The 57,671-nt window shown below is 51.3% G+C and carries 52 protein-coding genes (1 of these 52 running past the window's edge); 27 read left to right on the plus strand and 25 right to left on the minus strand.

Going from position 1 to position 57,671, the window contains the following annotated elements:
- The 10 genes from FFS57_RS12405 to FFS57_RS12450 all read left to right on the plus strand — a co-directional run.
- Nucleotides 1-627, plus strand: a 627-nt coding sequence (locus FFS57_RS12405; protein ID WP_249383985.1) for a methyl-accepting chemotaxis protein, incomplete at its 5' end; no start/stop codon positions are given.
- 29 nt (nt 628-656) lie between these two features.
- On the plus strand, nt 657-1,511 hold the full coding sequence (locus tag FFS57_RS12410) for a CheR family methyltransferase (protein ID WP_137938117.1): 855 nt from the start codon (nt 657-659) through the stop codon (nt 1,509-1,511).
- Nucleotides 1,508-2,128 carry a chemoreceptor glutamine deamidase CheD gene (gene cheD / locus FFS57_RS12415; RefSeq protein WP_137938118.1) on the plus strand — a complete coding sequence of 207 codons (621 nt, stop codon included), beginning with the start codon at nt 1,508-1,510 and terminating at the stop codon, nt 2,126-2,128. The genes FFS57_RS12410 and cheD overlap by 4 nt, the downstream gene beginning before the upstream one ends.
- A 9-nt stretch (nt 2,129-2,137) precedes the next feature.
- The gene (locus FFS57_RS12420) at nt 2,138-3,208 is read left to right on the plus strand and encodes a protein-glutamate methylesterase/protein-glutamine glutaminase (protein WP_137938119.1); all 1,071 of its coding nucleotides are present in this window, start codon (nt 2,138-2,140) and stop codon (nt 3,206-3,208) included.
- Between the two features lie 33 nt (nt 3,209-3,241).
- A complete protein-coding gene (locus tag FFS57_RS12425) occupies nt 3,242-3,640 on the plus strand; it encodes a YidB family protein (protein WP_249383986.1) in 399 nt (132 codons plus the stop codon).
- Between the two features lie 592 nt (nt 3,641-4,232).
- On the plus strand, nt 4,233-6,545 hold the full coding sequence (locus FFS57_RS12430) for a PAS domain-containing sensor histidine kinase (RefSeq protein WP_171013894.1): 2,313 nt from the start codon (nt 4,233-4,235) through the stop codon (nt 6,543-6,545).
- Nucleotides 6,535-7,143 carry a response regulator transcription factor gene (locus FFS57_RS12435; protein WP_137938121.1) on the plus strand — a complete coding sequence of 203 codons (609 nt, stop codon included), beginning with the start codon at nt 6,535-6,537 and terminating at the stop codon, nt 7,141-7,143. The genes FFS57_RS12430 and FFS57_RS12435 overlap by 11 nt, the downstream gene beginning before the upstream one ends.
- A 35-nt stretch (nt 7,144-7,178) precedes the next feature.
- Complete coding sequence (locus FFS57_RS12440) at nt 7,179-8,378, plus strand: CaiB/BaiF CoA transferase family protein (protein WP_137938122.1); 1,200 nt, start codon at nt 7,179-7,181, stop codon at nt 8,376-8,378.
- A 159-nt stretch (nt 8,379-8,537) separates the two neighbouring features.
- Nucleotides 8,538-9,884, plus strand: a complete 1,347-nt coding sequence (locus tag FFS57_RS12445; protein WP_137938123.1) for a Fic family protein — start codon at nt 8,538-8,540, stop codon at nt 9,882-9,884.
- Between the two features lie 151 nt (nt 9,885-10,035).
- A complete protein-coding gene (locus tag FFS57_RS12450) occupies nt 10,036-11,490 on the plus strand; it encodes a DEAD/DEAH box helicase (RefSeq protein WP_502705915.1) in 1,455 nt (484 codons plus the stop codon).
- Nucleotides 11,491-11,840: 350 nt separating this feature from the next.
- Here the strand turns inward: FFS57_RS12450 and FFS57_RS12455 are convergent, their stop codons facing one another.
- The 3 genes from FFS57_RS12455 to FFS57_RS12465 form a co-directional block, all read right to left on the minus strand.
- Nucleotides 11,841-12,719 carry a LysR family transcriptional regulator gene (locus FFS57_RS12455; protein WP_137938124.1) on the minus strand — a complete coding sequence of 293 codons (879 nt, stop codon included), beginning with the start codon at nt 12,717-12,719 and terminating at the stop codon, nt 11,841-11,843.
- Nucleotides 12,720-12,786: 67 nt separating this feature from the next.
- Nucleotides 12,787-13,764 (minus strand): NAD(P)/FAD-dependent oxidoreductase, encoded by a 978-nt coding sequence (locus FFS57_RS12460; RefSeq protein ID WP_137938125.1) that lies wholly within the window; start codon nt 13,762-13,764, stop codon nt 12,787-12,789.
- A gap of 1 nt (nt 13,765) precedes the next feature.
- Nucleotides 13,766-14,308: a glutathione peroxidase gene (locus FFS57_RS12465; RefSeq protein WP_171013896.1), complete on the minus strand. Its 543-nt coding sequence runs from the start codon at nt 14,306-14,308 to the stop codon at nt 13,766-13,768.
- A gap of 394 nt (nt 14,309-14,702) precedes the next feature.
- Here FFS57_RS12465 and FFS57_RS12470 point away from each other — a divergent pair, with 394 nt between their 5' ends.
- The 5 genes from FFS57_RS12470 to FFS57_RS12490 all read left to right on the plus strand — a co-directional run bounded on the left by FFS57_RS12470 (nt 14,703) and on the right by FFS57_RS12490 (nt 18,697).
- The gene (locus FFS57_RS12470) at nt 14,703-15,839 is read left to right on the plus strand and encodes a Card1-like endonuclease domain-containing protein (protein ID WP_137938126.1); all 1,137 of its coding nucleotides are present in this window, start codon (nt 14,703-14,705) and stop codon (nt 15,837-15,839) included.
- Nucleotides 15,840-15,936: 97 nt separating this feature from the next.
- On the plus strand, nt 15,937-16,602 hold the full coding sequence (locus tag FFS57_RS12475; protein ID WP_137938127.1) for an O-methyltransferase: 666 nt from the start codon (nt 15,937-15,939) through the stop codon (nt 16,600-16,602).
- 85 nt (nt 16,603-16,687) lie between these two features.
- Nucleotides 16,688-17,263: a DUF4136 domain-containing protein gene (locus FFS57_RS12480; protein WP_137938128.1), complete on the plus strand. Its 576-nt coding sequence runs from the start codon at nt 16,688-16,690 to the stop codon at nt 17,261-17,263.
- 169 nt (nt 17,264-17,432) lie between these two features.
- A complete protein-coding gene (locus tag FFS57_RS12485; protein ID WP_137938129.1) occupies nt 17,433-17,747 on the plus strand; it encodes a hypothetical protein in 315 nt (104 codons plus the stop codon).
- A gap of 266 nt (nt 17,748-18,013) precedes the next feature.
- A complete protein-coding gene (locus FFS57_RS12490) occupies nt 18,014-18,697 on the plus strand; it encodes a substrate-binding periplasmic protein (RefSeq protein ID WP_171013898.1) in 684 nt (227 codons plus the stop codon).
- Between the two features lie 111 nt (nt 18,698-18,808).
- On the opposite strand, the gene FFS57_RS12495 is transcribed toward FFS57_RS12490, so the two are convergent.
- The 5 genes from FFS57_RS12495 to FFS57_RS12515 all read right to left on the minus strand — a co-directional run bounded on the left by FFS57_RS12495 (nt 18,809) and on the right by FFS57_RS12515 (nt 22,525).
- A complete protein-coding gene (locus FFS57_RS12495) occupies nt 18,809-19,069 on the minus strand; it encodes an acyl-CoA-binding protein (protein ID WP_137938200.1) in 261 nt (86 codons plus the stop codon).
- A gap of 155 nt (nt 19,070-19,224) precedes the next feature.
- A complete protein-coding gene (locus tag FFS57_RS12500) occupies nt 19,225-20,502 on the minus strand; it encodes a dihydroorotase (RefSeq protein ID WP_137938131.1) in 1,278 nt (425 codons plus the stop codon).
- Between the two features lie 11 nt (nt 20,503-20,513).
- Nucleotides 20,514-21,470, minus strand: a complete 957-nt coding sequence (locus FFS57_RS12505; protein ID WP_137938132.1) for an aspartate carbamoyltransferase catalytic subunit — start codon at nt 21,468-21,470, stop codon at nt 20,514-20,516.
- Nucleotides 21,471-21,473: 3 nt separating this feature from the next.
- Nucleotides 21,474-21,965: a Holliday junction resolvase RuvX gene (ruvX, locus tag FFS57_RS12510; protein WP_137938133.1), complete on the minus strand. Its 492-nt coding sequence runs from the start codon at nt 21,963-21,965 to the stop codon at nt 21,474-21,476.
- Nucleotides 21,965-22,525, minus strand: a complete 561-nt coding sequence (locus FFS57_RS12515; RefSeq protein ID WP_137938134.1) for a YqgE/AlgH family protein — start codon at nt 22,523-22,525, stop codon at nt 21,965-21,967. The genes ruvX and FFS57_RS12515 overlap by 1 nt, the downstream gene beginning before the upstream one ends.
- A gap of 52 nt (nt 22,526-22,577) precedes the next feature.
- Between FFS57_RS12515 and FFS57_RS12520 the strand changes: the two genes are divergently transcribed.
- Together FFS57_RS12520 and FFS57_RS12525 are read left to right on the plus strand one after the other, a co-directional pair.
- Nucleotides 22,578-24,008 (plus strand): cryptochrome/photolyase family protein, encoded by a 1,431-nt coding sequence (locus FFS57_RS12520; protein ID WP_137938135.1) that lies wholly within the window; start codon nt 22,578-22,580, stop codon nt 24,006-24,008.
- A gap of 164 nt (nt 24,009-24,172) precedes the next feature.
- On the plus strand, nt 24,173-24,895 hold the full coding sequence (locus tag FFS57_RS12525) for a substrate-binding periplasmic protein (RefSeq protein WP_171013900.1): 723 nt from the start codon (nt 24,173-24,175) through the stop codon (nt 24,893-24,895).
- Nucleotides 24,896-24,966: 71 nt separating this feature from the next.
- Here the strand turns inward: FFS57_RS12525 and FFS57_RS12530 are convergent, their stop codons facing one another.
- The 3 genes from FFS57_RS12530 to FFS57_RS12540 all read right to left on the minus strand — a co-directional run bounded on the left by FFS57_RS12530 (nt 24,967) and on the right by FFS57_RS12540 (nt 29,147).
- Complete coding sequence (locus FFS57_RS12530) at nt 24,967-25,857, minus strand: energy transducer TonB (RefSeq protein ID WP_249383987.1); 891 nt, start codon at nt 25,855-25,857, stop codon at nt 24,967-24,969.
- Nucleotides 25,858-25,917: 60 nt separating this feature from the next.
- Nucleotides 25,918-27,903: a ribonuclease catalytic domain-containing protein gene (locus FFS57_RS12535; protein WP_137938137.1), complete on the minus strand. Its 1,986-nt coding sequence runs from the start codon at nt 27,901-27,903 to the stop codon at nt 25,918-25,920.
- Between the two features lie 86 nt (nt 27,904-27,989).
- A complete protein-coding gene (locus FFS57_RS12540; protein ID WP_137938138.1) occupies nt 27,990-29,147 on the minus strand; it encodes a PA0049 C-terminal domain-containing protein in 1,158 nt (385 codons plus the stop codon).
- A 77-nt stretch (nt 29,148-29,224) separates the two neighbouring features.
- Here FFS57_RS12540 and tcdA point away from each other — a divergent pair, with 77 nt between their 5' ends.
- Nucleotides 29,225-29,995 carry a tRNA cyclic N6-threonylcarbamoyladenosine(37) synthase TcdA gene (tcdA, locus tag FFS57_RS12545; RefSeq protein WP_349306737.1) on the plus strand — a complete coding sequence of 257 codons (771 nt, stop codon included), beginning with the start codon at nt 29,225-29,227 and terminating at the stop codon, nt 29,993-29,995.
- A gap of 3 nt (nt 29,996-29,998) precedes the next feature.
- Here the strand turns inward: tcdA and FFS57_RS12550 are convergent, their stop codons facing one another.
- Nucleotides 29,999-30,514, minus strand: a complete 516-nt coding sequence (locus tag FFS57_RS12550; RefSeq protein ID WP_171013902.1) for a GNAT family N-acetyltransferase — start codon at nt 30,512-30,514, stop codon at nt 29,999-30,001.
- Between the two features lie 291 nt (nt 30,515-30,805).
- Here FFS57_RS12550 and plsB point away from each other — a divergent pair, with 291 nt between their 5' ends.
- Nucleotides 30,806-33,328, plus strand: coding sequence for a glycerol-3-phosphate 1-O-acyltransferase PlsB (plsB, locus tag FFS57_RS12555; RefSeq protein WP_137938141.1), 2,523 nt, complete (start codon nt 30,806-30,808; stop codon nt 33,326-33,328).
- Nucleotides 33,329-34,074: 746 nt separating this feature from the next.
- Complete coding sequence (locus FFS57_RS12565; RefSeq protein WP_137938143.1) at nt 34,075-34,653, plus strand: HD domain-containing protein; 579 nt, start codon at nt 34,075-34,077, stop codon at nt 34,651-34,653.
- Nucleotides 34,654-34,675: 22 nt separating this feature from the next.
- On the opposite strand, the gene FFS57_RS12570 is transcribed toward FFS57_RS12565, so the two are convergent.
- The 3 genes from FFS57_RS12570 to FFS57_RS12585 form a co-directional block, all read right to left on the minus strand.
- Nucleotides 34,676-36,349: a flagellinolysin gene (locus FFS57_RS12570; RefSeq protein WP_137938144.1), complete on the minus strand. Its 1,674-nt coding sequence runs from the start codon at nt 36,347-36,349 to the stop codon at nt 34,676-34,678.
- 481 nt (nt 36,350-36,830) lie between these two features.
- On the minus strand, nt 36,831-37,865 hold the full coding sequence (locus FFS57_RS12575; RefSeq protein WP_137938145.1) for a hypothetical protein: 1,035 nt from the start codon (nt 37,863-37,865) through the stop codon (nt 36,831-36,833).
- A 982-nt stretch (nt 37,866-38,847) separates the two neighbouring features.
- Complete coding sequence (locus FFS57_RS12585; RefSeq protein WP_137938147.1) at nt 38,848-39,336, minus strand: hypothetical protein; 489 nt, start codon at nt 39,334-39,336, stop codon at nt 38,848-38,850.
- A 498-nt stretch (nt 39,337-39,834) separates the two neighbouring features.
- Here FFS57_RS12585 and FFS57_RS12590 point away from each other — a divergent pair, with 498 nt between their 5' ends.
- The 3 genes from FFS57_RS12590 to FFS57_RS12600 all read left to right on the plus strand — a co-directional run bounded on the left by FFS57_RS12590 (nt 39,835) and on the right by FFS57_RS12600 (nt 41,942).
- Nucleotides 39,835-40,590: a helix-turn-helix transcriptional regulator gene (locus tag FFS57_RS12590; RefSeq protein ID WP_249383988.1), complete on the plus strand. Its 756-nt coding sequence runs from the start codon at nt 39,835-39,837 to the stop codon at nt 40,588-40,590.
- Between the two features lie 159 nt (nt 40,591-40,749).
- Nucleotides 40,750-41,364: a DUF4231 domain-containing protein gene (locus FFS57_RS12595; protein WP_137938148.1), complete on the plus strand. Its 615-nt coding sequence runs from the start codon at nt 40,750-40,752 to the stop codon at nt 41,362-41,364.
- Nucleotides 41,365-41,405: 41 nt separating this feature from the next.
- Nucleotides 41,406-41,942, plus strand: a complete 537-nt coding sequence (locus FFS57_RS12600) for a GNAT family N-acetyltransferase (protein WP_137938149.1) — start codon at nt 41,406-41,408, stop codon at nt 41,940-41,942.
- A gap of 30 nt (nt 41,943-41,972) precedes the next feature.
- On the opposite strand, the gene FFS57_RS12605 is transcribed toward FFS57_RS12600, so the two are convergent.
- The 9 genes from FFS57_RS12605 to FFS57_RS12645 all read right to left on the minus strand — a co-directional run bounded on the left by FFS57_RS12605 (nt 41,973) and on the right by FFS57_RS12645 (nt 52,668).
- Nucleotides 41,973-42,512, minus strand: coding sequence for a GNAT family N-acetyltransferase (locus FFS57_RS12605; RefSeq protein ID WP_171013904.1), 540 nt, complete (start codon nt 42,510-42,512; stop codon nt 41,973-41,975).
- Nucleotides 42,513-42,963: 451 nt separating this feature from the next.
- The gene (locus tag FFS57_RS12610; protein ID WP_137938151.1) at nt 42,964-43,800 is read right to left on the minus strand and encodes a hypothetical protein; all 837 of its coding nucleotides are present in this window, start codon (nt 43,798-43,800) and stop codon (nt 42,964-42,966) included.
- Nucleotides 43,801-43,803: 3 nt separating this feature from the next.
- On the minus strand, nt 43,804-44,463 hold the full coding sequence (locus FFS57_RS12615) for a hypothetical protein (RefSeq protein WP_137938152.1): 660 nt from the start codon (nt 44,461-44,463) through the stop codon (nt 43,804-43,806).
- Nucleotides 44,464-44,477: 14 nt separating this feature from the next.
- Nucleotides 44,478-45,257 (minus strand): hypothetical protein, encoded by a 780-nt coding sequence (locus FFS57_RS12620; protein WP_137938153.1) that lies wholly within the window; start codon nt 45,255-45,257, stop codon nt 44,478-44,480.
- A gap of 85 nt (nt 45,258-45,342) precedes the next feature.
- Nucleotides 45,343-45,720, minus strand: coding sequence for a hypothetical protein (locus FFS57_RS12625; RefSeq protein WP_137938154.1), 378 nt, complete (start codon nt 45,718-45,720; stop codon nt 45,343-45,345).
- Between the two features lie 623 nt (nt 45,721-46,343).
- The gene (locus tag FFS57_RS12630) at nt 46,344-47,081 is read right to left on the minus strand and encodes a VanW family protein (RefSeq protein ID WP_137938155.1); all 738 of its coding nucleotides are present in this window, start codon (nt 47,079-47,081) and stop codon (nt 46,344-46,346) included.
- Nucleotides 47,081-47,752, minus strand: coding sequence for a class I SAM-dependent DNA methyltransferase (locus tag FFS57_RS12635; protein WP_137938156.1), 672 nt, complete (start codon nt 47,750-47,752; stop codon nt 47,081-47,083). The genes FFS57_RS12630 and FFS57_RS12635 overlap by 1 nt, the downstream gene beginning before the upstream one ends.
- A 141-nt stretch (nt 47,753-47,893) precedes the next feature.
- A complete protein-coding gene (locus tag FFS57_RS12640) occupies nt 47,894-50,974 on the minus strand; it encodes an efflux RND transporter permease subunit (RefSeq protein WP_137938157.1) in 3,081 nt (1,026 codons plus the stop codon).
- Between the two features lie 266 nt (nt 50,975-51,240).
- A complete protein-coding gene (locus FFS57_RS12645; protein ID WP_137938158.1) occupies nt 51,241-52,668 on the minus strand; it encodes an aminotransferase-like domain-containing protein in 1,428 nt (475 codons plus the stop codon).
- Between the two features lie 222 nt (nt 52,669-52,890).
- Here FFS57_RS12645 and prmC point away from each other — a divergent pair, with 222 nt between their 5' ends.
- From prmC to FFS57_RS12665, 4 genes are all read left to right on the plus strand, one after another.
- The gene (gene prmC / locus FFS57_RS12650) at nt 52,891-53,739 is read left to right on the plus strand and encodes a peptide chain release factor N(5)-glutamine methyltransferase (protein ID WP_137938159.1); all 849 of its coding nucleotides are present in this window, start codon (nt 52,891-52,893) and stop codon (nt 53,737-53,739) included.
- 29 nt (nt 53,740-53,768) lie between these two features.
- Entirely contained in the window at nt 53,769-54,080 is a 312-nt protein-coding gene (gene grxD / locus FFS57_RS12655) for a Grx4 family monothiol glutaredoxin (RefSeq protein WP_137938160.1), read from the plus strand.
- Between the two features lie 1,003 nt (nt 54,081-55,083).
- Complete coding sequence (locus FFS57_RS12660; protein ID WP_137938161.1) at nt 55,084-55,878, plus strand: substrate-binding periplasmic protein; 795 nt, start codon at nt 55,084-55,086, stop codon at nt 55,876-55,878.
- Between the two features lie 118 nt (nt 55,879-55,996).
- A complete protein-coding gene (locus FFS57_RS12665) occupies nt 55,997-56,539 on the plus strand; it encodes a M48 family metallopeptidase (protein ID WP_137938162.1) in 543 nt (180 codons plus the stop codon).
- A 39-nt stretch (nt 56,540-56,578) separates the two neighbouring features.
- Here FFS57_RS12665 and FFS57_RS12670 read toward each other — a convergent pair whose 3' ends face one another.
- A protein-coding gene (locus tag FFS57_RS12670; RefSeq protein ID WP_137938163.1) for an amino acid aminotransferase crosses the window boundary here: on the minus strand, nt 56,579-57,671 show its 3' portion. It continues 83 nt past the right edge of the window; 1,093 of the gene's 1,176 nt are visible here — the last part of the coding sequence; its start codon lies off the right edge, out of view; it ends in the stop codon at nt 56,579-56,581.

The following is a 57,671-nucleotide window of genomic DNA, read 5'->3' on the forward strand; positions in this document are numbered from 1 at the left end:
GACATCATCAGTGTCATCGACGGCATCGCGTTCCAGACCAACATATTGGCCCTGAACGCTGCAGTGGAAGCAGCCCGAGCTGGCGAGCAAGGGCGAGGCTTTGCCGTCGTGGCAGGGGAAGTACGTAATCTGGCGCAACGTAGTGCGGCGGCGGCCAAAGAGATCAAAGATCTGATTCAGGACTCTGTCAGCCGGGTCAACGATGGCACCAAACTGGTGGAAGACGCTGGCAAGACCATGAACGAAATCGTCAGTTCGGTGCAGCGAGTCAACGACATCATCAGTGAAATCTCGGCGGCCAGCCATGAACAGAGTGACGGCATCGAGCAGGTGAACAAAGCCGTGACACAAATGGACGAAGGTACACAGCAAAATGCAGCCCTGGTCGAACAGGCGGCAGCGAATGCTGAAAGTCTGGAAGAGCAGGCCCAGCAACTGGTGGGTGCCGTGATGATGTTCAAAGTGGACGGATCTGCCAGTGCGCCATCCCGCTCAACAGCCTTGGTCGCAACGCGTAATGTGATCCGAACCGTATCCCGACCTGCTCCGGTCGCCAAGGCGAAATCCAAAGCAAAACCTTTACCTGTTTCATCAGATAGTGAAGACGGGAACTGGGAAGAGTTTTGAACAGCCAGTAGCGACTGGATCCCGCAGATATGACTGACGAACGTGAGTTTATCTATACCCAACAGGATTTTGAGCGTGCCCGGGCCATGATATATGCCCGGGCAGGCATCAAGCTGGCGGCGTCCAAATTCAATATGGTGTACAGCCGTTTATCCCGGCGCTTGCGGGCACTGCAACTGAGTCATTTCAAGGCTTATCTGGATTATTTGGATGGGCGGGAAAACGAAGAGTGGCAGTCTTTTATCAATGCATTGACGACCAATCTCACCTCCTTCTTCCGGGAGGCTCATCACTTCACCATGTTGGACGCATATTTCGAGGCATGGCAGGTCCGGCAAAGTAAGTACCGAATCTGGAGTGCAGCGTGTTCAACGGGTGAGGAACCCTATTCGATAGCCATGTGTGCCGTCGAGTACTTCGGTTCGTGGTCTCCGCCGGTGGAAATTGTGGCCAGCGATCTGGATACACACTGTCTGGATACGGCGCGGCACGGGATCTATCCGATACAGCGTGTGGAAAAGCTGTCGAACACGCGACTGAAGCACTTTTTCATGAAGGGTAGAAACGAAAATGAGGGACAGGTGCGAGTCAGGCAGGACCTGCGTCGGTTGATCGAGTTTCGTCAGCTCAATCTGTTGGATGACGTTTACACCGTTGAAGGACAGTTTGATGTGATCTTTTGTCGCAATGTCATGATCTATTTCGACAAACCAACACAACGGGAGATTATCGGCAAACTCGTGGCCAGATTGAAGCCCGAGGGCATCTATTTCGCCGGACATTCGGAAAGCCTGCACCATGTTGCTGATCAACTGCAACTGATCGGCAATACTGCTTATATGCATGCTGGGGCGCCGGTAATCCTGAAACGAGGTCACAAATGACGCGACAACGTGGGTATGAAGAAGCCCTGGCCCCAACCCTGTATTTCGATAAGAGTTTTGATTGCGAAGCGGCCAAGATCATGCCGGGTGAGTACTATGTCACGGGGCGTGACATGGTGTTGGTGACGGTGTTGGGTTCGTGTGTCTCTGCCTGTATTAGGGACAGACAAAGTGGAATTGGCGGTATGAATCACTTTATGTTGCCGGAAGGGGGAGCTGGTGACATGGGTAATCCGCTGGCTGCGTCAGCCCGCTATGGTAGCTATGCCATGGAAGTGTTGATCAACCAACTGTTAAAGCTGGGTGCCAAGCGCAACGCGATGGAAGCCAAGGTATTTGGCGGGGGTAACGTACTGCGTGGTTTTACTGTGGCCAACGTGGGTGAGCGCAATGCCCGTTTTGTACAAAATTACCTTGGATTTGAAAACATTCCGATCTTGGCGAAGGATCTGTTGGATATCTATCCCCGCAAGATCTATTTCTTTCCCGCTTCTGGCAAGGTGCTGGTCAAGAAGTTGAAAAGCGTTCACAACGACACGATTGTTGCTCGTGAACGCGAATATGGTCAGCGGCTTCAATATTCCTCGGTGGAAGGTGATGTGGAATTATTCGGATAAGGGGGGCATGTGTCGAAACCAATCAGAGCGGTGGTAGTCGATGATTCGGCACTGATGCGGGTTGTATTGCGTGAGATATTGAACAGCGCTCCGGATATCGAAGTGGCCGGGGTTGCCAGCGATCCGTTCAATGCACGTCAGATCATTCGCGAATTGAGTCCGGATGTGATTACGTTGGATGTGGAGATGCCGCGCATGAATGGCCTGGATTTTCTTGAAAAATTGATGCGACTGAAGCCTACACCGGTAGTCATGATTTCCAGTCTGACTGAGGTGGGTTCCGATATTACGTTGCGTGCACTGGAATTGGGTGCTGTTGATTTTGTCACCAAACCAAAAGCCGATCTGCAGCGTAGCATGCTGGATTATGCAGAAACCCTGATTGAAAAAATCCGTGCAGCCTCTAGAGCGCGAGTCAGGCGGTTGGAAAGCCCTCCTGATGTCCAGACGGGTCGAATCGCTGTAAAAACCCCACCCCAATTTTTTTCCACGGAGAAGCTGATTGCGATCGGGGCTTCAACCGGTGGAACAGAAGCTATTCGTGAAGTACTTCGATCATTACCGGCGGATACACCGGGTATTTTGATTGCCCAGCACATGCCGGAGCAGTTTACGGCTGGTTTTGCGCGGCGTTTGAATGAGCAGTGCCGTATGGTGGTTAAAGAGGCCGAGCATGGTGAACGGGTATTACCTGGTTATGCCTATATTGCACCTGGACATTCGCACTTGAAACTGAAGCGTAGTGGCGCGAATTACTTATGTGAACTGGACTGCGGCGAAAAGGTCAATCACCATCGACCATCTGTGGATGTACTGTTCAATTCGGTAGCCCGGACAGCAGGGCCGAATGCGGTTGCCGCACTGTTGACTGGCATGGGTAAGGACGGTGCACTGGGTATGTTGAACTTGCGCCAGTCTGGTGCCCATACTATTGGGCAAGATGAAGCAACGTGTGTGGTTTATGGAATGCCACGTGAAGCAGCAATGCTAGGGGCGACAGAGTTGGTGCTGCCTTTGGAGCAAATCGCATCGCAGCTGATCACGTGGATTAACGTGGGACAACGTGCCGTGCGGATCTGAGTTCCGCGCCGGCAATATTTGATCGACGAGGTAATGATGAGTTTATTTGATGATATCGCAGGTAGCCTTTTGGGTGGGCAAGGTGCACCGGATGGCCTGCTTGGTGCAATTACCGGTTTGGTGAATCAAGTGGGCGGACTGGAAGGTTTGGTTTCGCTTTTCAATCAACATGGACTGGGGGAAATTATCAATTCCTGGATTGGAGCGGGTGAGAATCTGCCGATTTCTCCCGAGCAGTTGCAACAGGTGTTTGGAAATAATCAGCTGGGTCAATTGGCCTCCCAGTTGGGATTGTCGCCGGACCAAGTAGGAAATGTGTTTTCCGCCATGCTGCCACAAGTGATCAGTAATCTTGCTCCTAACGGTCAGATCGAAGCCGGTGGTTTGATGGAAACTGGGCTGGATTTATTGAAGTCGCGTTTGCTGGGTTGATAGCCAACCACAATGTTTCACGTGAAACGGCGCTACGCAACCGTGATCAAAGTACAACTCCCTCGCTTTGTGCGAGTGTTATATCGTTTATCAGTCGCTACACTGATAGTCGGTATCAGTAGTTTATTGCTGATTAATTTGATTGATAGTGCGGAACTGCACCTGCTGATATACCCATTGGTCTGGTGGTTGCTTGTTGCTCAGATCGGTTTTTTTTCTGCCATCATTCTGGCGCGGTTCGTCAGATGTCCTCGATGTGGTGAACAAGCGCTATTGGTACCAGATGCTGACCCGAAAGAGCTGGAGCGTACTCATGAACCAGCCAGGCGAACCTGTGGCCATTGTGGTGAACCAATCTAAGATGGCAGTCTGCTTAGATTGAAACCTGACAAGCGGGGCCAACGGTCCCGTTTGTTTTTGCCATTAACACGGTATATTAGGGAAATCCGCGCTGGTGCATACCCCTTATAAAGGATGCAATCGGACAATTCCTTTTTAAATTCAATTACGACTGCGCGTTGACTCGCAGGTGGGTAACAGCAAACATGTCAATCAGATCATGTTCTGCTTTTGCCCGATAGGTTCATCAAACATGAAATTGCGTCTGATCTCACTTCCTTCACAGGCACGATGGCTATGGGCCATGCCAAACCTGATGTTGCTGATGTTTGTATCAGCCTTGTTGTGCTTCTTGTGGATCTTGCATGCCAATGAACAACAAGAGCGGCAGGATTCGCTGATTGAAGATGTGTTGTGGTTAGAGCAGGCGATTCGCCTGCAATTGCAAACCAACCAGTACAACCTGGAAACCTTCGCTCGTCAGATTGCCGCCAACGAGATCGACGATGCCAAATTTCGCGCCAATGTGCGCTTTACCATGACTACCAATGCCGAGATTACCGGTGTGGCTCAGCTTGATGTACAGGGCCGTATCGAACGGCAATCTCCGTTGGAAAGCCTCGACCCGACTGTCTTGGGTAGTGAGGGTGTGATCGAAAAGCGCCAGCGTACATTGCGCTTGGCGTTACCAGATTTCAGTCAGGTGCAGATTCCCAATGCCTCCAGCCGCGAATCACCTTACCTGATCGCGTTCCTGCCAATCATGGAGTCGGGGCGGGTTGTGGGGCTGTTGGCTGTTCGGTATTCATTGAAGAACCTGTTGCAGAATCTGGTCCCATGGTGGATCGCCAAGCGTTATCAGATCAGTATTCATGAGCCGGGGGGGCGACTCTTGGCCACCAAGGTGGATCTGGGGTTGGATAAGACAACTTATACCCACAGTGTCATTTTTGATTCATTTGGCTACCCGCTGGAGCTGCGAGCAGAAAGCTACAAACGTGGTAGCGGTATTCTGACCGAGGGTTTGCCTGCTGCCTTGGTTGGCCTGTCGGTACTGATGGTGTGGTCGTTGTGGAGTTTGCGTCGGCATATGCGGGAACGGCTGGAGGCCGAAGTTCGGTTGAAACGTGAAATGGCTTGGCGCCGTTCCATGGAGGACTCCTTGCGTTCCGGCATGATTGCCATTGATCGGAGCGGCCGTATCACTTATGCCAACCGTGCGTTTTGTGAGCTGGTGGGGTACAGCGAGAATGAACTGCTTGGCACCAATGCCCAAGGCCATTATTGGCCCGATGAATCCGTAGATGACAATGAAGAAGCTTTTCGCCGCGTATTGGAAGGCGGTGCTTCCGGCAAGGGGTATTCAACCCGCCTACGCCATCGTGATGGACGTCGTTTTGATGTCCGCGTCTATGCGTCACCACTGATCGATACCGATGGCCGCCATGTGGGCTGGGTGGGCTCGCTGTATGACATTACGGAACTGAAGCGTGAACGCGAGGCATTGCAAGCTTCACAACAACGATTCGTGGCGGTACTGAATGGTCTGGATGCCGCCGTCTCGGTTACCCAGATCAGCAGTCGTCAATTGTTGATGTGCAATCATCATTTTCGTGCCATTTTCAACGTCAGCGAAGACGATGCGCCGCTATGTGCGGTGCCGATTACTCCATATGGCATTGGCGATACCACGGATGCCGAAGTGTTCGATCCGCGTAATCAACGCTGGTACCATGTCCACCGCCGACGTAGCGTGTGGGTGGATGGCAGTGAAGTATGGATGGACATTGCATCCGACATTACCGAGGCCCGCCAGGCTGCTGATTTGGAACGACAGCAGGCCGAGCGATTGCAGCAAACTGCCCGACTGATCAGCATGGGTGAAATTGCCTCCAGTCTGGCGCATGAATTGAACCAGCCATTGTCTGCCATTGCCAGTTACAGTACGGGTGGTTTGAACGTGCTGGAGCATGATCAACCTTCGCTGCCGATGCTGCGTCAGGCATTGACCAAAATCAGCGAGCAGGCACGTCGAGCTGGACAGATCATTCGCGGCATTCGTGAATTCGTACAGCGTCGTGAACCACACCGTGGCCGTTGTGATTTCAGGGAAATGCTGGAAACGGTGCTGAATCTGCTCTCTGCAGAATTGCGTAAAGCATCGGTCAGACTAACGGTGGATCAACCCAATGAAACCGTAACGGTGATGGCTGACCGAGTCATGGTAGAACAGGTGCTGTTCAATTTGGTCAAAAATGCCATTGAAGCCATGAGCGAGATACCGGCACGTGGCCGTCGTATTACCATCAATTGTGATTTGATTGAGGACAAGCTGACAGTTCGCATTCAAGATAGTGGCAGCGGTATTTCTGAAGCAGAGCTGGCACGCCTGTTCATGCCGTTCTATACAACTAAGGCTGAGGGCATGGGCATGGGGCTGAACATTTGCCGTTCCATCATTGAAAGCCATCGTGGTCATTTGTGGGCAGAGCCGAACCCAAACGGCGCCTGTTTTTGTTTTACTTTACCGGCCATCAGGGAAAAGGAGTTGACCCATGCCGAATAACCGTCCCATCTGTGTTGTCGACGACGACGAAGCCACCCGCGACGCGCTGGTGTGGTTGTTCTCCACCCGTGATCACGAAGCCGTAGCATTCGAATCTGGCGAAGCCTTTCTGGCGGATTACCACCCGGATAAATTTGGCTGCATCGTGCTGGATGTTCGCATGCCCGGTATCTCGGGCCTGGAGGTGTTCGAACAGCTGAAAACCCATTCCTATCAGCCACCCGTGATTTTTCTGACCGGCCATGGCGATGTACCCATGGCGGTAGGGGCATTGAAAGGTGGTGCGGCAGATTTCATTCAAAAACCGTTCAATGATAACCAGTTGGTTGATATGACTGAACGTTGCCTTGCCGAAGATGAACAGGCGAGAACTCGCTGGGCTGCCAAACAGAGTATCGAGACCCGGTTGGGGCATTTGACGCCTCGCGAGCGTGAAGTAATGAAGCTGATCATCGCCGGCAAGCTGAATAAAGTGATCGCAGATGAGTTGGATATCAGCATGAAGACCGTTGAAGTTCACCGTGCCCGTATTCTCGAAAAAATGGGTGTCAAGACAGCGGTGGAATTGGCGTCGTTGTTGGGTGGGACCGAAACCTGATCATTGTGCGCAATCAGTAACCGGATGAAGGTAATATGGCACCGCCCGATAAACCACTTGCTGGTGTAAAAGTACTGGAATTGGGTACCTTGATTGCAGGCCCGTTTGCGGCCCGAATCTGTGCGGAGTTTGGTGCCGAGGTCATCAAGATTGAGTCACCTGATGGCGGCGACCCCTTACGGAAATGGCGCAAGCTTTACGAAGGGACTTCGTTGTGGTGGTTTGTTCAGGCACGCAACAAGCAGTCACTGACCTTGAACCTGAAACGGCCAGAAGCGATCGAGATTGTCAAAAAGCTGGTGGCTGAAACGGATATCGTCATTGAGAATTTCCGTCCCGGTGTGATGGAAAAGCTTGGATTGGGTTGGGATGTGTTGTCTGCCATCAATCCCGGCTTGGTGATGGTTCGTTTGTCCGGTTTTGGTCAAACCGGCCCATACAAAGACCAACCTGGTTTTGGTGCTGTTGGTGAATCAATGGGTGGATTGCGTTATATCACAGGCTTTCCGGACCGCCCACCTGTTAGAACGGGCATTTCCATTGGTGATTCGATTGCAGCCTTGTGGGCGGTCATTGGCGCATTGATGGCGTTGCGTCATCGAGAAGTGAATGGTGGTAAAGGGCAGATAGTCGATGTGGCGTTGTATGAGGCCATATTCGCAATGATGGAAAGTCTGATTCCGGAATTCGATGTCATGGGTTTCGTCCGTGAGCGTACCGGAAACATCATGCCGGGTATCACCCCGTCGTCAATTCACACAACCCGCGATGGCAAGCATATCCAGATCGGCGCCAATGGCGATGCCATCTTCAAGCGCTTCATGCAGGCCATCGGCCGTCACGATCTGGCTGATGACCCAGATTTGGCCGACAACACCGGTCGCGATCAGCGACGAGATGAATTGTATCGACTGATTGACCATTGGGCCGCCAACCTGGATGAAGAACAAGTCCTGGCTGTGCTGAGCCAGGCAGAGGTGCCTGCCAGTCGGGTTTATTCGGTCGAAGACATATTTCAGGATCCGCAATATCTGGCGCGTGAGATGATTCAGCAAGCCAAGCTGCCAGATGGCAAGCCATTCCGTATCCCTGGTATTGTGCCCAAATTGTCCGATACACCAGGCAGCACCGAATGGTTGGGGCCAAAGTTGGGTGAGCATACCGAAAGTATTTTGATCAATCTCGGTATGGTGTCTGAGCAGATCAGAGTGTTAAGAACCTGCGGGGTTATTTAAGGAACATCTCAGTTTCTCAAAATTTGCGGGGTAGCTTACATATGATCACATGTGGTTCAATTGACTAATGACCATCAACATTTCTTAAGCTATTCTCAGTTGACGGGAAGCAGCAGCTCGGCCAATATCAACTCAAAATATTGAAAATTGAGTTGATCTATGTCACGAATACAAAAACCACCTACTTGGAAAGACCGAGCTACGCACGGTGGCGATCAATTTTTCGATACCTATGAGCAATTTGGTGCCGTAGACGAAAAAGGGCGTTATTTTCATTGGGATGATTTCCGTTATCGCGTTCCTAAAGGTGTAGCCCCTGAAGATGCATGGGCTGCAACCAAATTACATCGTATTGCCCAGCAGAAAAAGTTGCCGTTGGTTGCCGACAACCAGCAACCGTTTACATACCTGATCATTGATTCGATGCAGCCTATCCTTCACCTTCTGGATGGACTGCGGAATCCCATTTTGCAGAATGGGTTGGGCATAGGAGGTACGTCGACGCAAAACAACCAATTTCTGGTGCAATCCTTGGTAATGGAAGAGGCCATCGCTAGTGCGCAATTGGAGGGCGCGGCCACAACCCGGCAAATAGCCAAGGCCATGTTGGCAGAGGAACGCGCCCCTCGGGATGAAAGTGAGCGGATGATCGTGAATAACTTCCTGCTCATGAAATCCGCCAAAGCGCGTAAAGATGAACCGTTATCTATTGAGTTGATTCGGGAATTACACCGCGTCACGGTGCGGGAAACTGCCGATATTGACGTTGTACCGGGTGAAATCCGCCAAACAGATCATGTCTATGTGGGCGACGGGGCGGGCGGAGTTGCACATCAGCCCCCAACTGCCGCATCGTTGATTGAGCGGCTACAGAAGCTTTGCGATTTTGCCAATGATGATCATGATGGGAGTGAGGGACGGCCATTTATTCACCCCATCATCAAAGCTATCATCCTGCATTTCATGATGGGTTATGAGCATCCCTTTGTGGATGGCAATGGTCGAACGGCCCGCGCGTTGTTCTACTGGTATCTATTGAAAGTTGGTTACTGGCCGTTCGAATTCATTTCAATCAGTACATTGCTCAAAGAGGCACCGACCGCTTATGGCAAAGCCTATTTGTATTGCGAAACCGATGACTATGACCTGACCTATTTCATTGATTATCAACTCAGAATTACCCGTCGTGCGGTCGATGCTTTTCTGGCTTACCGCGACAGAAAAGAACGGGAATACTATGACACGATGGCATGGCTGAACCAGCGGGGTTTGATCAACACGTTAAATTTTCGCCAAGGCCAGTTGTTGAGCAAGGTATTACGACATCCAGGTCGGGTATTCCATACGAGGGAAGTCAAGAATGAATTTGGCATCTCGGAGAACACTGCCCGAGCAGATTTGGAAAAACTGGTTGAATTGAATGTGCTGGCGGCAAGCAAGCAAGGCAAAACCATCCGTTATGTTGCACTAGCCATGCCTTCTCCTCGAAAAACAAGCAAGCGTTGAGTACCCTGATGTAGATTACAAGTTATACTATGCTCCACCCGCATCGCACCAATCCTGTCGCGGGTGCTTTCAACTCAAATATCCCATTTTTGATTCGCCAGCCTGGATTGGAGTCGCATACCCTGCGATAGGCCGTCGCACGGAGTAATGCATGACTTCTGAACTGACCTTTGCCAGCCTTGGGCTGGCGGAACCCCTTTTGCGCGCAGTGGCTGAAACGGGCTATAGCACGCCCACACCAATTCAGGCCCAAGCCATTCCACTTGTGATGGCGGGTGGTGATTTGTTGGCTGCTGCGCAGACGGGTACTGGCAAAACGGCAGGTTTCACTTTACCGATGTTGCACCGGCTGAATGCAACGGGCCAGCCATCCCGAGCGGGCCATCCTCGTGCGTTGGTTCTGACCCCGACACGGGAGTTGGCCGCGCAGGTGGAAGAGTCGGTCCGGACCTACGGAAAATTCATCAAACTTAAATCCATGACGGTGTTTGGCGGTGTTGGCATCAATCCGCAGATCAAGGCATTGCGTGGTGTAGTGGATATCCTGGTGGCTACCCCTGGTCGTCTGTTGGATCTGATCAGTATCAATGCCGTCAAACTTGATCAGATTGACATCTTGGTGCTGGACGAAGCTGACCGTATGCTGGATATGGGTTTCATCCGTGATATCCGCAAAATTTTGGCGCTGTTGCCAGCGAAACGGCAGAACCTGCTGTTCTCTGCAACTTTCTCCGATGAGATCAAAGCACTGGCTGATGGGTTGTTGAATAGCCCAGGGCTCGTGGAAGTTGCACGTCGTAATACAGCCAATGAGCTGGTTTCGCAATCGGTTCATCTGGTGGATCGAGACAAGAAGCGTGAGCTGTTGACGCATTTGATTCGTGAAGGTCAGTGGCAACAAGTGCTGGTATTTACCCGTACCAAGCATGGTGCCAATCGGCTGGCGGAAAAATTGACGCAGGATGGTATTGAGGCCGCCGCAATCCACGGTAACAAGAGCCAGGGTGCGCGTACCAAAGCGCTGGCTGGATTCAAGGATGGCTCAGTTGCCGTATTGGTTGCGACGGATATTGCAGCGCGCGGGCTGGACATCGATCAACTACCTCATGTCGTCAATTTCGAGCTGCCTAACGTGCCGGAAGACTATGTGCACCGAATCGGGCGTACCGGTCGTGCTGGTTGTGAAGGCGAGGCGGTGTCACTGGTATGTGTCGATGAGTTCAAATTGCTCAAAGATATTGAGAAATTGATCAAACAGCCAATTCGTCAGTTTACAGTTCCCGGTTTTGAGGCGGATCTGACAGTTAAGCCAGAGCCTATCATCATGGGTCGTCAGCAGCAACCACGTCAGGGTGGGAATGGCCGTCAGGCGCAAAAGCCGTCACAGCAAGCCAAGCCTCATAGTCCTAAGTCAGGAGGGGGCCAAGGTAAGGCCAATCCAGACCAAGGTAGAGCCAAGCGGCCAGTTGCTAAGGTTGCCCCATCATCCACTGCGCAACGTGTGCCAGCCGATCGGTCACCAAAGCCTGTTGTATCCAAGCCGAGTACCGCCAAGTCTGGCCCGGTATCAAAGCCAGGTCGGCCAGTGGCTGCATTGCTGAAATAAACGCGCTGATTGCTTTCAAAGAGTCGCACCTGAGATGACTTTGTTGCATAAATCCACAACAGGGAGAGTTCCCCCTTTCCCCAATGGATTTATGCCACAGCCACCGTACCCGGACGGCACAGCATGTTGAAGCAATCCAAGATGGCGGCGTGCAGGTGAGTTACTACAGGGAACGGTGGAATTGAAGCTGATTTATGATCTGACAAAATCAGGGATATATCGTGTCAAATATACCGGCAGCTTGCTGGACGTCGTTGCAGACGAGGAGCAACTGCCCCGGGCCTTGAATCAGCACCAAGCTATCGTTTCACGTTGTCCTGTTGTGGTATTTCATGTGCATTAAGTTAGGCTCAGCTCTGTTGACATAATTCGAGAAAGCGTTTTACCCCATGCGTGAGATAGCGTTGTTTGTGTAGCACGAAATGGAAATGTCGGTTCAGGTCAAACCAAGGCGTGGGCAGTTCCACCAGATTGCCACGACGAAAGGCCTCTTGTAGTGCAAGGCGCGATACACAGCCGATGCCCAAATGGCTTTCCACCGCACGCTTGATAGCCTCGGTATGTTCCAGTTCCAGCAGAATATTGACCCGGCTTAGTTTACCGGCAACGGCCCGATCAAAGACCGCACGAGTGCCGGAACCTGGTTCTCGCAAGATCCAGTTTTCAGCGGCTAAGTCCTCTGGTGTGATGTCCGTTCGCTTGGCTAGTGGATGCTCGGGTGCACAAAAGATGACCAGTTCATCTTTCCGCCAAGGCAACACATCCAGATCCGGATCATAGCAATCTCCCTCAATCAGACCGATATCCAGATCAAACTGGCGCATCCCTTCGACAATTTGGGATGTATTGGCCACCTTCAATCCAACCCGTGTACCTGGGTGGGCTCGCATAAAATCGCTGATGATCAGGGTTGCCAGGTGGTTACCGATCGTAAGTGTGGCTCCGACCTTGAAATTGCCCAGTGCTTCACCACTACGTACCAATCGTTCTAGCTCGTCGGCACGGGCCAGTAGCTCCACTGCATGGGGCAAAATGCGATGACCGATTTCATTCAGCTGCAGTCGCTTGCCCATGCGATCAAACAGCGGGCTACCCAGCTGGTTTTCCAGTTCATTCAAGCTCGATGATACCGCTGATTGTGATAGGGATAGCGTTTCGGCCGCCCGTGATACATTGTTGTCACGGGCAATGGCGACAAAGGCCTGAAGTTGTTTGAGCGTGAAATGCATGAATCGGACTATGTTGAGGTGGGTTGAGACAGCGGCATGCAGCAGTCTATCCGGGATGGCGTAGTGATTACCGTTCCAGAATGGCGCGGGCCAAGGCGCGGCCGCTCAGAAATGCGTCTTCAACTCGCTTGCCCCGGCACCAGTCGCCGCAGATGCCGAGTTGCAGGGCCGGGTCGAAAAGAAAATCCTGACCTAATGGGGACAATGTTTGTGCATATCGCCAGTAATGTGCTTTGCCCGGCATATGGGGCAGGCTGTGCCCGATGGCTTCTTCAAATGCCACCACCATTTGATTGATGACATCTTCTTCATTGTCATGCACATGACGTTGCGACCAATCCTGGGTGGCGTGCAATGTCCAGGTTTCTGCGGGTAGCCGGCCCGGTTTACTGTTGTTGCGGCCAATCCAGCTTAGTGGCAGGTTATGCACATGCGCACCGTCAAATTCCAGCGATAGTGTTCGCGTGGGAGCCAACAAGACTGCCCAGCATGGCGCCATCCGGACCGATGAAATAGGCGCCGCAACGGATGGAAACTTAGCAACCAGCTTCAAGGCCTGAGGAGCTGGTAGTGCAAGAATCACCATATTGGCCATCAATTGTGTGTGATCTTCGAAAGTCAGCCACCAACGCTGATCAGCGCGTTCCAGGCTAAGTAGACGCGCCCGGAAATTGACAGACATACCTTCTGCCAATGAGCGGCACATTGCATTCATGCCAGGTTGGCCGACAAAGCGTAATTGCTTGCTGGCCAACTGACGACGGCCGTGATGTAAATCAACGACACTTCCTCCCCACGCTGCGCAGTGGCCACCGAGCTCCCACTGTGCAACCTGTTTGGCAAAGGTGGGGTGGCGCACGGTGAAATACTGAGCCCCATAGTCAAAACTGGCTTCTTCACTGCGTTTGGTCGCCATGCGACCGCCAGTACCCCGGCTTTTTTCGAATACTTCGACGTGAATTCCTGCCTGGGCAAGTTGTGATGCGCATGTCAGTCCCGCTATACCAGCGCCGATGATGGCTACGTCGCATTTGACTACCGTCATCTTAACTCCCTAGCATCGGTAACAGCTTTTCCATCACTTTCGGATCATCAGGCTTGGTGGTACTGCCAAAACTATGGACGGTCTTGCCATCCGGGGCGATCAGATACTTGTGAAAGTTCCAGCGTGGGCTACTGCCAGAGGCCGACTTCAACTGCTTATAGAAAGGATTGGCATCATCACCAGTCACTGCAGTTTTCTCCACCATCGGGAAATTGACGAAATACGTCAGTTTGCAAAAATCCGCAATTTCGTCATTATTTTTGGGTTCTTGCCAGAAATCATTTGAGGGAAACCCGACGATCAGTAAGCCTTTATCCCTATATTGCTTGTAAAGTGATTCCAGCTTCTCGAACTGCGGTGTAAAACCACACTTGCTTGCAGTATTGACCACCAGAATTGGCTTACCCTGCCATTGGCATAGATCAAGTGGCTTTTTTTGCAATGTGCGAAACTGGTGATTGAGCAATGGCGGGCAGTCTGCCAAGCTCAGTGCAGACCAGGTCAGCATGATGGTGGTGAACAGGGTGTGGGTTAGCGTGGTCATCTTCGGCGATCGTGGTTGTGCGTCGTTTGAAACAGGCAAAGAAATGGCTTTTACATGCCCTTTAGTTACATTTAAGCATGAGATTGCATGAATGGCAGAAATTCGTATGACATAGCCAAGCTCCGCTAGGATTGTTTCATGGGCTGTAGTGCTGCATGTATTGGGGAAAAACCGCTTCAGTCTCGGAAAACACCAAGTTTAAGCGATCTGGGAACATGACGATCACGTGATCGATATGTCGAGGTGATGTATTTTGAAAACAGGCCTATATTCGCGGCCAAACAAGATCTCAAGACTTGGCTGATTGCTAGCACCGGTTCAAGTCCATTTCAGTACGTCGATTATATCCGGACGGCGAGGCAGGGCTTGGGCATTCATTGGGAATCAATATTCAATGCATACCTTTCACCACATGATCAGCCTGGTGACGGACTCTGGAACACAGGCAATTACTCCAGCTTTTGACCAGCGATTTGGAATCCAACACATCACCTTGCTGAGCATGCCCAGTTTGATGGATCGTGCCCACCGTCTTGCAGAAACCTGTCGTCAGGTTGGTAAAGCGAGTGATGTTGAGCAGATGGTCACTCGATGGAAACCGCAAGCCTTGCGGGAGCAATTGCAACATATCTTATCAGGGTGCAATGTAGCCCATTTGATCATCAATCTTTCAGGTGCAACACCCGTTGAGGCGATTGAGTTGGCGCAGTTGGCCCGATCGATGACCATACCGGCTTTTGTGATTGAGCCGGAGGTTGATAAAGCAGTATGGATAGAGCGGCCTGCATCGTCATCGACCCGCATGCCGGAATTGGATGTAGCTGACACGCTGAGCTTGTCGCAATATTTCATCGTACATGGCTACCAGTTGAACCATGCTATGGCCACGTTGAAACAACGGAATTACCGCGCGGAACGTATCGCCAAATTCATGGCCGATCTGGCGGTACATAGTCCACGTACTCTGCTTAGGCTGAATCGGGCAGGGGCGGAGCTGGACGAAAATCTCCGATCATTCATTCATTTTGACGCATCGGATTGGCATGCGCTGGGTTTTCTCGCTGAAAGTGGTTATTTGCGATGGCATCATCAAGATCGCGTGCAATTCGCGAGTGGTGAAGCACGCAACTTTTTGTGTGGCGGTTGGTTGGAGACATTCGTATTTGCCACGGTGGCTGAGTTGGCACACAAGTTGCCAATTCAGGATGCGGCAACAGGTGTTATTGTCACAACCCAAGACCGAGTGTCCAATGAATTCGATGTGGCATTGATCGCCAACAATCAACTTTATCTGATTGAATGCAAGGCTCGTGGTCCACGTCGTGCATCAGGCGTGGGAATGGACACACTCTTCAAGTTGGATAGCTTGGCGGGTCAGATGGGATTGAATAGTCGTGCCATGCTGGTCTCGCTGGCAAAACCAACCCATGCCGAGCAGATGCGGGCAGAGGCACAAGGGATCGAGATTCTCGCTGGCGGTCGTTTACTACGATTATCAGAAGAGCTTCAGCAATGGTTGTCGAGAAATTGACCAATCATGATGGTTTCACGTGGAACGATGAAACATCGTCAACAGCGAGAGTGTTTTCGGTTAAAGTCGCGGGGTTGAAACAGGATGTAGAACTAGCATGAACCGTACTCTTGCAATGACCGATACCTTGTACGCTTACCTGCTTCAGGTAGGTACTCGTGAAAGTGATGTACTGCGACGCTTACGCGAGGAAACCGCGCAACACCGATTAGCTAAAATGCAGATTGCTCCAGAACAAGGGCAGATCATGTCACTGTTGGCCCGCTTGATTGGTGCTAAACGTACTATTGAAATTGGGGTATTTACAGGTTATAGCACATTGGTCACGGCGCAAGCCTTGCCTGCGGGGGGGGAGATCATTGCATGTGATGTCAGTGACACATTCACAGATATTGCAAAGCGTTATTGGGCAGAGGCCGGTGTCGCAGATCGTATTCACCTTCACCTTCAACCCGCACAAGTTACACTGGATGCGCTGTTGGCAAATGGGGAACTGGGTCAATTCGATATGGCATTCATTGACGCGGACAAGCCCGGTTATGCCCGGTACTACGAAAGTTGTTTGCAATTGGTTCGACCTGGGGGGGTGGTACTGCTGGACAACATGTTTCTGGGCGGTCGTGTTACCCAAGACCCAACTTTGGATGAAACACCAAGCATTGGCGAGATCCGGAAATTGAATGCCTTCCTACAGCGGGATGAACGGATCGATTACACCCTGTTACCGATAGGTGATGGTCTCACGATTTGCCACAAGCGTTAAACTGTGTTGCTTTCCCGCGCCGGTATGCAACCAAAGTGGCATGGGTAGCGTCCAATCTTTTATTCTGTGATGATGAGAGCAGATCATGAAACGAATGCTAGCCTTTGCTGGGTTGATGATTGCGATTACCGGGTGTGCCGGTACAGTTGACGTGGTGAAGGACAACGAACAAACGTTGGTGCCAGCGAGCCGCTATGCATGGGGGGCGTTGCCACCCCGGCCTACTGTCACGCCAGACAATGCTGACATTGATAATGAAATCATTCGTGATCGATTGCAACGTGCCATTGATATTGAACTGGAGCGCCAAGGCTTTCAGAAAGCGGATGACAAGGATGTACGTTATCTGGTGAGCTATCATATCGGGGTGGCGACCAAACAGCGCGTTGTCAGTGAGCCCCGGTTTGGTGGCATGATGGTACGGTGTGGTACGCGGCACTGCTGGAGTGTATTCGACTGGGGTATGTGGGGACCTCCTTATGAAACAACCCGCACCTATGATTATCGTGAAGGCAGCCTGATTATTGATTTTCGCCAACGTGGCGACGACAAGCTTGTATGGCGTGGTATTTACAAGAACACCATTTGGGATGGTGTAAAACTGGATGACAAGCGTGTGCAGGACATCGTATTTGATGTGTTAAAGCATCTGCCAAAGTAATTGTTCCCGACGATGTTGGAGAAACGGCCCGATCCAATTCAATAACGGATGCAGTGCCAGTGTTGACTCTGACGGCGCCAGCATATCGTATGAGCGATACCGCTGGCGGTATGTGGGTTCTTGATGTCGGTGCCCCCTTTCCATTTGTTGATACAATCAGACTGAATCCATGAAAAGACTTGCATTGTTAATTACCTTGCTGGCAGTACCCATGACGACGGTTATGGCCAATGATGGCCTGATGCGTAATCAGTTGGCACATGAGCAGGCTCGAACGGAATGGACGAACGCCAAACGCAAGCTGGATGAAGCCGTTAATGCGGAGAAACAGGCACAATTTCGTCTAGCCGAGTCTCAACGTCTGGTAGACGCAGCGATCCAGCAGGCGGAAGCTGCTCGACAGGCTTTGGCCACTGCTCAAGCGCGACTAGACGAGGCACAAAGTAAGGTCGATGCAGCGTGGCAGGCAGGTAACGGTCGCTGATACGGTATGACCGGGAACTTTGAACCAGATTTGCCATTGCTGGTACGGATGTTGTTACGCACCACCGGAAAGATCATGGGGCTAGATGTTTTGTACCCAGATTCATGCTCGTATTCTGCCCAACATGGGCTATGAAACTCCATAAACAGCACCTAAGCTGAGGGTACTATCCCTCAACGTTGGGTAAACCTGTGCGCATGTTTCTTGTCATCAGACTGTTGGCTTTATTTGCAATAGTGCAATCTTTGACCGTTCAAGCAGATACGTTGCGCGCCTGTTTTGAGCGATGGGAGCCGTATGGTGCTGTCCGCAGCGATGGTTCGGCGGTTGGCATCGGTGTTGATATCTACCGAAAAGCACTGAAACTGGCGGGTCATCAGGTGGTGTATACCGAAATGTCCTATAACCGTTGTGGCGAAGCAGTTAAACGAGGATCCATGGATTTGAAACTGTTTGTGATCCCGAACGAGATTCCCGGCCTTCCACATTTGACGGTCAATACTGATTATTGGATGGTCGCGGCTGTCGTGCATCAAACTTTGCCCGTTGATCACTATGAATCTCTCAGCCAGTTCGCCGGGATGCGCATTGGTATCGTGCGTGGATATGTTTACCCAGAGCCTATCCATTCTTATAACCGTTGGGATGTGGTCGATACTTCCAATCCGATTCAGACTTTGATGGCGATCCAAAATCAGCGGCTTGATCTGGCTTTGTTCGATTTGCTGTATGTCGATCGGGAAATCCGAGAGCGCAAGCTCAAGTTGAAAACGTTAAGACCAATCGTGGTGAAGGTGCCACAAGTGGCTGTAATGGCATTGCGACACCAAGCATTAGCAAAACAGCTGGATGTGATCTTGACCAAAATGCGGGATGACGGGATCTTTGATCAGATATACCGTACCCATACAGGCAAATCCCTGTCAGAGTGGTTGTCGTTGGCAGAATGAATGTCAGGTATTGCTGGCCTCGCAACTTCATGTTGGGCCAGATATTTCGTACGGGTGTGGACAAATGAAAATGGCGGCATATTTGCCGCCATTTTGTACTGACAACTAGGCTTATCGGCCGAGTTGTTTGTTGACCGTTGCAACATAGTCTTGCATGGCTTGCTCTTGGCTATGGCCTTTCTGCAGTGCCCATGCGTCGTATTTGGCCCGATTGATGAAATCCATCATGCCAGGACGCTCACCGGTCACATCACCACTGGTGGCTTGTTTGAACAAAGCATACAACTGCAACTTCACTTCGTTGCTCGGTGCTTCCGATAAAGTCAGGATGTCTTTCTGGGCTTGCTCGAATAGTGATTTCAGGTCGGACATGACGTTTCTCTCTGTGTTGGCCAACTTCGTATCCGTTGTAGCCATGGCCGCTTCATTTTGGAAGGATTTGAGCACCCACCACACAAACGATGTACGAGGGAGCACTCAATGAATGTCTTGAGCCAGGAACGGATCGCAATAATGAAATATTGTGGTTATTCGGCCTGGTAAACGATGTTGCCGTTGACCAAGGTGAAGCGCACTTTACCACGCATCAGCATCCCGGCAAACGGGGAATGCTTACCTTGGCTGACCAAGCTTTTGGCCTCTACCTTCCATTCAGCTTCTGGATCAAAGATGCAGATATCCGCCACTTTGCCAACGGAGAGTTCGCCGGCAGGTACACCCAAAATACGGGCCGCCTGTACACTGATTTTGGCCAAGGCCTGATCAATCGGTAACTGCTGTTGTTCTGCCCATCTCAGTGTCAGCGGTAGCAATACTTCCAGACCGGTCGCGCCGGGTTCACTCTCTGCAAATGGTAATAACTTCGCATCTTCATCGACTGGTGTGTGGTCTGAGCAGATGGCATCAATTGTGCCATCCATCAACCCTGCCCGGATGGCATCGCGGTCATAAGTAGAACGTAGCGGTGGCACCATATGATAGTGCGGATCGAAGTAACCGATATCGTTGTCGCTGAGGTGTACATGATGGACACCTACATCGCAGGTGATCGGCAGGCCTTGTTGCTTGGCATCACGAATCATTTGCAGGCCGCTGGCAGAAGAAACGCGGCAAAAATGCACACGTGCGCCAGTTTCTTTGACCAGTAACAGCACTGTGGAAATCGCAACGGTTTCAGCCGCGACTGGAATCGGGGCCAAGCCAAGACGAGAAGCCACTTCGCCATCATGGGCAACACCTTGGGCGGACAAACCGTGATCTTGAGCACGTAGCCAGACACTGAAACCAAATGTGGCTGCATATTGCAAAGCCCGCATCAGTGACAGATTGCTTTCAAAAGGTTGATCCATCTGAGAGAAAGCAACGCATCCGGCATCCGTCAACTCGGCCATCTCGGTCAGACGTTGACCTTTCAATTGCTGGGTCAGCGCTCCAATTGGGTAGACGTTGGTCAGGTTCAACTGGCGGGCACGATGCTTCAGCATCTCAACCAAACCGGGTTCATCCAGTGGCGGATCAGTGTCTGGTGGGCAGGCCAGACTGGTGATGCCACCGGCCACGGCAGCATTCATTTCGGAAACCAGCGTGGCTTTGTATTCAAAGCCCGGTTCACGCAAGCGCGCTGAAAGGTCCACCAGACCTGGCGATACGATCAGACCACTGGCATCCAGGGTACGGGTTGCCTGGAAATGGCTGGGTGCTTCACCGATAGCAGCGATTTTGCCGTTGACGATATATACGTTGGTGACAGCATCGTAGCCGCTTGCTGGATCGATCAGGCGGCCATTCTTGATTTCAATATTCATGGGGCCCCCTTTTATTTGTTACCGGCGAGAATACTCATTACCGCCATGCGTACAGCGATACCGAAAGTGACTTGTGGCAGGATCACGGACTGCGCTCCATCGGCAACCGCCGAGTCGATTTCGACCCCGCGGTTCATCGGGCCTGGGTGCATTACGATTGCATCAGGTTTGGCGAGCGATAGTTTGTCCAGCGTCAGGCCATAGTACTTGAAGTATTCCTGTGCGGACGGGAGCAAGGCGCCATTCATTCGTTCGTTTTGAAGGCGTAGCATGATCACAACGTCGACATCCTTCAAGCCGGCACGCATATCGTGATAGACCTGTACCCCCATTTTTTCGATATCTTTGGGTAATAGCGTCTTGGGGCCGATCACGCGGACTTCCGGTACACCCAGAGTGGTCAACGCATGAATCTGCGAACGAGCAACACGGCTGTGCAGAATATCGCCGACGATCGCTACACGCAGGTTCTGGAATTCCTTTTTATAATGCCGGATCGTATACATATCCAACAAAGCCTGTGTGGGGTGCGCATGACGGCCATCGCCGGCATTCACCACGCTGACGCCAGGTTTGCAATGCTTGGCAATCAGAAACGGTGCACCACTCTCGGCATGACGGACGACAAACATGTCGGCGTGCATTGCTTCCAGATTGTGGATGGTGTCCAGCAGTGTTTCACCTTTGCTGGTGCTGGAGGCACCAATGTTCAGGTTGATCACATCCGCAGACAGGCGCTTGGCGGCGATTTCGAACGTTGTACGAGTACGTGTCGAGTTTTCGAAGAACAAATTGAATACCGACTTGCCAGTGAGTACTGGTAGCTTTTTTACATCCTGATCCGATACTGATATATAGCTTTCGGCCTTGTCGAGAATCTGCATCAAGATGGCGGCGGGCAAGCCTTCAATGGTAAGCAGGTGCTTCAGCTCACCGTGATTGTTGAGTTGGGGGTGGTGTAGTGCCATGAGTCATCCCATCTGCTTGGGCAAGGCTTGCGTCGCATGGTGAGCGATACTCGCCTCAGGGTGATCGAAAAACGCTTGCAGAATCTGAAGTGCTGCAACCTGATCAAGCGCGGGTTTGCGCTTACGGCTTGATAAGCCGATTTCAGCCAGCAAGGTATCAGCGACGGCAGAACTAAGTCGTTCATCCACGAGCCTGACAGGCAAAGCAAACCGGCCAAAAAGCCGGTTCGCAAATTTTCGGCAAAGCCGTGTCAGATCATGTTCGGTACCGTCCATGTGGGTGGGTAACCCCACCACCAGCAGCACCGGTTGCCATTCTTGAATCAGCTTGCCGACTTGCTGGAACCGGTCATCATTGCTTTCTGAATGAATGGTCATCAATGGTGTGGCCAATTTCACCATCAAATCACCAGTGGCAACGCCGATCCGTTTCTCGCCAAAGTCGAACGCCAGTACGCCGCCAGCATCAGGGAGCGTAGTTACCGCTTCACTCATCAAGCATGCCCGGCCTGATCTGACAGATTGCCGAAGGCAACACCCAAGCGCTGCATGGCTGCTTCGTAGCGGTCTTCTGGGGCCATTTCAAAGATGATGTCTTGTGAAGCTTCTACCGTCAGCCAGGCATTCTGTGCCAGCTCTTGTTCCAGCTGACCAGCATCCCATCCTGCATAGCCCAAGGTGATCATTAACCGATTGGGCCCACGACCTTCGCCGACGGCTTGCAGAATATCTTTGGAAGTCGTCAGACCAAAACTATCATTCATGGCCAATGTCGACTGCCAATTACCCAATGGATTGTGCAATACGAAACCTCGATCCATCTGCACTGGGCCGCCAAAGTAGACCGGCGTGTCTGCGATATCTTCACGGTTGAGCTCCAGCCCAATCTGCTCAAACAGCCCCTCCAGCGTGAGTTCGATAGGACGGTTGACGACAATACCTAATGCCCCGTTTTCATTGTGCTCACAGATATAGGTCAGAGAGCGTTGAAAATAAGGGTCTGCCATGTTGGGCATGGCGATCAGGAAGTGGTTGGTCAGATTCACGCTTTGCATACCCGAATTATTGCACAATACCGGGGTCAACCCCAATTTTGCTTTTGGATATATGGCCCAGAACACGTATCAGCATGTGCTTTGTTGGTTTCGTCGCGATTTGCGGCTGGGTGATCATGCCGCGCTTTATCATGCATTGAAGTATGGTCGAAAAGTGACCTGTGTATTTGTATTTGACAGGACAATTCTTGACGCACTGCCTAAGCAGGATCGTCGTGTCGAATTTATCTGGCACAGTGTCGCCGAACTGAAAGCAACATTACAGGCTGCTGGTGGCGATTTGATGGTGCTCCAGGGGGATCCTCGTTCCGTAATTCCGGAGCTGGCGGCAGACTGCCAAGCAGAGGCAGTCTATTGTAATCATGACTACGAGCCAGATGCGATTGCTCGCGATCAGCATGTTGCAGCCAGTCTGAGACACGCCGGACGGCAGCTATTCACTTTCAAGGACCAGGTCATTTTTGAGAAAGATGAGGTGCTGACCCAAAGCAGTAAACCATTTACTGCCTTTACACCTTATAAGAATGCTTGGCTGAAGAAACTCACAACGTTTCACGTGAAACCTTACCCTGTTGAGCATTACCTATCGGCTTTGGCTCCTGGACAGACATTGATGCCCACGTTGGCTGACCTGGGCTGTGAGCCGACTGATTTGTTGAGCTTGCGTATTCGACCTGGTAGGAGTGGAGCCCAGGTATTTGTGATGGATTTCTTACAGCGGATCGATCGTTATAAGGATGCCCGTGACTTTCCAGCCATCAAGGGTGTGTCTTATCTATCTGTTCATTTACGATTTGGCACGGTGTCCATCCGTCAATTGGTAAGGGCCGCTTGGCATGGTACGGAGCCGAATGCGGGGCCGGGTCATGAGGCTTGGTTAAATGAACTGATCTGGCGGGATTTCTATCATCAGATTCTTTGGCATCACCCATACGTGGTGAGCCATGCTTTCAAGCCGGAATATGACACGCTACCTTTTCCAAATGATGAGCATGCCTTTCAGGCATGGTGTGAAGGTCGGACTGGTTATCCGATTGTGGATGCGGCGATGCGTCAGTTGAATCATTCGGGCTATATGCACAACCGGTTGCGCATGATTGTTGCCTCTTTTCTGGTGAAGGATTTGCATGTTGATTGGCGGTGGGGTGAACGCTATTTTGCCGAGAAATTGATTGATTTTGATCTGTCGGCGAACAATGGGGGATGGCAATGGGCTGCATCGACTGGGTGTGATGCACAACCCTATTTCCGCATTTTCAACCCGGTGACGCAATCAGAGAAGTTTGATCCCAAGGGGGCATTTATTCGTCGATATGTACCGGAACTGGAGAGGTGTCCAGACCGCTATTTACACGCGCCCTGGATGATGCCACTCGAAGTGCGACAAGCGATGGGGTTTGTATTAGGGCAAACTTACCCAGCCCCAATTGTGGATCATGCTAAAGCACGAGAATTTGCGCTGATTCTGTTTGGAAGGCAGTGAGCAGGTACCCCGTTACCGTGTGCCCCTAGGCAATGTGCTATATAAGCATAAGTAGCAACGAGGCTGTCCACCCCCTGGTTTGGCAAACTCGTCGCACTGACTGAGGGGGGCGATACATGGAGGCAGCTGGTGGGCGCATTTGCGTTGGAAGGGCTTGGAACGCCATGATCCGAATTGTGACGCTCTTGCTGATCGGATGCTGTCTATCAGGCCAAGCCAATGCAGTGGAACCATGGCGTATCGCGTCGGATAATGCTTTTCCACCTTATGCCTATCTTGATTCGGCTAATAAACCTGCTGGGTTGGATACCGAAATTGTTGAAGCAGTGATGCGTCGCCTTGGAGAGCCTTATGATTTGAAAATGGTGCCTTGGGAGCGAGTCAAGTATCTGCTCGACAATAAACAGATTGATATGGCTTTCCAGTTTGTCAAAACTCCAGAACGCGAAGCGCGTTATCGATTGGTCGGCCCATTTCGCAGCGGTCTTACCGTATTGATCGTGCGGGAAGACAGTGACATCCAGGCAGCACGTTTAACGGATCTGCGTGGCTATCTATTTGGTACGGTGCATGGATATGCCTATACAAAGGAATTCGATAGCGCCCAGTTGCAACGTGATGATAAGGCACTGAACCCTTCGCAACTGATACGTAAATTATTATTGGGGCGTGTGGACATCATCATCGGGGACAAAACACAGATATTGCATGCAGCCCGTTTGATGGGGGAAGAAGAGAAATTGCGTGTGCTGGAGCCTCCCTTGGCGGAGTCAGCTCGCTTTGTCGGCTTCCCCAAGGATTCGGACAAGGCGGATCGTTTTGAAATGACACTGAACGAATTGATTCGTAGTGGTGAGATTCAGGTGATTCTGAATCGATGGAAGTAAGTTGGTGCTGTTAACAAGAACCCCGCTAAAGCAGCGGGGTTCTTGACATTTGAACAACACAAATTGTGAGATCAATCACCACTTTCCAGTTTGTTGGCAGTGGTGAAGGTCCAAGTCCGGGTAATACTGATGATGTCGGAATCCTTGCGGACATCCGGCGGGAATGGGGCAAACGGGGCTGACTGGAACACAATGCGTTTGGCTGCTTCATCCAATACCTTGTGACCAGAGCTTCGGTTGATCTCAACACTTGCAATACTGCCATCTGCCTTGATTTCAACCGTCATCTGTAAACGGCCGTGAATCCCTTTCTGCTTGGCTTCGGTCGGATAGAGGTTGGTACCAATGCGCTCGACCTTCAAGCGCCAGTCTTCCACATACCGGGCGAAACGGAACTCCTTGGTACGGGCACCAATGAACTGCTTACGTGGCCGTTGCTGGTAAGCATCCCAATCTTTGCTGATCTGACCTTCCAGGCGCGCCATGGCAAGATTACGTTCAGCGGCATCTTGTGCATCCTTGCCAGTCGTTTGCTGCTGTTCGGCACGGGTGCGTGGATCGGGTTCCGACACGCTCCGATTGGAACGGATCATCGTCATCAGTTTTTGCGCTTCGGTTTCCAGCTGTTGCTGGCGTTGAACCACTTGTTCTACCTGTTGCTCTTGCGCAACATCAGCATCTCTTTGCAGCGGAAGCGGCGTCTTGATGCGGCGATCCTGATCAGTATTGCCGCCGCCATCCAGATTGGCTTGTGCTAATGCCTGGGGGTTAAGCGGGCTGGATTGGGTCTTGCTGTTGACCAGGATCACATCCAGCGGCATGGTGCTGCTGAGCTTTTTCAGCTCAGGGTAGACGAATTTGACCGACAACAGCACTGCATGGGCAGCAATTGAAATGCCCAGTGCAATTTTCAGATAAAAGTCCGAGCGATCTGGCCCGGCGGGCAAGCTAAGGGTAGCCACGGGTTAAAGCCTAACGACATTGTCCTAATCGGTGGATTCTAGGCAAATTTGCGGCCCTTGTCACACCGGATTATCGGAACCTGCTTCCGCAGGGTGGTCATCGGCCTCGGGCGGGGCTGTGTCACTGGTTTCGCTGGTGTCATCGGCATCGATTCGTGCATGGTCGTCGTCGCTTTCTTCTGCCAATACTTCAACTGGGGCAGCAGCAACACCCTTGAATTTGCAATCCACCTCGCGACTCAGGTAATCCACCTCGCCGACGATCAGCTCGACTCGTGTGCCCGGCGCAAGCTCAGGCATGGCGGCGACTTTGGTAACAAATGGAATGCCGGTCAACCGTACCGACTGACCATCACGCAGTACAACGCCACCGATTTCGGTGATGTTTTCCTGTTTCAGCCAACGCAAGCACCAGTAACGTTCCATACCGTCCTGGAAGTCCAGATAGGCATTGTAGGTTGCATCGAAGTCACGCATGGCCTCGAACAGCACCGAGCTGCCTTTGGGGTAGGTGGGGGGGGCATCATGCAGCAATGCAATCAGTTGACGTTGATTGATCAGATCGACGGCACGACGCAGCGGTGAGCTGGACCATGCATACTGCGGTACGCCCAACCCCTGGTGTGGCGACGGGCTGGTAGTCATGCGTACTTTGCCATTTGCCTGGGCACGATAGATACCTGGGATGTTTTTCTTGCCGAGCAAGCCACCCCATTCGCAGTTGACGAAAATCATCAGCTCCGACACCAGTTTGTCAATAGGGGAACCACGTTTGCGAGTAGTGATGCGGATGCGATCGTTGTCGACCTGGAAGTTGTAGTCTACTTGCTGCGGACGGTTCGGGTCGTATTTGCCACGGCGCTTTTCCTGGGCGCAGGCAAATTGCCACAACAGACGCAGTTCGGCCTTGAATGGGTACTCGCCATCCGTATTGTTGGTCAATGTGTCGTCGTTGAATTGGGCTTCCAGAATATCGTTGCGCAAGTTGGCAGCGATTTTGACCTGCTCAATGCGGCTTTCTGTGTTGACCACGTCGAATTCTGGCGTGATGTCGATGTACATCGAAACCGCTGGGCAGGTTTTGCCCTCCTGAAGGGTAAACCGTTGCACGACCTCATCTGGCAGCATGGTGTATTTATTGCCAGGGAAGTAGACCGTGGACAGACGTTGCATCACCAATTGGTCCAATGGACTCTCAGGCAAAATACCCAACGTCGGTGCGGCGATATGTACACCGATACGCCAGTGTCCGTTGTTTAATGAGGTAACGGTGAATGCATCGTCAATTTCGGTGGTACTGGAGTCATCCAGACTGAATGCTTCAGCGGTAGCTAACGGCAGTTCATCTGTGATGGGTGTCGCGGGCGCTTCCGGAAAGCCTGTGCCTTTCGGGAAGTACTCCATCAGGAACATCTGCAGGTGGTAGTCGTGGGCATTCGGTAATGCACCACAACGCTCGAACAGGCGTAGCGGCGATAATTGAAGTTCTTTGCAGGCCTGATCGAGTGCTTTGAATTCGAGCGTGTTTTTGTCGGGCTTGAATAGCAGTTGCATGACCAGTGGCTTGAACGCATCTGGTAGCTCAAAACGGGCAAATTGTTCGACGTATTGGGCCGCGTGCTCGGCTTGCAGGCGTTTCTTCTCAAGGCCAGCCAGTGCAGCTTTCAGTGTTTCTTCCGGTGCTGCCTTGTAACGTCCTTTGCCCTTACGATAGAAATACATGGGTGCCGAGTGGAGGCGAATGGCAACAGCTGCTGCTTCCACACCACTGGGCTTGTGGCCGAAATAGTCTTCAGCCAGTTGCTCAAAGCCAAATTCCTCTTCGCCACAGCATTCCCAAAGAAACGAAATATCAATTTCCTCAGCGGCAGCTTCAGCGCGGGGCAGGAAATCAGCCAGACTGGGTTCGGTGAACTTCAGCAACACATTGGCTGCCTTGATTTTGGAGCGCTTACCGCTGATGGCTTCCACCTGATACGAGGCTTCGGCTGCTTGCATCACGTTACCGACCTTGAAGCCACCATCTTCTTCGTAAAATACGTTCATCGCGCCCAACTGTCTGATCAAATCGGCAGATTATAGCTGAGTTTGCCGACCGGCCTATGGGTACTGCCAGTCGGCTGACAAGTATGTCAGAGGGTATCCAAGGCTGCCTTCAGCATACGTTCGATCTGTTCCGCAATACGGGCTTCAGTTTCCGGTTCGAAACGCTGAATGGCGGGAGTATGAATATGTCCGACAGGTAGTCTGACCCCCATATCATCACGTAGCCGGACACTTCGATAGGAAATTTCGTTGGAGAGGTAGCCACCTCCAGAGCCTTCCACCGAAATTTCGCCACGTAGCTCAGCCAGCCTTTGGGGTGAAAAAGTCCGTTTCAGTGTTGTGACCTGATGATTGTCATTCACTGCGAATGGCTGGTTGACCTGCTGCATCGCTGCTACTGGCAGGCTGAATTCAACAAACTCCTTGCCAGTCAGCGTGCCGCCATCCAGCAAGGGCGCAACAGGACTTCTGGGTGTTCCACCACTTTTCACATTCAGATTGTCAGGAAAGTCTGCACTACGGCGCAGGCCCGGGAAGCGCTCCAGGTCAAAGCTCTGCCGTCCCATGCTGATCGTGGCGACCAGATCCACCCCTTTGTTCCGGTAGAGATCACGTAGCAGGTTTTCTACAAAGCCAGCGTCGAAATCGGCGAAACGTACTGGTGCCAGTACCGCTTCAATCCGTGCGTACTTGTTGCCAATGCGAATTATTTTGCCATCCAGTTTTAATGCTGTCAGGCCGGAGGGATTGCTTTGATCAACATTGCGATCCAGCAGAAACGGATCAAAACCAGTGATCAAGATGCGTTTCAGTCCATCCTGAAAGCGAATGTCGTCCAGCCCACGACTGGTACGCTCGATGATATCCTCCACGCGCTGGCGGCCGATCACATCAGGGGTGAATGCAACAGGCTGCGCGTTGCGAGCCGCCTGTGTCATCATGAGCCGAGCCCAGTATAGAGGGCGGTCATCCAGCCGACCTTGTAGCTTGACGTCGTCACGGGCGGTTTGCCATAAACTGGCGGCATAGTCGGTTGCCGCTTGTTCCATTTCTTGTTGCGAGTTGCTGTTTGCCAGGGCCGCGGTGAATTGGCTGATCAACGCATCGTGCCGGGCCAGGCCCGCGGGCATGGATTCACGGGCCTTGGGCAGGCGTAGTTCTTCCACTGTGGATTCGGCTGCAACGGGCAAGCTGGCAAAAGTGAGTAAAGCCAGGACCAACGATGGGGACAGACGATGACGCATGGTGGAGCGCTCCTCAGATTGGTGAGAGTGTTTGTTTTGCCCCGTATAATGGCGTGATTATGCAGGACGCTCAAGCAATGACAGATATCGATGTTTCACGCCGCTTCGGCGGCATTGCACGGCTATATGGCGAGGCAGCCTTGGCTCGTTTTCAGGCTGCCCATGTGGCAGTGATCGGCATTGGCGGGGTAGGTTCATGGGTAGCCGAGACATTGGCCCGGTCTGCCATTGGCACCTTGACGTTGATTGATCTCGATCATGTGGCTGAATCCAACATCAATCGCCAGCTGCACGCACTGGATACTACGCTGGGTCAAGCCAAGGTAACAGCCATGGCTGATCGCATTCGTGCGTTCAACCCTTTGGCAGTGGTATATGAAGTGGACGAATTTGTTGAGCTAGACAATCTGTCCCGATTGATCGGCCCACAATTCGATTTTGTCGTTGATGCCATCGACAATGTCAAAGTCAAAGCAGCATTGATCGCTTATTGTCGTCGCCACAAGATTAAATTGATTACCTGCGGTGGTGCCGGTGGGCAATTGGACCCTACCCAGATCCAGATTGCCGATCTGGCCCGGACCACGCAGGACCCTCTGCTGGCCAAAACACGCTCGTTGTTGCGACGTGAATATGGCTTCAGCAAAGATGTGAAAAAGAAATTCGACATGCCAGCGGTGTTCTCCACCGAACCGCTGCAATATCCTGTTGCGGCGGCCTGCGATGTGGATGAACCAACTGGTGGGCCCATTGGCTTGAACTGCGCTGGATTTGGCTCATCCGCCTGCGTGACAGGCGTATTTGGAATGGTCGCAGCAAGCTATGTATTGCGTAAGTTGGCGCAATAACAGTCAGGCATCCAGCTTTTTTTCCATTACATAGTCATCCATCACAAAGCCATTGCCGATATCGAATACCGCTTCTGTCCGTACACTGAAGCCGCGTTTTCGGTAAACGGCGATGGAATTGTTGTTGTGTTTGTTCACGGTCAGCATCAACAAGTGGCAGCCTTGATTACGCGCAGCGGTTTCTACTTCATCCAGCATGCAGCGTCCCAGTCCTTGGCCATGCAGCTCTGGCAACAGGTAAAGTTGCTCCAGCTTCATCTCCCCAGGTGTTGTGGTCAGCGCATAGCTCAGATACCCCACAGGTCGGCCCTCGATTTTCAGTACCTTCAGCCAGCGGTCGTCAGCATTTACATAGGCTTGTAGTTTGTCAGCGGTATAACGGCCAGCCAGCATGTATTCGATCTGTTCCATGCTGATGAGGGCGCTGTAATGGGCACGCCAGATGATGTCCCCCAACTGAGCGACAGTAGTGAAGTCAGTTGGGGTCAGTGGGTCGAGCGAGAGGGCAGTTGTAAGCAAGAGGTGCTCCAAATTAGGCTGTGTTGATGAGGATGGTCTACCTTAAACGGGGAGCGGGATGGTTTTCAGGTTGGGTATCACAACTCCTAGACTGGGATATGGGTACTTTTCCTGAATGATCAAGTCTCTGCAAGGTAATGCTTTGAATTGGCAAGATGATGGGACCACGCCTCGAATGGTTGGTTCATCGTCAGACTTCGGTTTACAAATCAATGCCAAATCATGGCCTGGCCCAGATTTCGCGCTACAATGCGCGCCCTGTTTATGACAATTAAGCGCTTGGTAGTCTGAATGCTCAAATTTCTTGGTCTGGAAGCAGCGCTGAGCCTGCTGTCTCGCAAATTATTGTATTTGTGGGTACGCACGCAGGTGCTGCCGCAGGATCTGACCTCGCTCAAACTTGATCCTGACAAGCCGGTTTGCTATGTGTTGCAGACCCGGCAGCTATCCAATTTGCTGGTGCTGGAAACGGAAACCATCCGTACTGGTTTGCCACGAGCCATGGGGCGTTTTCAAAGCTTGGATGTACGGGAGGATCGTTCCTTTTTCTTCCTGACACGTGGTGAAACGCCTGGTCTACGCCGCAAGAATCGTTTCGCCTATTCACCCCGCCTGAAACGGTTGGTGCAGGCTGCTATTGGAAATCCCAAATTCGATGTCCAGTTGGTCCCAGTGACAATTTTGTGGGGCCGGCAACCGCAAAAAGAAGATTCGTTGCTGAAGATTCTTTTTACCGACAGTTGGGCAACACCCAGCGCGTTGAAGCAGTTGTTCAGGGTATTGATCCATGGCCGTGGCACGTTGGTTCGGTTCGAAGAGCCCATCAGCCTTCGTGAGATGGCGGATGAAGGACAGGGTGAAGAACTGACCCTGCGCAAAATAGCCCGTGTGTTGCGGGTACATTTTCGCCGTCAGCGTGAAATGGCCATTGGCCCTGACTTGTCGCACCGTCGCACACAAGTGACTTCCTTGCTGGATAGTGAACCAGTACGAAAGGCAATAGAGGAAGAAGCGCGCGAGAAAAATGTCTTGCCACATAAGGTGGAGGAAAACGCCCGCCGCTATGTGTTGGAAATCGCCGCGGATTATTCCTACCCGACGGTACGCGCATACGAAAAGTTTCTGACTTGGTTGTGGACGCGTCTTTACGACGGGGTAAGGGTCTATCGGATGAACGAGCTGGTGGATTTGGCCGCCAGCGGGCCGGAAATCATTTATGTGCCCACGCACCGTAGCCATATCGATTACCTGCTGATGTCCTATGTCATCTTCAAACAGGGGATGATGGTCCCACATATCGCTGCAGGGGCCAATCTAAACCTGCCTGTGGTAGGCGGTATTCTGCGACGTGGCGGTGCATTCTTTTTACGCCGTACCTTTAAGGGTAACAACCTGTACGCGGCGGTATTCAATGAATACCTGCACATGATGATTCAAAAGGGCTACCCGATTGAATATTTCATTGAGGGTGGCCGCAGCCGTACGGGTCGTTTGTTGAGCCCCAAAGGCGGTATGCTGGCCATGACGTTGGCCAGCTATCTGCGAGATCACAATCGGCCGATCGTGTTCGTGCCCATCTACTTCGGTTACGAAAAGGTGATGGAAGGCGGCACTTATGTTGCCGAACTATCCGGCAAACCCAAAGAGAAGGAATCGATCTGGGGGTTGATCAAGACCATTCGTGACATTGAAAAGGTGTTTGGCGAGGTGCATGTGAATTTCGGTCAACCGATCCCGTTGGCTGATTTACTGGACGAACAGTATCCCGGTTGGCGCGATGAGTCACCGATTGAAGATACCAAAGTACCTTGGGTGACCAAATCGGTCGATGTGCTGGCCAACCGCATCGTGACGCATATCAATGGTGCTGCCGTGGTCAATCCGATCAACTTGTTGGCATTTGCTTTATTGTCGACTCCAAAGCAAGTGGCGGATGAAGACCTGTTGGTTGCCTATCTTGATACCTTGCGAAAAGTGCTGGCTGATGCGCCCTATACAGACCGCGTTGAGATGACGCCATTGGATGGTCGAGCACTGATCGAGTACGGTATGAAGATGAAGGTGTTGCAGCGGTTACAACACCCATTGGGTAACCTGATTCAGTTGGAGCCACAGCAGGCGCTGCAACTGACTTATTTCCGCAACAACATCCAGCATTTGTATACCTTGCCAGGCATGATCGCCTGCTTTCTGACCAGTGAAAACGCGTTGGAACGTAGCCGTATTGTCGAATTGATCAGCAATCTGTATCCATTCCTGCAGGCTGAACTGTTCCTGCATTGGCGTGTTGAAGAGCTGGACGGTGTGATCAATACGATGATTGATGCGATGATTGAGGGTGGATTGCTGGCTGTGCGCAGTGACCAAACCACCATCAAGGCGCCAAACCGCAACAGTGCGGAATACATGCAGCTAGAGATTCTGGCGCGGTCGGTACGGCAGGCAATGGAGCGTTATTACATTGCTGTGGCGCTACTGACACGGCAGGGCTCAGGCAAGATCACTGCTGCACATTTGGAAGAGCTATGCTCATTGTTCGCTCAGCGTCTGGCGATTCTGCATGAGCATCCTGCGCCGGAATTCTTCGACAAAGGTGTCTTCCGTAGCTTCATCCAGACCTTGAAGCGTATCGGCATCCTGTGCGAGAACGAGCAGCGTCAATTGGTATTTGATCGTCAATTGCAGGCAGCCGCCAACGAAGCGCAAATTGTCTTGCCACATGATGTACGGCAGACCGTACAGCAATTGACACGATTGGATGCAGAGGAAATTCGCAAAGCTGTGGCAGAGATTGCAGCCAAGTCGAAGAAGTAAGGTGATGTTCAACAGGCGTTGACGAAACCCAATTGCAAAGGGCTGCAATGCGCAGCCCTTTTGCTTTGTAATCAAATTTCAAGTGCCTACATGGTAAGACGCTTTGATGGCCTGCATGCGTTGCTGTGCCCACTGCAGATTCTGATGCGAAATCGTGATGTGGTGTCCGCAACCGCTGCACCTGAAATGATGGTCGGGGGCTAGTCCTTTCAACCGTTTGCGCGTCTCGTGCCCGCATTCGCCGCATGCCACTACCAGTGATGCGTTCATGTGCTTGTCGAAATCGAGATCGTAAGCCGTTTGCTTCATCGGAACATCCTTTCGAGGATCAGTCAGACAGGCACCGACTCAGTTTCAATTGCTATCCACAAGTTTAACCAACCAGGCACCTGATGGTGCAAGATTGGGAATTCAAATTATGCGGGTGGATTACGCGTGTTCAGAACCGGAGTCGGTTACTCCTCAGTCTATGTCCGAAAGGCTGAATGTTAAGAAAAAATTTCCTAAAGATGTCAAAGGCTTGATAGCAGTCAGGTGGAGCGCGGCCTGGGTATGCGTCACCTCAACCTTTTCATGGCCGGAGAGGTCTCGTCGCTGCAAACGAAATAACAAGGTTTGGGTTGCGATGCCATCACAACATTCTGAAACGATTACCAAGAGGCCGTTGTTTACCCGGTATGGAACCAACGTGGTTGGTACCCATCATTAAGGTGTGGTGTAGATGTGAAATTTGTAGAGGAAAAAGCATGCAAGAAATTGTGGATTTCATTCTTGAGCTGGAAAAACTTAAAGGTGTTACCAGAAAGAACAAGCCCATTGGTTTGTCGCGTTATGAGAACTCGGCAGAACATAGTTGGCAAATTGCCATGCTGGCTATTTCGTTGCAGCAGTATGCTGCCGAGCCGGTCAATATTGACCGGGTTGTTGCCATGTTATTGATCCATGATATTGGTGAGATTGATACCGGCGATACCATCGTTTTTGCAGAGGGGGGATGGGAAGAACGTAAGGCTGCCGAGTTTGTCGCGGTAACGCGTATTTTCGGCTTGTTGCCAGGGTCGTCGGGCGAGTATTTTCTGTCGCTCTGGCAGGAATTCGAACTAGGACAAACCGCTGAAGCACGTTTTGCCAATGCGATGGATCGGGCCATGCCAGCATTGTTGAATCTGAATAACAATGGCCAAAGTTGGCGTGAAAACAACATCAGTTACGAGCGTGTCGTCGACCGCCTTGCCGATCAGATTCAAAACGGCTGTCCCGCGTTATGGCAGTACCTGAAAGTACGGTTGGATACGGCCCATGCCAAGGGTTGGTTTGGGGCATAGTGGGTAAGAATGGAAAGATCTGTCAACGTAGCAATTGCAATGTCAATCTTGGTTGTTGATTGGCCTGAGCGACCATCGCTGTGCCCGACTGCTGCAGGATCCGTTGTCTGGCCAGTGAAGCCGTTTCGGATGCGTAATCGGCATCTCGGATGCGGGAACGCGACGCAGAAACACTTTCTACATGAAATGACAGATTCTGTGACGTGAAGGCCAGCCGGGATAATTGGGCGCCAATCTGTGCCCGTTGCTTGTTCAGATAGTCCATTGCCTCATCGACGTGGGCCAGCGCAAAACTGGGTAGTTTGATCAGGTCGATGTCGTCGACACCCAGTGCCTGTGCATTGATAGCACTGAACGAGGCCGTCAGTGTTTGTTGCGGGTTGGAGCCCAGTTGCAGTTGGTAATAACGGGAACCAGTGCCCCCGGCTACCGTCGGGTAAGTCAGCTTGAAGCCATCGGTCATCTTGTCCGCGTAGCTGGAGCCACGGTCACTCAGTACATCTTTTGCGGATCTAACCTGGCCAGCATCTGCATCAAAGCCACCTACACCACCTGTATCAATGTTGGTGAGATCCATACGGGTATTGATGAAATTGGCACCATTGGCTTGCCAGTCAGTTACAAAGGCTGCCGCAGTGGCATAAGTGCCTCCCGTGATGGTATTCAGCGCCGTATCAAGGTTGGCACCGGATGTAGACAGATGTTGCATCAGGCCTTTGATGCCCCCTGCAACGCCCAACCCTTTCAGACGATCATGCAGATAACGCGTGGCAGCGTAGGCGGAGGAGTAATCAATACTGGCGCTACCCCAGGCTCCGCCAATTTGGTTGACCACCGCATTGACGCCACTGATGGCGATGTCGCCGGCCAGGCGCTCATCGGCGCCATGGATGAGCTCTGCGGTACCTTCCAGAAACCAGGTGGGCATTGCGTTGAAATTGATTGCGCGGCCCATGACGGCGTGCACCATTTCGTGTGCGATGACCCGGTCATTGTAATAGGGGGCCGTGCCGCCATCTGGCAGGTTGGGTGGCACAAAGTCCGCCATGTCCACATTCAGCGATTGATTGAAAACCTTGCCACCAGCCCCGACGGTGCCGGACACGGAAGCCAGTACGTTACCGGCGCCATCGCTGGTATCGAAATTGATGGTCAAGGTGGCGCCATCGCCCACAATCCCATAGTGCTTTTTGATCAGAGATTCGGCTTCTTCGATCCAGCCCAGTTTCAACCCATCGGCTACTGCTCGACGAGTGGCATTGCCACCTATGCTATCGGTACTTTGCGAAAAGATCAGGTCGCCATTGAATTCGGTTTGTGCACCTATTTTGGTAATGCCATTCAACAACTGGACAGTTTCCTGCTGCAGGGCATCGCGGTCACCCGCCGACAGCGATGCATTGTTTGCTTGCACCGCCAATTCGCGTATACGTTGCAGCATGTCGATGACATTGGTCATGGCACTTTCCGCCACCTGCAAAACCCCCACACCATCATTGACGTTACGGATGGCTTGCGTGCTACCTCGTACTTGCGAAGTCATGCGTTCGGAAATCTGTAACCCTGCAGCATCATCACCCGCCTGGTTGATACGCAACCCGCTTGATAACCGTTGCAGCACGCGTTCTGTGCCGTTGGTAGTCTGAGTAAGCTTGCGCTGCGCAAACAGCGAGCCGAGGTTGGTCTGAATCTGCATTGCTGAGGTCGCTTATACAGTCAGTCGGTGAGTTGGGTATACCGGTTATCGGCTATCGCTTGGAAGACTTTAGTCAAAAGTGTCGGTTGCCATCTAATCCTGGATCTCACCTATAACATTGGCGCGACGTAGCAGTATCTCGAGAATGCAAAGCGCTGGTAACTTTGTCATTAAATATTAGATTTATCGGAGGAATTGTCATTCATTCCTGGATTTCATGGATGGGGAGCTTGTTGGTAGGAGAATACCGCTTGCAGCTTTATCCATTGCAGATAGTCATTGCTCTAGCCCCCAACTGCCCCCATCGTTGCATGTCTTACCGTCCATGCTTAACCAATTTTGCAGCCCATCCGCATAAGCTCAATTATTGGTCGGTAAAATGCCTTCTTTTTCCTTCATTTTCCCTGACCATGGCAATGAACTGGCTTGCGACCCGGATCAGTGGTGGGCTCATGCCACCATAAATTTTATGCAACCAATCCTATAAGAAGTCAAAGGTGCTGAATAGCCGCGTCCATTTTGTGCCATCGTGGATACATAGGCCGTGCGGTCCGGCGGTCAGCATAAACTTACCATCTGGGCTGACATCCAACCGGCCGCTATTGGTGCTATTGGGGGCATCGACTTCCACCTCTTGTAAGGGCACGACGGTTTTGTGCTCGGTGTTCAAGGCCCATAGCCCTTCCTGGGATCCCATGTACAGGCGGTTGTTGAACCATACGGTATCGACAGGTGCAAAGCCAAAAGCAATATCAGCATCTGCAACTTTCTCCCACAGGCTTTCCCGGCCGCGCCAGACGCAACCCTTACTATCGGTAATGTAGACGTGACCATCCCCCGCGCAGCAAACTGTATTGAGCTGCTGATTGGAAGGGAATGGGCATTGCTGCCAGCACCTACCGTCAAATCGCCATACGTCGCCTGCTCCACCCACTGCATATATGTCTTCTGCGCTGAAAGCCGCTAAATCGCTGAAACCAATATCCATAAAGGTATAGCGCTTGCCTTGCGCCACATCAGGTGGCATGGGTACCCCCGTGCCTTCGGTACCCAATTCCACCCATTGGTCGGTGCCAATGCGGCGGTAGATCTTACGGTAGTCGCCTAATGCGTATACTTGGTCAGCCGCCCTGACCACGCGCAGAACCACGCCGACCTGGCCGGGTGCGGTCCTCATGTCCAGCACCTGTTCGATAGGTTTTTCGACGCCTTTCCGCTTGGCATTGGCGGAATACACATTGCCGCGGGTATCCACGGCAACGTATTCGGCCGGGTTCACACTACAGGCAATAGTGGTAAAGCCAAAGTCACTAAGCTCGACCAAGGGGAGTGAATCGACGGTGAAGGGTTTGTCATAGATCACCGTCAGAAAACGCGTCCTGGGCAAAATATCCCGGTTATTCGCCTCTTCCACTAGTACCAGGCAAAAGCCGTGCTGTCTAAAGATTGCGCAATCGTAAATCGTGTAACCACGTAAATATCTGCGCCAGGATGCCTCATCAAAAATTGCTGCCAAACTTGATTTCCTCTCTTAAAACCTGTTCAAAGTCTCGTAAGCAAGAGAGACAAAGGAGGTCCAATGGATAAACTACAGGCCGGTATTGTGGAATCGCTATGCAGTCCTGTCGTAGTCGCAGATACTTTTCCAGCCAAGCGAAACTACATTCAACGACCCAGCACTGGAGCATCACCTTGAAAGCATGTCGTTCGCTGCACTTGGCGATCTGTGCCGTCACATACTCCTCCTGCATTTCACGGACGTGTTCCGCAAAGAGCTGCCCCATGTGAGCCCTGTCAAGTCAGCACCGACCACGTTCTGTGCGTCTACAATCAAGAGCGTGCTATGACGCTATGCCTCCGACTCCCGTGGGCAACACCAAGCTGGTTTGTTAAGCGAATGTTTCAACAGGTTACCGCCTTCATGTGGCTCACACCAGGTAGTGGAGTACAAATGCACCATACTCCACTTGGCCAAGGCTTCGGGCAGCTTGCGCCGTTGGTGTCGGTAGTCATCCAATCCTAGATCTCAGAAGCAACTTTGGCACGGCACAACAACATCTCAGAAATGCAATACAGGGGCGACTTTTTAATTTAATCATGGGTTTTCTGGATATATTTTCATTCTATTCTAGATTTATCACGGGACCGCTTGGTGACTCAGCGTTAGCGCCTGTTGCTCTTCCAATTGGTTTCTTCCATTTCACTGCGACGGGCGTTCAGTCTAGACGCGTGTCATTCTCGCCAAACCAAACCAAACCAAACCAAACCAAACCAAACCAAACCAAACCAAACCAAACCAAACCAAACCAAACCAAATTGATTTCGCAGCCCATCCGAACAAGACGCTGAACGCCTAGCAAAAGCCCGCTATTGGTCGACAATCCAATGACAACCGACAAAAAGATAACGGAATCAATGCAGAAAAATACCCCTGCGTCTGCTGTTGCTGCAGGGGCATGATGTGCTATTGAGATCACATCAAATTGTTGAGTCGGGTATCAAGGCTGAACGACCAGATAATCGACAACGGTGTGCAAAGGTGAACCCCAGTTGACGAAGACCCGGATGGAGACGGCACCATTGCGCGGTGCAACATTGTGAATGGTATAGACTGCTGAGCCGATAAAACGGTTTCCGCCGCCATCAGCTTCGCTGAAAGATACATAAACCCTGGAGTTGGCCGTAATTCTCCAATCATACAGGGTGAGAATCCACCAGCCGTTTTTATTGCCCCAATCGATCCGTTCAGTATAGAAACTGGCCAGTAATGGAGTTTTGGGTGAAGCCATTGGTTCATTAGGGCCGGGCTTGGCAATGGTGACACTACGGGTGTCTTGCTGTTGGACAACATCTACCTGGGCGAGATTACTATCAATAGCTTGTGCCATAACAGTACTGCCACCGAGACCAACAGCAAATGCCTGTAAGGTTAGTACGGTCAGCATGCGGCAGGTGCCGATGCGCCACTTGGAAACTTGCGTAGTCATGATGTTTCATCCTTTCCAAAACAGGTGTACACATATTCGGTGGAATCACTGAAGGTGCTTGACCTGCTCAAAAGCCTGATATTTATGAAACCAGTTGTTTCACCATGAAGACACCTCCTTTTGTTTGATAGGATTTCAAATCAACAATGGCAGTTGAATGTCTGAAAGCTGACATTGCTAGAATTTATTTCGAATGCAATCATTGATTTGATATGTCCATATCTGCCATGTTGACTTTTTACTTGGCAGATACAGAGGTCTATATCTATATTGAACGGTGCAAGCTCACATTACTTCCATCTGAACAGCCAAATCAATAACGCAGCGTGCATTAGATAAATTCTGGTGGCGCGTACTCAATTTATCCCTAACAGATGCTATGCGTGGTCGAAATCAATCACGCCATACCACTACCGTGTTTTCCCGCTTTGCTCACATACGATTTTAATGTTGTGTGATGAATATGCTGATTCAGATGCGCCTTGCAGGAGGTGGATCATGAATGAACGCGAACTGAAGAATATGATCATCAACATATTGGAATCTGCACAGTATGGGACTTTGCAAGAATTTCAGGCAATTGTAGCGAACGGTATTCAGCGGGGAGTCGGTTTTGATGGTTTGGTTTGGGGTGCAGGCAGACAATTGACATCTGGTGCAATTGATATTGAACTGGCCTATCTTGAAGGCCGCGACAAGTCACTGCTGAGTGATTACCAGCAGATTGCCGAAATCGATCCGACTTCACAGAAATTTATGGCCAATCCCCAGCTACCACAAAACATCACAGTAGCGTGTGCCTATCAAAAACCATCCTTGACGATTGCACGAGACTACTTGAATCATTACGATATCAGCCAAATATTGCTTTGTGGCTTGAATCAGAATAATCAACATACATTCAGATGGATGACATTTTATCGAGGGGATGATTTGCCTTTTAACGAAAATGATGTTGATCTGGTTGCTTTTCTGGTTCCTCTTATACATCGGATTGAACAACTTCGGCACTGCACGACAGAAATGCAGAAGATGGCGCATCAGGCTGATCCGGCAGAAAAATATGAACGATTCAGTACTCTGACCCAAAAAGAGAGCGAGGTTGCATTCTCGTATATTGGGGGGAACAACTATAAGGATATTGCACGGATGCTTGGCATGGCACCTAATACCGTGCGGCGTCATTTATGGAGTATTTATCAAAAGCTGGAAGTGCATAGTCGCAGCACATTGCGCATGCGTCTGCTGGGCTGAAGGGCGTAACAGCTGCCTGTCAGCGAGCAGTTGTGCCATGTTGAGTAGGTGTAGCTCTTTTCGTGATTGAACGTCACGTCACACGTTTTATATGAAGTAGTCAGCTTCCTGATCTGGCGACAAGGTGATGGGTATTTTCACAATAGCAAGGAACAACACATGGTCGATACGCTGACACAGTCAGGACGAACAACCAGTAACACCCGTGCCAACGAGCCAGCCCAAGCAATTTCGCCTTGTACCATGGGTTGGATCATGGCAGTCAACGATAAGGCGCTGGGCCATGCGCAAGTCCAAATCGACTGGTATCGGATGCAGAGCAAGCGTTGCAGAATCTGGGCGCGTGGACTGCGTGGCGGCATCATTGTCATGACGGGTGTCGCTGGGGTTATCCCAATGTTGGAGCAGGCCAAAGTGACATGGTGGGGGGCTGGGCCAATAGAATCGATCTGGTCATCCATTCTGGTCGGGGTCGCCGCTATTTTATTGGGGCTGGATAAGTATTTTGGCCATGCTACGGCCTGGATGCGTTTCATGCGGGCCAGCCAGCAATTGGGCGCGAGCAAATGCCAGTTTGAGCGGGATTGGGACATTCAGTATGCGCATTGGGGTTGTGAACTGCCATCGGGTGAGTCAATGGAAAACTGGTTGGTTCGTGTTCGTTCGTTTTATACCGAAGTGGATAAGATTGTTGGCCATGAAACCGAGCAATGGATTGCGGAATTTTCAAACGTGGTCAACCAGTTGAATCAACAATCACCAGATCGCCATTAGGGCCGCGCGAGTTGTTGCGATCATGAAAGGGGATTGAAGCAATGCAAGTGATGCTGAGACATGCGCAACAGGCTGATTTGGCTGAACTGCAAGCACTGATTGCCAGGTCAATCAGGATATTGGGAAAGGGCCATTACACCACCGCACAAATCGAGGCTGCGCTGACCGGTGCATTTGGTGTCGATACACAGTTGATTCGCGATAGCACCTATTTTGTTGCAGAGCGGGATGGCGAGCTGGTGGGATGTGGTGGGTGGAGTCATCGACACACCCTGTTTGGTAGCGATGCCTACCAGCAACGTAATGCTGCCGAATTGGACCCAACCCTGGATGCCGCCGGAATCCGTGCCTTCTTTGTCGACCCTGCCGCTGTGCGATGTGGTGTTGGCAGCGTGATCTTGTCTCATTGCGAAGCTGCGGCGCGCACTCATGGGTTTCAACGTGCCCAGCTCATGGCTACTTTACCGGGCGTATGTCTATATGAAGCCCGTGGCTATGTCCGGGAAGAAGTGGTGCTGCATGAAGTGGCACCCAATCTGACCATCCAGTTTGTCCGTATGAGTAAAGCGTTGGTTTAACGGTCGCTTCGGCATCCACATGCTGTAACGTCAGGTGGCTGCCGTGCCTGGGTTTGTCAGCAATCGTTCCGCCAATACCTGGTCAAGATAGCCACCCCGATAACGAATGTGCTGGGCCAACCGGCCCACCATGCGGAACCCTTGTTGTAAATAAAAGGCTTGGGCTGCTGTATTATCCGCCCGGATATACGCGATGATTTTCTGGTAGCCCAGCTTCTGGGCCTCTTCCAACAAAACATGAGTAAGGCGAGTGCCCACACCATGGCCACGGTAGGTATCATCAATAAATGTGCTGATTTCGCCGATATGTGAAGTGGCCGTATCGCCACCTTGTAATGGCTCAAGACTTTGCAAACCCACAATAGCCTGGGTGTCGATATGCTCCGCGACCAGAAAGCAACCCGACTTTGAAAAGGTACGAATGTATTCAGCTTGTTCTGCAACGGTGATGGGTTTTTCCATGGCTGTCAGCAGTTGTGTCGCAATGATGTCATTCAGAATACGTGCCGTCGCTGCTGCATCGTCAATACAGACTGGACGTATATGAAGGTGAATGGCAGGCTTGGTCATCGTTGGCTTGGTTATGTTGTGACGCAATGAGTGTTTAACGGTTGGTTGGCAACACATCTTTACTACATGACTGATCGATCGTATGTACTTGGAATTTTTTCAGGTTAGGGATCGACCCAACAGTTGAATGATGTCTTGGCTAACTGCATTGCGACAGGTACTGCAGCCGTTGCAAGCGCTGTTCGACGAGTGAACCATGCCAATATGTCCTGATTGTGTGCACAGTCCATCGACCATGTTGCCCATTCCCGTATCTAATTAATGATTGTCGAAACCACGGATCAGCGGCTGAACAAGCATTTTTGTCAATGCACCGGCATTGCAAAACAGCAACCCAGCTTTTTAGTGAAGTTGGCTCAAGGCAGTGGTTTTGATCGTCATGCCGGCAATCACACCCTGGGCAGTAATTGGCAAAAGGAAGCCAACTACCAGTTGGCTTCCTACTTTGTTGCTACGAAGGGATAGTTGAGGCCAATGCCACAATTGCTTTGGCGGCCTCGGCCTTCTGTGCCGGTGAGCGTATGTCGCCAGCCACTTGCAGGTCATACCATTTATTGCCGCTGACCCAATCTAACGACCACAATACCTTGGATGAGTTTCCTGTCATCAGGGCCAATGTGGCTGGGTACTGGCGAACCTGCTGGTTTTGATATTCCTTGAACGACAGTATGCCCCCACCGGCGCCCTTATAGTCCCATTCTGTCAACATCAACAAATGGCCTTGCGCGTCGCGAAACATCCGCGCAACCCGGTAAAACGGACCATTGACGTTGTTGATATTGCCGTCAATCACATAGCCAAGTAATTGATAGCGCGCAAACGGCGACCCGGTGAGGTCGGCCAGTTTAACCCGGATTTTCGCCTTGATCTGGTCATATCCGACAATCATGGACTTCATGAAATCGAGTTCGCCGACCCGCTCTTCGTTCCCTCTTGATTCCAGCCACGGTTGTTGTGCAAACGCACGGACACTCCCTTCATTCGGGCCAGCGCCTGGCCGTTTGCCCGACCGGACAAAGTCCTGTGCGGGTTCCGGCAACTCATTGATCGACATGACATTATTCGTGCCAGGCTTGATCGGCGGCAGGCTGTTGATGAATGGCTTGGGCGGGGTAGGTGCCTCGGCAGCGAATGCAGGTTCCGGCAACTCATTGATAGGCATGACATTATTCGTGCCAGGCTTGATTGGCGGCAGGCTGTTGAATGGTTTGGGCGGGGTAGGTGCCTCGGCAGCGAAAGCACTGCTACCCAGGGCCAAGCTGAGTACGATCAATTTAATATGTTTCATGATTTAGAATCCCATCTCTGACAAGTTGCAATTTTGAGCTTTCGTTAAACCGTAAAATAGTGTTTTTTGACGACGAGGGTCATGATAATAGTGAGTGCCGCGCACAAAATATCCATATCCTTTAAATTGATTATCTGAGTAAAGGCTAATGGTTGCCGGCAGGTCGGCATTCACTTTTTCGACAATTTTTGCAACACCAGCACGGGCGCTATATAGCAACCGACGATTGTGATTGAAAATCGCCCCTTTCTGGAAAGTCGGACTATTGTTGATGGCATCACTAAACACATATGCTCCCCATGGCGATTCCAGTGAACGGAATCGTTGCCAGGAAACGGGGCGCGAGTAGTCACGGTTAGCCGAAAAACGGTACTCGCCGGACGCCGAGTATTGTTCGGACGCAGCCCATAGCCAGTACCGTGTTTGCCCATAGTCCGCGGTAATCGATTCCAGGACAAAATAGTTTACCCGCTCACTGGGTGGAATATCGGCAATGCTGGCGGGTGCCCCAAGTGCAATGAAGAATTGGGCCGATGCCGCATAGGCCCATTTATCACTTAGCTCCTTCATGCTGCATGCTCGGCTGAATGCGCCAATGGCATGCGCCGCAGGCGACATCAGGTAAGCTGCTGTCAAGACAGCAACTATCGTATTCTGCTTCATAGTGGATCCAAATATTATTGGTAGTAAGGCAAGCCAGCGTCGCCGCTAGATAGGTTGGGCCATGTGATTGTCGGGGTGCCGATGAAGCTTGGCGTAAAAGGCGGCGGGTTAGGTGCATCCACCGGCGGTTGCAGTACCATGCCGCCACTGGGTGGTTGCGGCGCTGCGGGGAGCGGAAACTTGTATTTCCCCTCGCCATAGGTGAGTGGGTGATGACTGCCATCGGTCAGCGAGATGCCATATACCCAAATACCCTGACCACCGAACGCGGCCTTGTAACGTTCTAGGCTGATGACGAAACGATGTGGAATCTCGTTATCACCGCAAATTACACCGATCGCCCCCTCGCTACCTAAGTTGGCTGGGAATTCCCCTACCAAGGTGCCCCCAGCATTGGCGCCCGCGTAGCGGTACAGATACACCGATGACGAACGAGGTACGTCAATGGTGCATGTCCACCCTTGTAGCACATCAGATCCGTCCGTAGCCTTGTATATACCATCGACGTAACCAGTCACGGTAGGATGTGTATTGCCACCACCGCCCCCTCCGTTGGCTGACTTCTCGTCGTCATCGGTGCTCAACAAAAGGATCAGATCGACCATCTGCTTGTTGGTCAACCCCGTCAGGGCGGCGGGCGGCTTATCAGGTCGGTGGAAGGCATTGGCGGCATGGGGTTTGGCTGCCGCAGCGGGCGGGTTGGGCAGATACGATGGCAGCTCACTGGCCAACGTGAATTGACCTGACAGACTGGCCAGGGCGATCAACAGCAAATTGCGGGTCGGATGGATCATGGTCAAGGCTTTGTGCGGACGAGACTGGATGAATCGCTGCCACCAGGCAGCGATCAGGTGCCATTCAAGGCTTTGGCAACGGGTGCTAGTCGTTGATTAGCATCAGATAGCCGGGGGTTGGTGCTTGTTGGTAGGTCGGGATGATGTTGCAGGCAGTGGGCGCTGGGGCGCCAGGGCGGTCCCAATAGGCCACGGTGGTCCTGACTTTGCTGATTACTGCTGTCTTGGCCGCAGCAAAGAAGCTGGCACACACTTGTGGTGAAATGCCTCGCCATTCTGTATTCAGGTTGCAAATCTGAATCCAGTCATTCCGCCAATCTGGCCGAATAAAGAATTCGCCACTTTCGTTCATATACTGTTGCGTAATCTTGCCGGTACAAAAGATCGGCTCAGCCGTGGCGGGGGCGGAGAGATACAAGGTGGCCAAGGCGGCAGCCATACAGCCATTCAAACGAATTGACATGGATATTCCAACAGTGACAAATAGATTAGATTTATTGCCGCGTCTTTTCAGTGAGTTTTAACGGCTGAAGGTAAATAGGGCGTTAACTGAAAAAACACGTTACAAACAGCATGGCGGCGGACTATAGAGAGGCTGAAATGTATTTGCAACTATATGCCTTTATAGATAAATGCATAAATTCTATCTGTCTGGTTTTATTAAAAACTGAAATTGACGTGATTAGATTCGATTCCATAGCGCATATCCAGTTGAAACATCATGAAGATGACGGGCTGACCGGAAGGATGAGTCGGATTGTTATCCAAAATAACAAATGGGTTTTGAGTGGTACATGCGAATATTAAACGTATGGAAAGAATCGCACTTTCATACACCCCGGTATTTGTAGACATCACATGGCATATTTGGAACGTTGGGCAGGATTTGTTCGAAAACAGCTTCTGTGTGGTAGGTAATACGTAACTTCATACCATTTCGCTACCATGTACTTGTTGATTCAGGCGTTTTCTAAAACGGGATCATGAGACGTTGTTACGCCCTGGATGTGAAAAGCGATGTCTGGTGAAGGTTCTGCGTTACATCTTCCGCAGCCAGTAGTGCGGACAGGGCGTCGCTACATTTCTTCAATGCTGATGTCCGAGACGATGGTATCTGTCGATGCTGATGATAGTGCCACTACGGGTGCCGGTAATCTCAATCCAATTATTGTGAAGACGGCTTGCTTGATAATGAATGGGCTGTCTTGGCCAAGGATGCTGGCTGCAGAGTTTGACGATCAAGCTGTTTTGATCAATGTCAATGGCAAAACAGAGTGGTGCGGGGCCATTGTTAAGAATACGGAGATCTTTGTAGCCGTAGACAACGGTTGCATCGGAGCCTAACGGTGCAAACCGGGTTGTGTCGGTATAGATATCGGTACTATGGGGATGTCGTTCCAAAATGCTCAACCCGGCTTGCAATGCCGCAAGATAGAGGATTCCACTGAGTTGGCATAAGCCGCCACCTTCGACACTGCTGATTTGCCCGTTCAATAGCATCCGGCCTTGTTGAAACCCCCGTTCAGCGATTGGGGCTCCCACCAGTTGGGCAAAAGACAAGATTTGCCCAGGTTGGATGATTCGTTGGTGAATTGCGGCAGCGGCTAATCTCAAGTTATGTCGTTTTGCCTCGACCTGAGGGCTGGGCAGGATGGGTTGTGTCAACTGCCATTGTGGATGGAGTGGCTGTTGCGGGGCGTTTCGCGTGATGAATTGACGGGCGATGCCGGTGCGGTGATCTTGATAACTGCGCCATAGCAGGCGCAGGCGTACTTTGGCATGGGCCGGCAGACGGCGGCCTAATGCACGCAGTATTTTCTTCATTATTCGCGTTCGAGACAGACTACCAGATAGGATGACCATTCTGGTTGCAGGCCGCTTAGCAGTCGATCCAGTGGTGCCATGGCGGGACGCATACTGTGCGGAATACGGTGAATCGGTAACCAAAGCAGGCCGGTGGCATGAGCGACACGAAAGCCTTTGGCCAGATGGTGAATGTCTTTCAGCGAATAGCTGGTGCTGCCATGCCATGCACCGGCCGGGGTTTCGCGAGCGCGTTTGCCCCGGCGTAAAGCTGATGGGAAGTCAATAATCAAACGCCCACCGGGTTTCAGTACGCGATGGGCTTCATCCAGTATGCGAGTGAACACGGTACGGTCAAGGTGCATTAACAAGTGAAAGGCAAACATTGCCTGTGCGCTGTCGTTGGGTAATGGCAGCTGTGGTGCGGTGGCTTGTATCAGTGGACGGGTTGGCCACTTATGTTGGGCTTCGCCAAGCATGTTGCCCGATAAATCGATACCGATATCGGCAAAGTCCATCAAGCGGCCGGTACCGCATGCCAGGTCGACTATAGGCGCAGTACGTTTCGCAGGTAGCCAGCGCTGCAGGATATGCCGCTCAGCCTGGTCAATGAATCGACCATAGCTATTGCCAAAGCGATCGGCGTCATACTCCTTGGCTAACTGATCATAGTATTTGCGGATCAAGTCCATGTGGTTGCCTGGTCTACGGGTTGGCGTGTGATGCCCAGTATATGTGGCAATGTGGGCTCGGGCTCGATACAAAGCTTCATTGAACGAGACTGAACCCAATTCATTGGTCAAACATGCTGAGTTTGTTATATGCGACCGCTACTATAAGGGGCTTGGCACGCTTACGCTACGTTTGGTCGCCAAACGGTCGAACAGCAGGTACAGCACTGGTGTGATATACAGTGTGATGGCTTGTGACAGAATCAATCCTCCTACGACGGCCAAACCAAGTGGGGCGCGCAATTCGGCGCCAGCACCCAGGCCCAGCGCAATCGGCAAGGCACCCATCAGCGCTGCAAAGGTGGTCATCATGATAGGTCTGAAGCGTTTGACACAGGCCTCGCGTATGGCGGCTTGTGGGGTCATCTGATGGGTACGCTGTGCATCTAGCGCAAAGTCGATCATCATGATGGCGTTTTTCTTGACGATACCAATCAACATCAAGATACCGATCGCGGCGATGGTGGTCAGTTCCTGCCCAAATATCATCAATGTCAAGAGTGCGCCAATGGCGGCGGAGGGTAGGCCGGCCAGAATCGTCAGCGGGTGAATTGCACTTTCATACAAGACGCCGAGTAACACATAGATCACCAGAATGGCCAATACCAACAACAAGGTCTGGCTGCCTTGTGTCTCCTGAAAGGCGGCGGCATCGCCAGCCCAGCCGGTGATGATGTTGCTTGGTAGGCCAATTCTCGTTTGCAGGGTGTCGATATGTTTAGCTGCTTCGCCAAGTGGTACACCTGGCGCCAGATTGAAGGACAGGGTGATGGCTTGTAGCTGGCCTTGGTGGTTGATTGCAGTTGGGCCTGCTACCCGATCAACCCGAGCCAGCGTATTCAAGGGAATCAGCTGGCCACTCTTGCTGCGCACATAAAGCTTGCCCAGATCGTATTCATTACGTTGGTTGGCATCATCCACTTCCATCAGTACCGAATAATCATCGGTATCACCATAGATCGTCGATACCTGCCGTTCTCCATAGGCTGAATACAGTGCGTTGCGGATACTTTGGATATCGACGCCCAGTACGTTGGCCCGTTCTCGGTCAATATCCAGCCGAGCTTGTAGTCCTTTCAACTGCGCGTCGGACGCCACGTCTCTGAACAACGGATCGGTGCGCATGGCCGTTTGCATTTTTTCTGCCCACTGGTTCAGTTCATTGGCCTGAACTGCTTGCATGACATACTGATAGCGGCTTTTACCGCTGCGACCACCCAAACGGAGATTTTGTACCGGGTTCAGGAACACGGACAATCCAGCAACCTTGCGGGTCTCCTTGCGCAAATCTTCCAGCACCGCATCCAGCTTGTCCCGCTCGGATTTTGGCTTGAGGTTGATGAATAGCCGACCGGTGTACTGACTGCCCTGGCTGCCGCCGACGGAGCTGTTGACGGTATCCACCGCCGGGTGGTGGCCGATCAGCGTGGCAACCTGTTGTTGCAGTTTCACCATCTCATCGTAAGGCATGTCTTGCCGGGCTTCGGTGCTGACTTGTATCAACCCGGTGTCTTCTGTGGGGAAGAAGCCCTTAGGTATGACGGTGAATAGCCATGCGGTGACGACAAAAGTGGCCAGAGCCAGCAGTTGCATGCTCCGGTGGTGACGCAATGCCCAACCCAGCGTAAGTTCGTAAAAGCCCAACATACGATTGAATGCCACTTCAAAACTACGCACGATGCGAGTTTCCGGCGGCAATTCGTGCTCCGACTTCAGGTAACGTGCACATAACATTGGGATCAGCGTGAGTGACACCACGGCTGATGACAGCACTGCCAAGGTGACCACGATGGCGAACTCGTGGAACAGTAAACCGATGGTGCCCTGCATGAAGAAAATCGGGATGAAAATGGCCACCAGGCTGAGCGAGATCGACAGAATGGTAAATGCCACCTCACGTGAGCCCTTAAGTGCGGCTTGCATGGGGGCCATGCCTGCTTCCACGTAACGCACAATGTTTTCCAGCATGACGATTGCGTCATCTACTACTAGGCCCACTGCCAGTGTAATGGCCAGCAGCGAGATATTGTTCAGGCTCAGGCCAAGCCAGTACATCAGTGCTACCGTGGTCAACAATGAAACTGGCAGCGATAGCGCCGGGATGACGGTTGCAGCAGCACGGCGCAGGAACAGGAAGATCACCATGATGACCAGAGCAATGGTCAATGCCAGAGTCAGATTGACATCATGAATCGATTCGCGGATGGAACGGGAGCGATCATTGACCAGTTGAATAGTGACCGAATCGGGTAGTTGTTCGGTCAACTTGGGTAAGGCTGCTTTGATGGCATCCACGGTTGCGACGGTGTTGGCATCTGGCTGCCGCAGGACCGCTAATGTGATCGAACGGGTGCCGTTGATCCAGCTGCCGACCCGCAGGTTTTCCACGCTGTCTTCCACTGTGGCCACTTCTTCTAGCCGTACAGGCAGGTTGTTGCGGCTGGCCACGATCACTTTGGCAAATTCAGCTGCATTGGCCAGTTGCTTGTTCGCGCTGATAGTCATCACCTGCTGTTTGCCAGTCACCACCCCCAATGGGGTATTGGCATTTGCATTGCGGATAGCCAGGGCTAATTCATCTAGCGTCAGATCCCTGGCGGCCAGTTGTGTCGGGTCTACTTTGACTCGCACTGCATAGCGTTTTTGCCCGTTAACCTGTACTTGTGCGACGCCATTCAGCGTAGCCAGATTGGGGGAGACCAGGTTTTCGGCATAATCATTCAATTGTGCCAGTGATAGCGAAGGTGAATTCAACGCCAGAAACAGGATGGGCGTGTCAGCCGGATTGACTTTGCGATAGGAGGGGAGAGAAGTCATCTCCTGAGGCAGGCTGCGTTGCGCCCGTAACAAGGCGGCCTGTACGTCGGCTGCTGCGGCATCGATATCCCGGTCTGGTATAAATTCCAACGTGACTGATGTGTTACCTAGCGTGCTGGACGAACTGACGACACTTAACCCGGCGATTGTGGAAAACTGTTTCTCCAGCACCGATGCAACGGACGAAGCCATTGTTTCCGGACTGGCACCCGGTAAGCTGGCCGATACGTTGATGGTTGGTGTGTTGAAGGAAGGTAGGGCGGCGATCGGTAATGCTTGCCACGACAATACGCCAAGCAGTACCGCGCTCAATGTCAGTAACACCGTCGCGATCGGACGGCGTATGCATAGTTCGGACAGATTCATGATGTTCTTTTGAAGATAATCGATCAGGCACTTTCAGAAACCCAGCACCGTTGATATGACCAGAATGGATGACTGAAGCATGTGGCCATTCTCACTCAGCAGACACATGTCTGTACTGTCAGTTTCATGAGCTGATGCCGGTTTTGCCAATTTTTACATCTGATGATGTCAATATCGACGGTAGTAAGTGCCCATGCAGGAAAAAAGATCATGGCGAGCGGTCGCCCGCCATGACGTAAGGTGACGCGACAACATTTGGGAAGCGGTCAACCGTTGGCGATCAGTTCGCTCAAGCGGATGAGTGTGTGTTGTGTGGTCGTGGTAACGGGAAAGCCACACGATAATCGCAGACAGTGTTGAAACCGCCCGCTGGGTGAAAAAATGGGACCTGGTGCAAAACTGATGTGCTCGGCCGTTGCGCGCGTGTGTAGGGTCAGTGTGTCAACGCCGGTTGGCAACTCTACCCATAGCACGAAACCACCGGCTGGTTGTGATATCCGCGTGCCGCTTGGGAAATATTGAAGCACCAGTTCGCTCATGTCTGCTACTCGCTGTGCCAGGGCACGGCGCAATTGGCGCAGATGGTGTTCGTATCCACCGGTTTCCAGAAATTCGGCCAATGTTAGTTGTAAGACATTCGGCATCACGCCACTATTCAGTAGCTTGAGTTGCTCCACCTGTTGCCGAAAACGGCCGGGCATGATCCAACCATCCGAGAATCCAGGGGATAATGTTTTGCTGAACGAGCTGACCAAAATGACATTGCCGTCCTGATCGAATGCCTTCAGTGGTAAGGGGCGGGGCCCACTGAACTGCAGATCGCCAAATACATCGTCTTCAATCACAGGGATTTGTCGAGCCGCCATCAGTTCCACCAGTTGGCGCTTACGCTCTAGGCTTAATGTGACACCTAATGGATTACTGGCATTGGGTACCACGAACAATGCCTGTACAGCACCATTTCGGGTAGCCAGCTCCAGTGCTTCCAGCGAAATACCATGATGCGGATCGGTTGGAATCTCCAACGCTTTCATACCCAGTGTTTCGATCAGTTGCAGCATCACGAAATAGGTTGGCGATTCCACCGCGATAGTGTCGCCAGGCTTGGCCACTGCACGCAATGCCAGGTTCAACCCTTCCATACAGCCGTGAGCTAGCAGAATGTCGTCCTCGGTTGCAGAAAAGCCAAGCTCCAGATAGCGGCGGGCAATTTGTCGGCGCAGTGTGCGGCTACCAAGTAAACGACTCGATGCCGAACATTCCGGGCGTGCATTGCGGGCCTGACGTGCCAGCAATTTCATCAATTTGTCAGTGGGTAAAAGCTCTGGGCTTGGGCTGGCTGAGGTCAGTGGCTCCAGTGATGGGTTCTGACAGGATTCGCGTACCTTGGCGACGACGGCATTCACGCCGATAAAGGCTTTCGGTGAACAGATATCTACCAGTGGCGCAGAGGCGGCGATGACCGACTGTCGGCGCACAAAATAGCCAGATTGAGGCTTGGCCTCAACCACACCTTTGTTTTCCAGGGTGCGTAGTGCCAGGGTCACGGTGGATATGCTCAGTTCACGCTGTTTGGCGATCTGGCGGATTGACGGTAATCGCTCACCTGGTTTCAATGTACCATGGCGAATCGACGCCATCAGCTCATCAGCGAGGCGTTGGTATAACAAATCGGGGCGTTGCATCGTGTCCATGGTGGTATCGTCGCCTAGGTAGCGCAGCAAGAAGCGCTGACAAAGTATCGTTTCTATCCGAGGTTGGAATAAGATACAGTTCCCTATCTGTCTGACCAGTACAGTCAAATATCCGTAAACAGCATTCAATGCATTGCAATAATCTTGACGGATATCGACAGGAAATCGGTTTGTCAGCCACCCTTGGCACAATATTTACCATTGCGATTTGATTGAGCTGCCGTGCCCACCTACCGTGAATTTCTCAAAGCGACTGGATTGGATCCGGTTGATGCCCGAGTCTTGCTTTGTTATGCCTTACAGGTGAATGCAGCCTGGTTGGCAGCCCGCCAGCGGGATGACATGCCAATTACTGAACAAGCCAAAGTTCTGCCATTGATGGCGCGTCGCCAAGCAGGTGAGCCAGTGGCTTACATTACCGGGGAGCGAGAGTTCTACAGCTTGCCATTTCAGGTTTCACCTTCGGTCTTGATACCGCGACCAGAAACCGAATTGTTGGTGGAACTGGCCTTGAATCGATTATTGCCGGATCAGGCGGAATACGTACTGGACCTCGGGACCGGCAGTGGCATTATTGCGGTGACGATTGCACATCATAGACCACGGGCTCATGTCTGGGCGGTGGATGCCTCGACTGATGCCTTACAGATTGCCCAAGCAAACGCGATAAAACTGGCTCCCGGCAATGTGACATGTGTGAAAAGCGATTGGTACCAGGCTTTGCCGGGCGAGTTGCAGTTTCACCTAATTGTGTCTAATCCCCCATATATTGTGGCGGATGATCCGCATCTGGCTACGGGCGATCTACGTTACGAGCCTATTTCCGCCCTGACCGATCACGCTGATGGCTTAGCGTGCATTCGCGCCATTATTGTTGGCGCAGAATATAGGTTGTTGCCTGGTGGGTGGCTTTTGTTCGAACATGGTTACGATCAAGCAGCAGCAGTCCGTCAACTATTGCTGACTGCTGGTTTTGAACACGTGCACAGTGAGCGTGACTTGGCGGGCATTGAGCGCGTTACTTTGGGCCAATTGCCTCGGTCTGCAATTGGCGATACAATTCCCGAGTAATTTGTTGGGTTATTTGACAGGAAACAGACATGGATATTCACGCCGTCATTCAAGAGCAAGTCAGCAACAACTCGGTCGTGCTGTATATGAAAGGCACGCCAACTTTTCCGCAATGCGGTTTCTCGGCTAATGCGGCGGGCATCCTGAAGGCCTGTGGGGTGGCCAGCTATCTGTCAGTCAATGTATTGGAAAATCCTGAAATTCGCCAAGGTATCAAAGAGTTCTCCAATTGGCCTACCATTCCGCAACTGTATGTTAATGGCGAATTCGTTGGTGGGTCTGACATCATGCGCGAACTATATGACTCTGGCGAACTGCAACAGATTCTGTCGAAGATCTGATACGACTGATCGCCAAGTGAACAAAAAACCCGGCAGATGCCGGGTTTTTTTTTGCCTATTGATTTAGGGTGCTTGGTGGTCTGTGGGGTTGGTCAAGCCAATAATAGGTAGGACGGCCAAATATTGAGCATATTGCGATGAAGCACGACGGCCATCCGATTCGCAGATAGGTGAAGTGCACCATCTAGGTTTCAATGAGTGGAGCTGAAGGGAGATGAGGGGTATCAGTCGGCACAATCATTTTTGATAATGCATCTCATTACAGTAAGACGCATTTCACTTTGGGTTCATATGGTATTAAATGACAATATCATTATTCATTGATGATTGGTTATTGTTACATTCTGGGCAAAATATTTAATTTTTAGTAAATTTATCTATTAAATTAATAATAAACAATTTTTTGATAATTATGAAATAGATATAAAAAAATTGAATTTTTGTATGGATTTTTTGTGATGAATTGCTATTCTTCTCGCATCTATATGCTACCTATCATATGAATAAAAAGGTGAAATTGTGCATTGTGATACTTGGTTGATATTGTTTATTTCTTACATCGTCGATCAATTAACTGGATTTGGGCTGTAAGGCCGTGGGCTCAAGAATAGAAAGTTGGATCGTTGAATTAATGCATCAGTCTGGCAGGTTCAAGTACTTGGTTCTTGATGATTTGTTTTGATGTGCCATGGTAAAACTATGCTTTTAGATCATTGATATATGGCCTTTCTACTCCCCTTTCCTGCTGCATGTCAAACCACCTGTGCAAGTAGAGCATGTGACGATGGTTGTCAGGTTGATTGGCACGACTTTGGTGCAGTGCAGGTTTTTGTCGCTGGCAGTCTTCAGGGCATGCGGCGGGTCAGTTGCCCACATTGGTGGATGGGGCGATCAGGGTGGGTAGTGCTTTTTTAACAATGATGTAAGTTGCCAATGTGAATCGGTGCTATCAATAAAGCAGATAGGTCCACAGCACTGTTACTGTGACCAGTAGGGGCTAACTATGAAGTGGCTGATCGTTACCATGATGGCAATCATTGCTCTACCTTTGCTTGCTTATGATTTAAATAATCTAAAAGGATCAGTAGTCAGGATTTGTGATGATGGAGCAGAGTGGCCGCCTTATACTTATTACAAGCGCGAAAATAAGAAGAGAACAAACGAAATAGTGGGTTATTCGGTAGAGGTGATTGATATTATTCTTTCAAAATATAAGATACGTTATAAGATTGACCTTCTACCTTGGAAGCGTTGTCTTTCTGAGGTTAAGCAAGGTACGCGATATCAGATGATACTGAACGCAACGAGTAATCCTGAGCGGTTGCAGCAATATCATTTATCAATACCTTACTTCCGAACACATTACTATTACTTTTACTCAAAGAACTACTTTCCTGATGGATTGGATGTAAAAGCTCAATCAGATCTAAATAAATATGCCATAGGTGGCGTTCAAGGTTATTCTTATTCAAATTTGAGTGAAATTGACAAAGAGTCAATGATCCGGACTCATAACTATGTAACCTTGGTCAATATGTTGCATCGTGGCCGTGTCCAGGTTTTTGCAGAGGATATTGAGATCCTGGCAGGGCTGACTCAGATTGGTGTCTATGACTTCATGGGCGACCCTGCATTAGGGCGTGCACCTCTACCTGGTGTGGCAGATAACACATTTCACATGATGTTCACCAAGCAAGAGTTGATAGGTGAAATGTTGAAGTATGTTGTTGACCAAGAGATTGTTAATATGGAAAAATCTGGTGAATTATCTTCAATAATTAAGAAATATATGAAATAGTTACAGTTTTAATTAAGAAATACATTGGATTGAGGCAAAGATAAAGGGAATGAGAGCCTTTGCGTGCAATTTGTTATTTCGTTAATATGGCAAAATCACACCACATAGGGCATCTTGGATGTTACATCGGCATACCGTCCAAGGCGGGCCACATCAACTGGTTTATCTGCAGGCTTACCCTGAAACCATTCAGTATCAAGCGCAGCAGCTGCTATTGCAGAATAGGTTGGGCGCGTTGGTTCAGGCCAAGTATCCTGAGGGGCATCCCGTCCAGACGGATAAAGCGTTGTATCAGTATGCGACCGCATTGAAGCAGGAACACCTGCGTAATGCGCCACCATTAAGCAAGGTGCAATACGATAGTAAGCTGGGCTTGATCCATCATGCGCTGGGGTTGAATACGGCGATATCGCGGGTGCAAGGCGGTAAGCTGAAGGCGAAAAGCGAGATACGTGTTGCATCGCTGTTCAAGATGGCGCCTGCGGCATTTCTGAAGATGATTGTGGTGCACGAGCTGGCGCATCTGCGTGAGCGTGATCACAACAAAGCGTTTTACCAGCTGTGTGCCCACATGGAGCCTGCCTATCATCAGCTGGAATTGGATCTGCGTTTATACCTGACCCATCTGGACTGGTCTGCACAACAGACCATCTCTACCTAACCTGGCATGGTCAGTCGAACCCATTGCTGAGTATTGGGTTCAGCCGATCAACCCATTGTTGGCCAGGGCAACAGCCAAGTCATTGATACGATTGTGTGGCAAGCCTGCGAGGTTGATGCGTCCACCCGCTACCAGATAGATGGCTGAATCGTGCCGTAATTGGTCAATGGTCATGTCGTTCAATGGCAACATAGAGAACATGCCTTTATGTTGGCGTAGATAGCCCGCGTCTATCCCATGTACGTTAAGGGCTTGTGCCAACAGATGACGTGTATGGATGATCTGGTGACGCATGGCTACCAGTTCCGCTTGCCAGCAGTGCCGCAGGGTGTCACTTTCCATGATACGGGCAACGATTTCTGCACCATGGTCCGGTGGCATGGTGTACTGGCGACGCGCCAGTTCAAACAGCTTGCTGCGTAGCCGTTGTGGGTCCGCTGATTTCACCAGGGCAGCGCCAGTGCGCTCCCGGTACAGGCCAAAATGTTTTGAACAGGAATACACGGCCAGCATTTGGTCGGCGGCCTCTGCCAGTATCTGCAAACCCATGGCATCTTCCTGTAGTCCCTCTCCAAAACCTTGATAGGCCAGATCCACGAATGGGATAAAGCCTTGTGCCGAAGCCATGCTGGCCAATTGCCGCCAGTCGCTCTTGTTCAAGTCAACACCGCTTGGATTGTGGCAACAGCCATGTAACAAGACCACGTCTCGCGGTCCCAATTGGCGGATGGTATCAAAAAATCCATCCCGGTCGAGTTGGGTGCGATTTTCATTCAGATAGGGATAGCTGGCGACGCGCAATCCGGCCGCCTGCATAATGGGAGCGTGATTTACATAGCTGGGATTGCTGAGCCAAACGCAAGCCTGAGGCTGGCTGGCTGCGATCAAATCGGCCAACAGGCGGAGCCCGCCACTGGCACCAGGGGTCTGCACCGTAACCCAGGCAGCTGCGTCATAGGCTGGCCCAAGCATCAAATTCATGACAGCTTGGTTAAAGCGTGGATTGCCGGCCGGACCAATGTAGCTTTTGCTGGCTTGTTCGTTGGCCAAGGTGATGGCGGCAGCCTTTACTGCGCCCATCACTGGGGTCTGGCCATTGGTATCACGATACACACCAATGCCCAAATCCAGT

It is taken from the genome of Chitinivorax sp. B (assembly GCF_005503445.1).
Taxonomy (GTDB): domain Bacteria; phylum Pseudomonadota; class Gammaproteobacteria; order Burkholderiales; family SCOH01; genus Chitinivorax.

Excerpts from the sequence above, each read along its gene's own strand:
- FFS57_RS12410 (WP_137938117.1), top strand. The coding sequence starts at position 657 with ATGACTGACGAACGTGAGTTTATCTATACCCAACAGGATTTTGAGCGT.
- cheD (WP_137938118.1), top strand. The coding sequence starts at position 1,508 with ATGACGCGACAACGTGGGTATGAAGAAGCCCTGGCCCCAACCCTGTAT.
- FFS57_RS12425 (WP_249383986.1), top strand. The coding sequence starts at position 3,242 with ATGATGAGTTTATTTGATGATATCGCAGGTAGCCTTTTGGGTGGGCAA.
- FFS57_RS12430 (WP_171013894.1), top strand. The coding sequence starts at position 4,233 with ATGAAATTGCGTCTGATCTCACTTCCTTCACAGGCACGATGGCTATGG.
- FFS57_RS12435 (WP_137938121.1), top strand. The coding sequence starts at position 6,535 with ATGCCGAATAACCGTCCCATCTGTGTTGTCGACGACGACGAAGCCACC.
- FFS57_RS12440 (WP_137938122.1), top strand. The coding sequence starts at position 7,179 with ATGGCACCGCCCGATAAACCACTTGCTGGTGTAAAAGTACTGGAATTG.
- FFS57_RS12445 (WP_137938123.1), top strand. The coding sequence starts at position 8,538 with ATGTCACGAATACAAAAACCACCTACTTGGAAAGACCGAGCTACGCAC.
- FFS57_RS12450 (WP_502705915.1), top strand. The coding sequence starts at position 10,036 with ATGACTTCTGAACTGACCTTTGCCAGCCTTGGGCTGGCGGAACCCCTT.
- FFS57_RS12455 (WP_137938124.1), bottom strand. The coding sequence starts at position 12,719 with ATGCATTTCACGCTCAAACAACTTCAGGCCTTTGTCGCCATTGCCCGT.
- FFS57_RS12460 (WP_137938125.1), bottom strand. The coding sequence starts at position 13,764 with ATGACGGTAGTCAAATGCGACGTAGCCATCATCGGCGCTGGTATAGCG.
- FFS57_RS12465 (WP_171013896.1), bottom strand. The coding sequence starts at position 14,308 with ATGACCACGCTAACCCACACCCTGTTCACCACCATCATGCTGACCTGG.
- FFS57_RS12470 (WP_137938126.1), top strand. The coding sequence starts at position 14,703 with ATGCATACCTTTCACCACATGATCAGCCTGGTGACGGACTCTGGAACA.
- FFS57_RS12475 (WP_137938127.1), top strand. The coding sequence starts at position 15,937 with ATGAACCGTACTCTTGCAATGACCGATACCTTGTACGCTTACCTGCTT.
- FFS57_RS12480 (WP_137938128.1), top strand. The coding sequence starts at position 16,688 with ATGAAACGAATGCTAGCCTTTGCTGGGTTGATGATTGCGATTACCGGG.
- FFS57_RS12485 (WP_137938129.1), top strand. The coding sequence starts at position 17,433 with ATGAAAAGACTTGCATTGTTAATTACCTTGCTGGCAGTACCCATGACG.
- FFS57_RS12495 (WP_137938200.1), bottom strand. The coding sequence starts at position 19,069 with ATGTCCGACCTGAAATCACTATTCGAGCAAGCCCAGAAAGACATCCTG.
- FFS57_RS12500 (WP_137938131.1), bottom strand. The coding sequence starts at position 20,502 with ATGAATATTGAAATCAAGAATGGCCGCCTGATCGATCCAGCAAGCGGC.
- FFS57_RS12505 (WP_137938132.1), bottom strand. The coding sequence starts at position 21,470 with ATGGCACTACACCACCCCCAACTCAACAATCACGGTGAGCTGAAGCAC.
- ruvX (WP_137938133.1), bottom strand. The coding sequence starts at position 21,965 with ATGAGTGAAGCGGTAACTACGCTCCCTGATGCTGGCGGCGTACTGGCG.
- FFS57_RS12515 (WP_137938134.1), bottom strand. The coding sequence starts at position 22,525 with ATGCAAAGCGTGAATCTGACCAACCACTTCCTGATCGCCATGCCCAAC.
- FFS57_RS12520 (WP_137938135.1), top strand. The coding sequence starts at position 22,578 with ATGGCCCAGAACACGTATCAGCATGTGCTTTGTTGGTTTCGTCGCGAT.
- FFS57_RS12525 (WP_171013900.1), top strand. The coding sequence starts at position 24,173 with ATGATCCGAATTGTGACGCTCTTGCTGATCGGATGCTGTCTATCAGGC.
- FFS57_RS12535 (WP_137938137.1), bottom strand. The coding sequence starts at position 27,903 with ATGAACGTATTTTACGAAGAAGATGGTGGCTTCAAGGTCGGTAACGTG.
- FFS57_RS12540 (WP_137938138.1), bottom strand. The coding sequence starts at position 29,147 with ATGCGTCATCGTCTGTCCCCATCGTTGGTCCTGGCTTTACTCACTTTT.
- tcdA (WP_349306737.1), top strand. The coding sequence starts at position 29,225 with ATGACAGATATCGATGTTTCACGCCGCTTCGGCGGCATTGCACGGCTA.
- plsB (WP_137938141.1), top strand. The coding sequence starts at position 30,806 with ATGCTCAAATTTCTTGGTCTGGAAGCAGCGCTGAGCCTGCTGTCTCGC.
- FFS57_RS12565 (WP_137938143.1), top strand. The coding sequence starts at position 34,075 with ATGCAAGAAATTGTGGATTTCATTCTTGAGCTGGAAAAACTTAAAGGT.
- FFS57_RS12570 (WP_137938144.1), bottom strand. The coding sequence starts at position 36,349 with ATGCAGATTCAGACCAACCTCGGCTCGCTGTTTGCGCAGCGCAAGCTT.
- FFS57_RS12585 (WP_137938147.1), bottom strand. The coding sequence starts at position 39,336 with ATGACTACGCAAGTTTCCAAGTGGCGCATCGGCACCTGCCGCATGCTG.
- FFS57_RS12590 (WP_249383988.1), top strand. The coding sequence starts at position 39,835 with ATGAATGAACGCGAACTGAAGAATATGATCATCAACATATTGGAATCT.
- FFS57_RS12595 (WP_137938148.1), top strand. The coding sequence starts at position 40,750 with ATGGTCGATACGCTGACACAGTCAGGACGAACAACCAGTAACACCCGT.
- FFS57_RS12600 (WP_137938149.1), top strand. The coding sequence starts at position 41,406 with ATGCAAGTGATGCTGAGACATGCGCAACAGGCTGATTTGGCTGAACTG.
- FFS57_RS12605 (WP_171013904.1), bottom strand. The coding sequence starts at position 42,512 with ATGACCAAGCCTGCCATTCACCTTCATATACGTCCAGTCTGTATTGAC.
- FFS57_RS12610 (WP_137938151.1), bottom strand. The coding sequence starts at position 43,800 with ATGAAACATATTAAATTGATCGTACTCAGCTTGGCCCTGGGTAGCAGT.
- FFS57_RS12615 (WP_137938152.1), bottom strand. The coding sequence starts at position 44,463 with ATGAAGCAGAATACGATAGTTGCTGTCTTGACAGCAGCTTACCTGATG.
- FFS57_RS12620 (WP_137938153.1), bottom strand. The coding sequence starts at position 45,257 with ATGATCCATCCGACCCGCAATTTGCTGTTGATCGCCCTGGCCAGTCTG.
- FFS57_RS12625 (WP_137938154.1), bottom strand. The coding sequence starts at position 45,720 with ATGTCAATTCGTTTGAATGGCTGTATGGCTGCCGCCTTGGCCACCTTG.
- FFS57_RS12630 (WP_137938155.1), bottom strand. The coding sequence starts at position 47,081 with ATGAAGAAAATACTGCGTGCATTAGGCCGCCGTCTGCCGGCCCATGCC.
- FFS57_RS12635 (WP_137938156.1), bottom strand. The coding sequence starts at position 47,752 with ATGGACTTGATCCGCAAATACTATGATCAGTTAGCCAAGGAGTATGAC.
- FFS57_RS12640 (WP_137938157.1), bottom strand. The coding sequence starts at position 50,974 with ATGAATCTGTCCGAACTATGCATACGCCGTCCGATCGCGACGGTGTTA.
- FFS57_RS12645 (WP_137938158.1), bottom strand. The coding sequence starts at position 52,668 with ATGGACACGATGCAACGCCCCGATTTGTTATACCAACGCCTCGCTGAT.
- grxD (WP_137938160.1), top strand. The coding sequence starts at position 53,769 with ATGGATATTCACGCCGTCATTCAAGAGCAAGTCAGCAACAACTCGGTC.
- FFS57_RS12660 (WP_137938161.1), top strand. The coding sequence starts at position 55,084 with ATGAAGTGGCTGATCGTTACCATGATGGCAATCATTGCTCTACCTTTG.
- FFS57_RS12665 (WP_137938162.1), top strand. The coding sequence starts at position 55,997 with ATGTTACATCGGCATACCGTCCAAGGCGGGCCACATCAACTGGTTTAT.